Source organism: Nocardioides panzhihuensis, from assembly GCF_013408335.1.
Classification (GTDB): Bacteria; Actinomycetota; Actinomycetes; order Propionibacteriales; family Nocardioidaceae; genus Nocardioides; species Nocardioides panzhihuensis.
Genome location: NZ_JACBZR010000001.1, coordinates 2261018 through 2317000, shown reverse-complemented (window position 1 = coordinate 2317000; position 55983 = coordinate 2261018). Strand labels below are relative to the sequence as shown.

Here is a 55983-nt window from a genome sequence, read left to right as displayed (position 1 = left end):
CGCCCTGGGTGGAGGTGGCAGTGGCGATCTCGGAGACCGTCTCGTCGGGGAGGCCGGCGAGGATCGGGTCCAGCACCGTGGTGTCGTCGAGGAAGAGCGCCACCTGGAGGATCTCGGCGCCGGAGGCGCCGTCCATCACCTGGAGCGAGGTCTCGGGGCCGACGACGCCGGTGAACCTGGCCAGGGTCAGGACGTGACCGTCGGCCAGGAGTCGGCGGCCGACGTCGACGAGCAGGGCTCGGTCGAGCTTGGCGATGATCGCCCCGACCCGGCTCGGGTCGAGATGGACGGAGAGCTCGGCGAGGAACGCCGGCTTCAGGTGACCGGCCAGCTTCGCGGCGTCGGCGGGATCCATCACCGCAGCCACCCGGGCGCTGAGCATCGGCCCCATCGCGATCTCGGTGATCTTCGCGGTGACCGCCGCGGGGAGCTTCTTGCTGACCGCCGCCAGCCCCTTGACCCGGGACTCGTGACGGCTGAACATCGCGTGCGAGACGATCCCGCGAAGGTCGCGGAGGTCGTCGGGGGAGCTGGTGGCGAGGAAGGCGAGCTCGGCCTCGTCGACATGCATCTCGTGGGCGAGCTTGGTGATCTCCAGCGCGCTGGTCAGAGCCGTCATCGGGCACCTCCGAGCATCTTCTGGACGACCCCGCGCAGCATCTTCGGGACCAGCTTCAGCGCCTCGTCGAGAGAGGCGTCGAACGCTTTGTCCTCCGCGGTCATCGCGCTCTGGGTCAGATCGTTGAACCGGCCCAGCTGCTCGTCGTCGTACGCCTCCAGCGGCGCGAGCCGCGTGGCCGGCACGCCGAGCGTGGCCGCGAGCCGGTCGAGTCCCTCACTCATCGGTTCCTTCCCGCCGGCTGTGGCACGTTCGGCCCCCGGCGGCGCCACTATATGCAGCCGACGGCGGCGGCTGGGGAGGCAGTTGGATATTGTCTCGACATGCTCGCCGCCTTCTCGATCGCCCCGACGACCTCCGACGACCCCGATGGCTCGGTGGCCGCGTCCGTCGCGGAGGCGATCCGCATCGTCCGCGAGTCCGGACTGCCCAACGAGACCAACGCCATGTTCACCAACCTGGAGGGTGAGTGGGACGAGGTGATGGGTGTCATCAAGCAGTGCGTCGACGCGGTGAGCGCCGTCTCGCCGCGGGTCGGGCTGGTGCTCAAGGCCGATATCCGGCCCGGCTACACCGGCCAGCTCACCGCGAAGGTCGAGCGGATCGAGACGATCGTAGCGAGGCCGAGCGGCGAGCTCGCTCGTCCGCTCGCGCCGAGCGAGAGAGTGACCGCGCGAAGCGCGGAGCAGGAGCTCTCCGGAGACTAGCGGCTCCGACCACTAGAGCCCGCGGGCCATCGCGTCCTGTCCGGTCTTGATGGCCTCGCGGATCCGGGAGTAGGTGCCGCAGCGGCAGACGTTGCGGATGGTGTCGAGGTCGGCCTCGTTGATCGCGCGGCCCTCCTCGCGGACCTTGTTGACGAGAGCGACCGCGGCCATGATCTGGCCGGGCTGGCAGTAGCCGCACTGGGCGACGTCGTGCTCGAGCCAGGCCTCCTGCATCGGGTGCAGCCCCTCGCCCGGGGCGGTGTCGGCGAGACCCTCGATCGTGGTGATCTCGTCGTCGGCGCCGATGTCGGCGACCCGCACCGAGCAGGGGTTGAACGCCTTGCCGTTGATGTGCGACGTGCAGGCCTTGCAGACGTTGATGCCACAGCCGTACTTCGGGCCGGTGACACCGAGGACGTCGCGCAGGACCCACAGGATGCGTACGTCGTCCTCGACGTCGACGGTGACGGACTCGCCGTTGAGCTGGAAGGTGTGTGAAGGCATCGAAGACCTCAGAAGGTGTGGGCGAGGCCGTCGGTCGGCGACTCGGGGACGGACGGGATGAAGGACTTGGGCTCGAAGTGGAGCGGGTCGCGGAAGTTGATCGGGAACTCCGTGGGCATCTTGCCGGTGGCGCGGGCGTAGGCGCAGGCGACGGCGGCCATGGAGGCGGCCACCCCGGCCTCGCCGACACCGCCCGGCTGGCTGCCGTGCGACTCGATCACCTCGCACTCGAAGTCGAACGGCGTGTTCCACTGCCGGGTGTAGGCCGAGTTGTCCCAGCTGGCCTCCAGGAACTGCCCGTCGACCAGGTGGTTGCCGTAGGTCAGCGCCTGGCACATCCCGTCGGAGAAGCCACCCATCATCTGGGCCTTGACTCCGGCCGGGTTGATCACCAGACCCACGTCGGCGACCACGACGGCCTTGGTGACCCGGGGCCCGGTGACCGCGTCGCGTACCTTGCGGTTGACGGTCTCGGGGCGGCAGTCGATCTCGACGAGGACGGCGGTGGCGCCCTTGTACTCCTTGTGGACGGCGATGCCCTGAGCAGTGCCTGCCGGCATCGAGCGGCCCCAGTCGCCGAGCTCGGCGGCCCGGTTCAGGACGCGCTTGACCGACTTGCTCTTGAGGTAGCTGCGCCGGAAGGCGACCGGATCCTGCTTCAGCTTCTTTGCCAGCTGGTCGACCATGAGCTCGCTGGCGGTGGCGACGTCGGGGGAGTAGATGTTGCGCACCGAGCTGGTGTTGAACCGGTCGACCGCCGGCTTCGGCTCGTTGAGCAGCTGGGTGATGACCCCGAAGTTGTAGGGCAGCTCCTGGCTGAGCAGGAAGATCGACTCCGAGAAGGTCAGGTTCGACAGGCCGGTCGGCAGCGCGGCCGCCTCGGCGGTCAGCCGCTCGCCGAGCCCGTGGGTGAAGTCGCAGGCCACGCTGGCGTGGCGCTGCTCGAAGGTGAGGACGCTACCGGCCAGCACCGTCGCCCGGACCTTGGAGACCGCCATCGGGTGCACCCGGCCCTGGCGCGGCTCGTCGGCGCGGTGCCACATCAGCTTGACCGGCGCTCCGAAGGCCTTGGAGGCGTGCGCAGCCTCCACCGCGGCGTCGCTGAAGAGCTTGCGGCCGAAGGAACCGCCGCCCTGGACCACGTTGACCGTCACCTTGGTCTGCGGGAGGCCGAGCGCCTTGGCGATCCTGCCCTGGGCGTCGATCGGCGACTTGAGGCCGCCCCAGACGGTGGCCTCGCCGTCGCGTACGTCGGCGACCGCACAGTTGGGCTCGAGGGCCGAGCCGCTGCGGAAGTGGAAGGTGAACTCGCCGTCGACCGAGGTCGCCCCGATCTTCGGCACCGCCAGCGGGATCTGTCCGGCCTTGAGCTCGGCCTTGATGTCCTTGGCCGACAGCCCGCCCACGGTGCCGGAGTTCCAGGTGACGTCCAGCGCGCGTACGGCGTCGATGCACTGCCCGAACGTCTTGGCCCGGACCGCGACACCGGTCGGGATGATCGCGACGTGGGTGACGCCCGGCATCGTCTCGACGTCGCCCTTGTTGTTGATCGCGTGCGGCGTGCCGTTGAGCTCGGGCGCGCGACACACCATCGTGGGCAGCGCGTTGGGGATGTCGAGGTCCATCGCGAACTGCTTCTTGCCGGTGACGGCGGCGCGCGCGTCGACGCGCCGATGCGGCTTTCCGACGATCTCGTGGTCGGAGGTCTTCTTCAGCTGGACCTCGACCTTCTCGGTCGTCGGCTTCGCCGCCTTCGCAGCGGCTTCGCCATAGGTCACCGACGAGCCACCCGGAAGACTGATGACGCCGCCCTTGGCGACCAGCTGTGCCACGTTGGTCCCGAGCAGGATCGCGGCCGCCTCGAGCAGCGCCTTGCGGGCGATGGCGGCTGCGACGCGCACCGGGGTGTACATCGAGACGATCGTGTTGGAGCCGCCGGTCAGCTGGTTGAAGAGCAGCTCCGGCCGTGCCGGCGCGAGCGTGACGTGCACGTCGTCGACCGGGAGGTCGAGCTCGTCGGCGATGAGCATCGCGACGGCCGTCGTGATGCCCTGGCCGACCTCCATCCGCGGCAGCGCGAAGTGGGCGTGGCCTTTTTCGTCGATCTCGATCGCGATCAGGTTCGAGGTCGGCAGTGCGCAGTGGGTCAGGAAGTCGTTGAGATCGTAGAGCTCAGGGACCTGAGGCACCGACGGCACCGGCAGGGCGTTGGCGGCCGGCGGAGCCAGCCCCAGATCGGCGGCGGTGATCAGCGTGGCGCCACCGATGACGTATCCGACGAACGAGCGTCTGGTGACCCGGGCAGGTCCGTCCGAGTTGTGCGTCCCCATGTGTGTTCACTCCTGGCTTGGGCAGGGTCCGAGTTTTGTGACCCCCGACACTTAGCACCCTTCCTTGGCCGCGGAGCGTTTGAGAAGGGCGGGTCGGAAAATTTGTGCCAGGGCATGAACGCGCTTGGCAGCGCCGCATATCCATGCAGGTTCGAAAATCGGAGCCCGCGGCCGGGACGGGCGGGTATCCGACAGCGGCCTACGCCTTGGCAGGCTTCCGGCCGACGAACCAGTAGGCGGCCGCGCCGAGCAGGTTGGTGCTGCCCCACAGTCGCCACAGGAGCCGCGGGCCGCGCAGCTCGTCGTCGGAGCGGCTCTGCAGGTCACGCAGGATCACTGGAGCGACCACCACCTGGGCCGCGAGCGCGCTGGTGGTCAGGATCGCCTTCTGCTTCTTGGTCAGTGCCATGTCGCCAGTCTTTGCCTTGGTCTGTGTCCAGTCAAGGGACCTGGGTTACAGGAGTGCCGGCAGGGCGGCCGTCGAGGGCAGGAGATGGGTGTGGGGCTCGCCGGCCAGCTGGTCGTGGGTGAAGGAGCCGGTGGCGACGCCGACGACGAAGCCCGCTCCGGCGTTGGTGCCGGCCCCGAGGTCGTTGGGAGTGTCGCCGGCGACCAGCACGCGGCGTACGTCCTGGACGCCGGTGGCCTCCATGCAGCGGAAGACGAGGTACGGAGCGGGGCGGCTGGCGGCGACGAGGTCGGAGGTGATCACGGCGTCGACGGTCGAGCCGGCGTCGGCGCCGACGGTCCAGCCGAGGCCGTCGAGGATGGCGGCGGCGATCTCGGTGGAGTAGCCGGTCTGCAGCGCCACCTTCACTCCCCGCGAGCGCAGCGTCGCGAACATCTCGGGCACACCCGGGAACGGCTGTGGCGGGGTCTCGCGATACGCGGTGACGAGACGCTCACCGAACCCGTCGAAGATCTTGTCGACCTGGCCGGTGCTCGGGTCCTGGCCGAGCCCGCGCAGCAGCCCCTGGATCGCCTCGCGCTTGGAGGTGCCCTTCCACTGCTGCAGCAGGTCGTGGGGGACGGGCTCGCCGGCGGCGTCGGCGACGGTCGACTCGAGCACGTCGTAGACCAGTCCGCCCTCGTCGACGGTGGTGCCGGCCATGTCGAGGGCGGCGAGCTGGAAGTTCACGAGATCTCCTTGAGGATGCGTACGTCGGTTCGGACCCCGGCCGCGGACGGGCGGGCGTTGTCGATGGTGAAGGTGACCCGGTCGGGGCGGTAGCGGTCGTCGGCGTACTCCAGCGGGACCCCGTCCGAGGACGTCGCCCGGCGACGCTCGCGCAGCAGCGGGCCGCCGACGGCGATCTCGAGCAGGTCGGCGTCGGTCTCGTCGGCCGCGACCGCGTCCATGGTGTGCCGGGCCGCGTGCAGGTCGACGCCGGCGGCGGTCAGATAGCCGTAGAGCGACCCGGAGTCGGGGTCGAAGTCGAACAGGAGGCGCCCGACGCTCTCGACGAAGGTGCTGCGCTCCAGCATCGCGGGCTGACCGTCGAGCAGGCGAAGCCGCAGCACGTCCACCACCGGGTCGCCCTCGTCGATGTCGAGCGCCTCGGCGGCAGCTGCGGTGGCGCCGCGCCGGGCGACCTCGACGGTGCGCTGGCCGGCGGTGTGACCGATCTGCTGCACCCAGGCGCTGAACGAGATCAGCTGCTCGAAGGGCTGGCCGAGCGCGGTGTCGCGCACGGTCGGCGGGCGTCCTTGGCCGCCGCTGAGCAGGCCTTCACGACGCAGGCTCGCCAGTGCCGTACGGATGGTGCCGCGGGAGGCGCCGAACTGCGCGCACAGCTGCGCCTCCGAGGGGATCGGCGCGCCGGTCGGCAGCTCGCCGCCGACGATCCGCGCGCGGATGGCCTCGGCGACCTGGACGTGCAGCGGACTACTCATGCGAAGCAGATTACAACTTGAACAGACAAGTGGAATGAAGCGCTTCGTGAACGCCCGGCGAACGCTCAGAGGACCGAACGGTGCCCAGGAAAACGACTGGTTAACTTGTCTGTACATGTTCGTCTGGGCTGTTGACCGGGCTGCTTCGAGACAGAAGTGTTCGGGCCGTGCCAACTCATACGTCCACCCCCGACGGTGCCGCCGACCTCGTTGTCGTCGGTGCCGGGATCGTCGGCCTCGCGCATGCCGTCGAAGGGCTTGCGCGCGGTCTGAAGGTCCATGTCGTCGAGCGGGACGAGCGCGCCGTCGGCGCCTCGATCCGCAACTTCGGCCACATCTGCACCACGGTGCAGTCGGGCCAGGCGCTCGCCTACGCCGTCCCGGCCCGCGAGCGCTGGCTCGCCCTCGCCGCCAAAGCGGGCTTCGGCCTCAGGGAGGCGGGGACCGTCGCCCTGGCCCGCTCTGAGGCGGAGATGGCCGTGCTCGAGGAGTTCGCCGCGGCTCGCGGCGCCGAGCAGGCCCGTGTGCTGGACGCCGGCGCCACCCGCGAGCTGTTCCCACCTGCCGCCGCGGACGTCCTCGGCGGCGCCCACCTGCCGCTCGACCTCCGGGTCGACCCGCGCGAGGCACTCCCGGCGATCGCCGCCTGGCTCGAGACCGAAGGCGTCCGGTTCAGCTGGGCGACCCACGTCGGCTCCATCGACCCGGTCGCCGGTGCGGTCGACGTCCACACCAGCCGCGGAACGATCCGTTCCGCACACGTCGTGCATGCCGCCGGCCACGACGTCGACCGGCTCTTCCCGCGGGTGGCCGAGGAGGCGGGCGTACGCCGCTGCCGGCTGCAGATGCTCGAGGTCGCGCCTCCGGGCGACGTCGAGATCGGGCCCGCGGTGCTGACCGGGCTCTCGATGCTGCGCTACGGCGGGTTCGCCGAGACCGCGGCGGCAGCCGACGTACGCAGGCAGCTCGAGCAGACCAGCCCGGAGCTGCTCGACGTCGTCATGAACCTCATGCTCACCCAGCGTCCCGGCACCGGCGGCCGACCGGGCTCGATCGTCCTGGGAGACACCCACCACTACGACCGCACGCACCTGCCCTTCGACGACGAGCACGTCGCCGAGCTGGTGCTGCGAGAAGGGGCGCGGCTGCTCGGGGCTCCGCTCACCGTCCGACGTCGCTGGCGAGGGGTCTACGCGGACTCACCGCACACCGACTTCCTCGTCGAAGAGCCGTTCCCGGGACTCCGGGTCGTCTCGGTGACGTCGGGTATCGGCATGACCACCGCACTGGGCCTTGCGCCCGACGTCCTCGACCAGCTGCTCTGACCCACAGGAGAATCCGACATGTCCACGCTGCGCTCCCTCACCGCGCTCGCCGGCGCCGCCACCCTGACCCTCGCCCTGGTCGCCTGCGGCGGCGAGGCGACCCCTCAGCAGGCCGCCGCCGGCGGCGAGGTCGGCCCCGACCAGATCTGCCCCGACGGCACCCTCGCGATGGGCGTCGAGCCCTTCGAGGACCCCAAGACCCTCATTCCCGTCTACGAGACGCTGGGCAAGGCGCTCGGTGAGGAGCTCGGCTGCGAGGTCGAGGTGCAGATCTCCGACACGTACGTCGCCGAGATCCTCGCCATGCAGAACGGCAAGATCGACATCGGCCAGTTCGGCCCGCTGGGCTATGTCTTCGCTGAGAAGCAGGCGGGCGCCACACCGCTGGCGTCCTTCGCCGGCGAGGACGGCAAGGTCTCCTCCTACACCGGCGGCATCTGGGTGCCGAAGGACTCGCCGATCCAGTCCGTCGACGACCTCGCGGGCAAGACGCTGGCGCTGTCGGAGTCCGGCTCCACCTCCGGGGACGCGGTGCCGCGCATGGCACTCATCGACGCCGGGATCGAGAAGGACGTCAAGGCCGAGTACGCCGGTGGCCACACCGAGGCGCTCCTGGCACTGGTCAACGGCAAGGTCGACGCGGCCGAGATCAACAGCCAGACCCTGGTCTCGGCGACGGCCGAGGGCCAGTTCGACGAGACCGCGTTCCGTCAGGTCTGGAAGTCCGAGCCGATCCTCAACGACCCGATCACGGCCGGACCGAACATGACGCCCGAGGTGTCCGCGGCCGTCCAGGAGGCGCTGCTGAACCTGCCGGCCGAGACGGTCGCGGAGATCGGTGAGTACCTCGACTTCACCCCGCCGGCCGGCAAGCCGGCGATGGTCGCGGTGACCGAGGAGGACTACCAGCCCGTCTCGGACCTCGCCGAGGCCCTCGACCTGACCACGGACGACCTGTGAGCGAGCGAACCCTGGACCGCGCGCCGGCGCTGCTGCGCGTCGACGGCCTGCGAAAGGCGTTCGGGGAGAAGACGGTCCTGGACGGCCTCTCCTTCGAGGTCGCCTCCGGCGAGGTGGTCAGCCTCCTCGGGGCCAACGGGTCCGGCAAGTCCACCGCGCTGCGCTGCGTGGTCGGTCTGGAGCGGCCCGACGGCGGCACGATCGCCGTCGACGGCGTCAGCGCCAAGCCCGGCGAGGCGGTGCAGGCCGTGGCGATGGTCTTCCAGAAGATCCATCTGGTGCCGCGTCGCAGCGTGCTCGACAACGTCTGCGCGGGCGCGCTCGGACGGCTCGGCCTGAGCCGGTCCTGGTCGGTGCTCGCCTTCCCCCGGGAGGTGCAGGCCGAGGCGATGGCCTGCCTGGACCGGGTCGGTCTCGCCGACCGGGCCAGGGAGAAGGCCGGTCGGCTCTCCGGCGGCCAGCAGCAGCGGGTCGCCGTGGCCCGCGCGCTGTGCCAGCGCGCCCGGGTGCTGCTCGCCGACGAGCCCGTCTCGGCGCTCGACCCGGCCGCCTCCGAGCAGGTGATGCACCTGCTCCGCTCGCTCGCCGACGACGACGGTCTCGCGGTGGCGGCGGTGCTCCACCAGCCCGACCTGGCGCGCCGCTTCTCCGACCGGATCCTCGGTCTGGCCGGCGGCCGGCTCGTCTTCGACAGCAGCGCCGAGGTCACCGACGAGGCCGTCGCCGACCTCTACCGGCCGGCGCTCGAGGCGCTGGAGGCCGCCGAGGCCGCCGAGGCCGCTGCTGCGATGGCCTCCACGGGCACCGCGACGAAGGAGTTCGCATGACCGACCTGAGCACCGCCCCGAGGCCGCGCCTCGACATCCCACCGCGCTTCCGTCCGGCCGGGATCGCCACCGCGGCGGTCATCACGATCGCCCTGGTCGCCGTGCACTGGTACGCCGCGGTGCAGACCAACACCTCGCCCAAGGAGCTGCTCGAGGGCTGGCGGGGGCTGTGGAGCTTCCTGTTCGGCGTCGACCGCACCTATCCGAACGGCAAGACCATCCATCAGGACGGTGCCTTCCCGCTCGACCTGCGCTGGTCCGAGACGATCCGGCCAGGGATCGAGTACTGCCTGCTGACGATCTGGATCGGCCTGCTCGGCACGACCCTGTCGATCCCGGTGGCGCTCTTCTTCGCGGTCATCTCGTCGCGGACGACCAACCGGTTCGTGCCGCTGTGGTTCCTGGGGCGCGGGGTGATGTCGGTGCTGCGCGCGGTTCCCGAGACCGTGTACGCGCTGATGTTCATCGCAGCGGTCGGCTTCGGTGCCTTCCCCGGGGTCATCGCGCTGGCGATCCACAACGTCGCGGTCATGGGCAAGCTGTGGTCCGAGGCGATGGACGAGGTCGACCAGGGGCCCGTCGAGGCGCTCCGCGTCGCCGGGGCCTCGCCCACGCAGTCGGCCGCGCATGCCGTGCTGCCCGCGGTGATGCCGTCGCTGCTCGGCCTGCTCCTCTACCGGTTCGACACCAACGTACGCAGCTCGGTGATCCTCGGCACGGTCGGTGCCGGCGGCATCGGGTTCTTCATCAAGACCGAGGTGGACAGCTTCCACTTCGACACGATGATGACCTACGTCTGCATGGTGATCGTCCTGATCATCGTCATCGACCTGTTCAGCGCCTGGCTGCGCCGGAAGGTCGGCACGGTCTGACGGCACGGTCTGACAGCACCGCCGGCGGAGCAACTAGGCTCGTTCCTCATGACCGAGTTCGCCGCTGTGATCCTTGTCGACCGTCGTGGCTGGGTGCTGCTCCAGGAGCGCGACGAGCACCCCCGCATCGCGCCGGAGAAGTGGTCCTTCTGCGGCGGCCACCTCGAGCCCGGTGAGGATCCGCTGGCCGGCGCTGCACGCGAGCTCGAGGAGGAGACCGAGATCCGGGTGAACCCCGCCGACCTGCACCTGGTCGCCGTCCATGACGTCCACCACCCCGAGACGGGCACCGACGACAAGCTCCACCTGTACGCCGCCGGAGTCGACCTCACCGACGCCGACGTCGTGTGCCACGAGGGCCGACAGATCGTCTTCGTCGACCCGGCGAAGGCACCTGACCTGGATCTCAGCGACTCGGCTCGGATCGGGCTCGGGCAGTTCCTGGGATCGCGCCAGCACGAGGCGCTATCCGAGTCGGCGCCCCTCAGGATCGAGACGTAGAATCCCCTCCCATGGGTCTCCTCGAACGCATCGCCGCGCCGCAGGATCTGCGTGATCTCTCCGACGACCAGCTCGAGCTCCTCGCGAGCGAGATCCGGGACGTGATGATTCGGACGGTGGCCACCAACACCGGCCACCTGGGGCCCAACCTCGGCGTGGTCGAGCTGACGCTGGCCATGCACCGGGTCTTCGACAGCCCGAGCGACAAGATCGTCTTCGACACCGGCCACCAGTCCTACGTGCACAAGCTCGTCACCGGCCGGGCCGGCGACTTCGGCACGCTGCGCCGCGAGGGCGGGATGAGCGGCTACCCGAGCCAGTCGGAGTCGGACCACGACGTGGTCGAGAACTCCCACGCCTCCACCGCGCTCTCCTACGCCGACGGGCTGGCCAAGGCCTACACGATCCGCGGCGAGGACCGCCACGTGGTCGCCGTGATCGGCGACGGCGCGCTGACCGGCGGGATGGCCTGGGAGGCGCTCAACAACATCGCGATCCAGCACGACTCCAAGCTGGTCATCGTGGTCAACGACAACGGCCGCTCCTACACCCCGACCATCGGTGGCCTGGCCACGGCGCTGACCTCGCTGCGTACGAACCCGCGCTACGAGCTGGTCCTCGACATGGTCAAGCGCCGCCTCAACGCCGTGCCCGGGATCGGCGCGATGGCCTACGACGCGCTGCACGCGGTCAAGAAGGGGCTCAAGGACGCGGTCGCGCCCCAGGGTCTCTTCGAGGACCTCGGGCTGAAGTACGTCGGGCCCGTCGACGGCCACGACCGGCACGCGCTCGAGCAGGCCCTGACCAGCGCCAAGAAGTTCGGCGGCCCGGTGATCGTGCACGCGATCACGCGCAAGGGCTACGGCTACGACCCGGCAGAGCGCCACGAGGCCGACCAGTTCCACTCGCCGGGCCCCTTCGACGTCCAGACCGGCGCCGAGAAGCCGAAGGGCCGGATCTGGACCGACCACTTCTCCGACGCGATGGTGCGGCTGGGGGAGAGCCGCCAGGACATCGTCGCGATCACCGCGGCGATGATGCACCCGGTCGGCCTCGACGCGTTCCAGGCGAGGTTCCCGAAGCGCACCTTCGACGTCGGGATCGCCGAGCAGCACGCAGCCACCTCGGCGGCCGGTCTCGCGATGGGTGGCCTGCACCCGGTCTTCGCGGTCTACGCCACCTTCCTCAACCGTGCCTTCGACCAGGTGCTGATGGACTGCGCCCTGCACCGCGCCGGAGTGACGTTCGTCCTCGACCGGTCCGGGGTGACCGGTGACGACGGCGCCTCCCACAACGGCATGTGGGACATGTCGCTCCTCCAGATCGTCCCCGGGCTCCGCCTGGCCGCGCCCCGCGACATCACCCGCCTCAACGAGCTGCTCGACGAGGCGGTCGACGTCGACGATGCGCCCACGGTCGTACGTTTCCCGAAGGGCCCGCCGCCCGAGGACATCCCCACGATCGCCAAGCTCGGCGGCGCCGACGTGCTCGCCCGCAACGGCACCAAGGACGTCCTGGTCCTCGGCGTCGGCTCGATGGCCGAGGTCGCCATGGGCGTCGCGGAGCGGCTCACCGCGCAGGGCATCGGCGTCACCGTCGTCGACCCCCGCTGGGTGAAGCCGGTCGACCCGGCTCTCCTCGAGGCGGCCGCCGACCACAGGCTCGTCGTCACCATCGAGGACAACGGCGTCGCCGGCGGCGTGGGTGCCTCGTTCCTGCAGACCCTGACCGCCGCCGGCGTACGCACGCCGGTGAAGATCCACGGGATCCCTCAGGAGTTCCTCGACCACGCCAAGCGTCCCAAGATCCTGGAGGCGATCGGCCTGACTCCGCAGGCGATCACCCTTGACACCATCTCGGTGCTCGAGGCCTTCCTCCGTGGCGACACCGTTCCTCCCCTGGACGAGGGGCGCCTGTCGCACCAGGAGCAGCTCTGACCGGTGCGGTCGGCACCGCTCACCTGACCCCGGAGCTGGCGCATCAGGTCGTCGAACGGACCATGGGCGTCATCGGCCACAACGTCAACGTGATGGACGCGGCCGGAGTGATCCTGGCCTCGGGTCAGGACGACCGGATCGGCACCGTGCACGAAGGGGCCCTGCTGGCGGCGCAGCAGGACCGCGTGGTGGAGATCGCGCACTCCGACGCGCTGGCGCTGCGTGGCGTCCAGCCCGGCATCAACCTCCCGCTGCGGTGCCATGGCCAGCTGGTCGGGGTAGTCGGCATCACCGGTGACCCGGGACAGGTGCGCGTGCTCGGCGACCTGATCCGGGTGACGGCGGAGCTGATGGTGGACCAGGCCCAGGCAGCCGAGTCCCGGCAGTGGCGCTACCGGGAGCGGGAGGAGTTCGTCGGCCACGCCGCCGCCGGTCGGCTCGCTCCGCGCGAGCTCGCCGAATGGGCGGCCGGACTGGGCATCGACCTCGAGGTGCCGCGACATGCGACCGTGGTCGCACCGGCAGCGCGCACCCAGGAACACACCGAGGCCCTGCGGGGGCTCCAGCGGGACCTGATGCAGGTACGCGGCGTGCTGGTCGGTCGGGTGGAGCCACAGGAGCTCGTCGTCTTCAGCCCGGCCGGTCGCTCCCCAGGCCCCAACGAGGATGTCGGCGCGCTGCTGCACGCCTCAGAAAGTCGTCTCCGGCATGCCACCGGGCGCGCCTTCGCCGGGCGCAGCACCTTCGAGCATGCGTACCTCACCGCCCGCGACACCCTGGCGGTCACCGGTCTCGTCGGCACCGGCGGGGGGTACGACTTCGAGGACGTGCCACTGCTGGCCCTGGTCAGGGGCATGGGCGAGGGGTGGCGAGGTGACCTCCTCGCGGAGCCGTGGCAGCGGCTGGTCGCGGCGGACCGGTCCGGCGAGCTCGTAGCCACCTTCAGCGCCTACATCGAGCACCATGCCAGCGCGACGGCAGCGGCCGGTGCCCTGCACGTCCACCGCAACACCGTTCGATACCGCCTCGCCCGGATCGGCGAGATCACCGGGCTGCGGATGGACCACCTGCCGGACGTGCTGATCCTCTATCTCGGTCCGGTGCTCGGCTCGGAGCGGTAGCCCGGGCGGCGGCTCCGAGCGGCCCACCGTCGCGGATTGTGCAGATGCACAAGATTCGGGCCGCGGGCCTTGGCCAACTGCCTGTGGACGCCGTCACATCCCGACGCCGATGCTGTGCAGCGTATGCCCGACGCGTGCCTGGCGCGCCGGGCACCATCCTGCCCGACCGGCGCGACCCGGTACGACGACGAAGGACTTCCATGGCAGACCTGCTGATTCTGATCGCCCTGGTGATAGGGCTGATCCTGCTCACCGCATGGGCACGGATGCATCCGTTCCTGGCGCTCCTGCTGACCGCGTTGGTCGGCGGCCTCGCCTTCGGGCTGCCGCCTCTGACCGACGGTGACACCCCGGGTGTCGTCGCGATCGCCACCGGCGGTTTCGGCAGCACGCTCGGCGGCATCGGGATCGTCATCATCCTCGGCACGATCATCGGCGTCTTCCTGGACCGGTCCGGTGCGGCGATCACGATGGCCGACGCCATCGTGAAGCTGCTCGGCCGACGGTTCCCGACGCTGACCATGAGCATCATCGGGTACGTCGTGTCGATCCCGGTCTTCTGCGACTCCGGCTACGTCATCCTCAACTCGCTCAAGGAGTCGATGGCCGCCCGCACCCGCACCAGTCCGGTCGCGATGTCCGTCGCGCTGGCCACCGGCCTCTACGCCACCCACACCCTCGTCCCACCCACTCCCGGCCCGATCGCCGCGGCCGGGAACCTGGGCCTCGACGCGAAGCTCGGTCTGGTGATGTCCCTCGGTCTCGTGGTCGGGCTCGTCTCCGCGGGGGCCGGTGCGCTGTGGGCGATGCGGTTCCGCGACGTCCAGCCCGACGGTGTCTCGGACGCCGATGTCGACCGCCGGATCGCCGAGTTCGAGAAGCTCGCCAACACCGTCCAGCGTCCGGGCACCGCGATGGCGTTCGCCCCGATCGTGATCCCGATCCTGCTGATCATGCTCGGCTCGGCGATGTCGCTCCCGTTCCTCCCCGGCACCGAGTCCCTGGCGGCCGACGTGCTGCGCTTCGTCGGCCAGCCCGTCGTCGCGCTGCTGATCGGCCTGGCGATCGCGGTCGCGGGTCTGCGCCCGACCAACCACGAGACGACCGTGACCGACCGAGTCGGGGAAGGCATCGTCGACGCCGCGCCGATCCTCCTCATCACCGGTGCCGGCGGCGCGTTCGGTGCCGTCATCCAGGCGACCGACATCGGCACCTACCTCGGCACCGAGCTGTCGGCGCTGGGCATCGGGATCATGGTGCCGTTCCTGATCGCGGCCGCGCTGAAGACGGCCCAGGGCTCCTCGACGGTGTCGATGGTGACCACCTCCGCCCTGGTCGCGCCGCTGGTGGCCGACCTGGGATTCGGCAGCGACCTCGGACGTACGCTGGTCGTGCTCGCGATCGGGCTGGGCGCGATGACGGTCTCGCACGCCAACGACAGCTACTTCTGGGTGGTCAGCCAGTTCAGCCGGATGAGCGTGTCGCAGGCCTACCGCGCCCAGACGATGGCGACCCTGGTCCAGGGCATCGCCGGCATGCTCGTCGTCCTGCCGCTCTCCTTGCTGATCGTCTGAGCCGTGCGCGTCGTCATCGCTCCGGACTCGTTCAAGGGCAGCTGCGACAGCCCCGCGGCGGCCGCTGCCATCGCCGCCGGCTGGCGGCGCGGGGCCCCCGACTGGGAGACGGTCTCGCTGCCTGTCGCCGACGGGGGAGAGGGGACGCTGCACGCCCTGGTCGGCTCCCTCGGCGGCCGGATCGTCCGCCACACCGTCACCGGCCCGAACGGGCAGCCTGTCAGCGCCGAGCTCGGGCTGATCCCCGCCGAGGAGCCCGGCGGCCCGCTCACCGGCGTGGTCGAGATGGCCTCCGCCTCGGGGCTGCACCTGGTCGAGCCCACGCCCGCGAGCGCCGCGGCTGCCACCTCGTACGGCACGGGGGAGCTGATCAGGGCGGCTCTGGATGCCGGGGCCGAGCGCCTCCTGCTCACGCTGGGAGGAAGCGCGACCACCGACGGTGGCGCCGGGATGGCCCAGGCCCTGGGCGTACGCTTCAGCTCCTCGACAGGAGCGAGCATCGCTCCCGGAGGCGTCGGCCTGCAGGACATCGCCGCGGTCGACCTCAGTGGTGTGCACCCAGGGCTGGCTCGCTGCGAGGTGGTCGCCGCCTGCGACGTGGACAGTCCGCTGCACGGTCCGCGGGGCGCGGCGTACGTCTTCGGTCCGCAGAAGGGCGCCGAGGATGCGACCGTCCGGATGCTCGACGACGGTCTGCGCCGGCTCGGCGAGGTGTGCGGGGAGCTCGCGGACCCGGCGACCCCGGGTGCCGGCGCGGCGGGCGGCCTCGGCTTCGCGGCGCTCGCCTTCCTCGGTGCCGACCTGCGCTCCGGCTTCGAGCTCGTCGCGGACGCCGTCGGTCTCGCCTCCGCGATCGCGGGCGCCGATCTGGTCATCACCGGCGAGGGCAGGCTGGACACGCAGTCCCTCGGCGGCAAGACGCCGGTCGGTGTGATGAGGCTTGCCCAGGCACACGATGTCCCGGTCGTCGTGATCGCCGGTGACGTGTCACAGGGTGCGGACCAGGCGATCGCGGCCGGCATGACGGCGGTCTTCTCCGCCGCACCCGGCCCGGGGCCGCTGCACGAGGCGCTGGACCGGGTCGAGAGCGATCTGTCACGGACCGCGGAGTCGATCGCGCGGGTGTGGGGCGTCGCGGCCGGCGCGCGTCTCTGACCCTGAGACATGGTCTACGCCCGACGACGAGCCAGTTCTCGCAGGTCAGGAGGGGGCAGATCGCGATCGAGACCGGACTTCACGTGTGGCGGTCCATCAGATGTGGGCGGGTCCCGGTCTAGAGTGTCATTGGTCCCGGGACCGGCAGGCTTCCGGAACCATCACCACCGTCACCAACCAGCACTCGGGGGAATCCATGCTCTACGACGATCTCGTGGCCGAGTTCCACTGGTCACCGGAGCAGATGTCCGCGCCGTTCGACCTGCGAGCGGCTGACGAGAAGGTCCGCAAGCGGATCGAGAGCCGGCGCCGCTCCGCGCAGGGCGGGGATCAGCAGCGGCCTCGCTCGCGGCAGAAGACCGTGAAGCCGGACGTGGCCGGCAGCGCGAGCGGCGGCTACCTCGACAACCGCGTCTGAGCCCGGGCTGAGGCCGAATCGGCCTGACCAGCCCTGACCGGCCCAACCACGCTGAACGCGAACCCGCCGCCGACCACATCGTGGCCGGCGGCGGGTTCGTTGAGGGTCAGTGGAACTTCTTGCCGGTGACCTTCTCGGAGATGCCCTCACGGTCGAGCAGTCGGGTGATGCCGCCGTTCCAGAACTGGAAGCCGGCCCCGGTGATCATCGCCAGGTCGATGTCCTCAGCGGCCTGTGCGACGCCCTCCTCGAGCATGCGGCCGATCTCGTCGGCGATGGCCTCCAGCGCCTGCCGGCGGGCCTCCTCGGCGGTCTTGACCACGTCGCCGGTGACCAGCAGCGCCTCGACCTCGGGGTCGAGCGTACGACCGTCGGGACCGAAGAACGAGCTCTTCTTGGCCTCGACGACCCGGTGGAGGTTCTCGGAGAGGTAGAACCGGTCCGGGAAGGCCTTCGCGAGCGTCTCGTTGTTGTGGTACGCGATCGCGGGACCGACCAGGCCGATCAGCGCGAACGGCCCCATCGGCGCGACTCCGGCGAAGGCGGCCTCGACGACGTCGACCGGGGTGCCCTCGTCGGCGACCTTGGAGACCTCGCCCATGAAGCGGCCCAGGAGCCGGTTCACGATGAAGGACGGGCTGTCCTTGACCAGGATGGAGGTCTTCTTCAGCGACTTCGAGACCGAGAACGCCGTGGCCAGGGCCGCGTCGGAGGTCTTCTCGCCGCGGATGATCTCCAGCAGCGGCATGACCGCGACCGGGTTGAAGAAGTGGAAGCCGACGACCCGCTCGGGGTTCTTCAGGTCGGCCGCCATCTCCGTGATCGAGAGGCTCGAGGTGTTCGTGGCGAAGACCGCGGTCTCCGGGGCGACGGCCTCGGCGTTGGCGAAGACGGTCTTCTTGACGCCCATCTCCTCGAAGACGGCCTCGATGATGAAGTCGGCGTCGGTGAAGGCCTCCGCGTAGTCGATCGACGACGTCACGAGCGCCTTGAGGCGGTTGGTCGCGTCCTGCGAGGCGCGGCCCTTGGCGAGCTTCTTGTCGAGCTCGGCGTGGACGTACGCCACGCCCTTGTCGGCGCGCTCCTGGTCCAGGTCGACCATGACGACCGGCACCTTGAGGCGCTGGACGAAGAGCAGCGCGAACTGCGAGGCCATCAGCCCGGCACCGATGATGCCGACCTTGGTGACCTTCTGCGCGAGCGCCTTGTCGGGCGCGCCGGCGGGACGCTTGGCGCGCTTCTGCACCAGATCGAAGGAGTAGAGCGAAGCGAGCAGCTGCGGGGTCTTCGACATCGCCACGAGCGCGTCGTCCTCGGCCGCGAAGCCCTCGTCGCGCGACGCCGTCTTGGCCAGGGTGAGCAGCTCGACGGCCTTCTTGGCGGCCGGGGAGGCGTCGCCGGTCTTGGCCCAGGCGAAGAAGCCGGCGTTCTTGGCGGCCTCGTCCCAGGCCTCGCCCCGGTCGATCTCCTCGCGCTCGACGGACACGTCGCCGGTGAGGACCTGGTCAGCCCACAGCAGCGACTGCTCGAGGTAGTCGGCGCCACCGAACATCGCGTCCGCGATGCCCAGGCCGTAGGCCTCGGCGCCCTTGAGCACCTTGCCGTTGTTGAGCGGATTCTCGATGAAGACCTTGGCGGCCTTCGCCGGACCGATCAGGTTCGGGAGCAGGTAGCCACCGCCCCAGCCGGGGATCAGGCCGAGCATGACCTCGGGCAGGCCGACGGCCGGCACCGAGTCCTGGATGGTGCGGTAGTCGGCGTGCAGCGCGACCTCGAGACCGCCACCGAGCGCGAGACCGTTGATGAAGCCGAAGGACGGCTTCTTGGTGGTGCCATCACCGTCACCGAGCTTGCGGAAGACCGCGTGACCCAGCTCGGCGATCGTCCGGATCCCGTCGGCGCCACCCGCCTGCAGCGAGGTCAGGTCGGCACCGGCCGCGAGGATGAACGGCTTGCCGGTCACCGCGATCGCGTCGATCTCGGTGTCGGCCAGGGCCGCGTCGTACGCCGTGTTGAGCTCGACCAGCGACTTGGGCCCGAAGGTGTTCGGGCGGGTGTGGTCGTGCCCGTTGTCGAGGGTGACCAGGCCGAGCACCTTGCCGGAGGGCAGGTTGACCTTCGTCAGCTTGGCCGCGGTCACGACCTCGTCGTCGGAGAAGAGCTTCTCGGCGTCCGCGAGAAGAGTGTTGATGTCAGTCACTTCGACTCTCCAGTCCAGTTCGGGTTCTCCCAGATGACCGTGCCGCCCATACCCAGGCCGATGCACATGGTGGTGAGGCCGTAGCGGACCTCGGGGCGCTCCTCGAACTGGCGCGCGAGCTGGATCATCAGCCGCACACCGGAGGAGGCCAGCGGGTGACCGAACGCGATCGCGCCACCGTAGGGGTTCACGCGGTCGTCGTCCTCGGCGATGCCGAAGTGGTCCAGGAACGCGAGCACCTGGATCGCGAAGGCCTCGTTGACCTCGAAGGCCTCGATGTCGTCGATCGTCAGCCCGGCCTTGGCCAGCGCCTTCTCGGTCGAGGGGATCGGACCGACGGCCATGACCTCGGGGGCGACGCCGGCGAAGGCGTACGAGACCAGCCGCATCTTGATCGGCAGCCCGAGCTCGCGGGCGACCTCCTCGGAGGCCAGCAGCGAGGCGGTCGCACCGTCGTTGATGCCCGCCGCGTTGCCCGCGGTGACGCGGCCGTGCGGCCGGAACGGGGTCTTCAGCTTGGCCAGGTCCTCGGTGGTGGTGCCGGGACGCATCGGCTCGTCGGTGGTGGCCAGACCCCAGCCGTTCTCGGCCGAGCGGGTGGCGACGGGGACCAGGTCGGGCTGGATCTTGCCGTCGGCGTACGCCTTGGCGGCCAGCTCCTGGGAGCGGACCGCGAACGCGTCGGTGCGCTCCTTGGTGATCGCCGGGTAGCGGTCGTGCACGTTCTCGGCGGTGTTGCCCATGACGAGCGCGCTCGGGTCGACCAGCTTCTCGGAGATGATCCGCGGGTTCGGGTCGACGCCCTCGCCCATCGGGTGGCGGCCCATGTGCTCGACACCGCCGGCGATGACGACGTCGTAGGCACCGAAGGCGATGCCGCCGGCGGTCGCGGTGACGGCGGTCATCGCGCCGGCGCACATCCGGTCGATCGCGTAGCCGGGGACGGACTGCGGGAGCCCGGCGAGCAGGCTGGCGGTGCGGCCGATAGTCAGGCCCTGGTCGCCGATCTGCGTGGTCGCGGCGATGGCGACCTCGTCGATCCGCTCGGGGGGAAGCTCGGGGTTGCGTCGCGTGAGCTCACGGATGAGCTTGACGACCAGGTCGTCCGCGCGGGTCTCGGCGTACTGGCCCTTGGCCTTGCCGAAAGGTGTGCGTACGCCGTCGACGAAGACGACTTCTCGCAGCTGTCGGGTCACCGTGTCACTCCATGTGGGTTGCCGGGCGGTCGCCGCTTGAGCGGCGTTGTCGATAAGGGCACGGGGTGCCCGAGGACTACATTACCCGCAAGTAACAACGACGGCATCCAGGGGTCGGTCGCAGCCGATGTCTGGTGTGTTCCGCCGGTGTCCGCGCGTCGGCTTGGGAATATCGCTGGCCTTCAGGATGCTGCCCTGTCGTCATGTGGAAGCGTGTATTGAGAAGGATGAGCCCCAGGGTCGAGACCCCGGGCGAGGCAGATGACGGCGAGCCCCGTGCGGGCCGTACGCAACGGGAGGAGGCACCGATGTCCGGATCACGACTTGTGCACATCGTGGACGACCTGCCCGAGGAGGTCGTCCACGCAGGTGGCGACCGGCTTCCGATGGTGGTCGTCCTGGACGGTTTCCTCGATGCCGGCAAGGCCGTCGAGCGAGCCACGGCCCACCTGGTGCAGGCGTCCAAGCGGGCACCGGTGGTGGCGACCTTCGACGTGGACGAGCTCCACGACTACCGGGCGCGGCGTCCGGCGATCTCGTTCGTCAGCGACCACTACGAGTCCTTCGACGCGCCTCGGCTGGTCGTCCGGCTCCTCAAGGACACCGGCGACAACCCCTACCTGCTGCTGCACGGTCCCGAGCCGGACAACCGCTGGGAGGCGTTCGCCGGCGCCGTACGCGACGTCGTCGAGCGCCTGGGCGTGACCGAGGTGATCTCGCTCGGCTCGGTGCCGATGGCGGTGCCGCACACCCGTCCGCTGACCACGACCCGGCACGCCAACGACCCGGCCCAGGAGCTCGCGGGCCAGGTCTGGGAGAGCCCGTGGAAAGGCGAGATCCGGATCCCGTCCTCGGCGCAGGCTCTGGTGGAGGTACGCCTGGGGGAGTGGGGCCACCCTGCGGGCGGATTCGTGGTGCACATGCCGCACTACCTGGCGCAGAGCGACTACCCGGCAGCAGCGGTCGTGCTCGTCGAGGAGCTCGAGCGCGCGGCGCGGCTGACGATCCCGGTCTCCGATCTGGAGGCCGAGGCGCAGCGCCGCGAGGAGGAGATCGCCTCCTACATCGAGGAGAACACCGAGGTGCGGGAGGTCGTGGCCGCGCTCGAGCGGCAGTACGACACCTTCCAGCGCGGCGAGGAGTCCGGACGCTCCCTGCTGGCGCCCGACGAGCCGCTGCCGACCGGTGACGAGCTCGGTGAGCAGTTCGAGCAGTTCCTGGCCGGGCTGAACGGCCCCGACCCGGATGACGGCCCTGAGAAGGACTGAGGGAAACTCACTCACATGACGACCGAGGCCGTAGCGGCGGATCAGGCAGTGGCGGAGCTGGTAGGCGTGCTCGACCTGGTCGAGATCGACAAGGATCTCTTCCATGGCGCCACCACGACCCGCAACTCGCGCGGACGTGCCTACGGCGGCCAGGTGGCCGCACAGGCGCTGATGGCCGCGATTCGATCAGCCGACGCCGCCTTCACGGTGCACTCGATGCACTCCTACTTCCTGCTCCCGGGTGACCCGTCCTACCCGATCGTCTACGAGGTCGAACGGATCCGCGACGGCCGCTCCTTCGAGACGAGGCGGGTCCGCGCGCGCCAGAAGGGGCGCGACATCTACTACCTCACCGCCAACTTCCAGCGGGAGGAGACCGGCTTCGAGCACCAGGACGCGATGCCGTCGGTCCCGCCGCCGGAGAAGTGCATCGACTTCCTGAAGATGATGGCCGACTCCGGCAGCCCGGAGGCGGTCTCGCTGGCTCGCGAGTGGGAGGCGGTCGAGGTGCGCGCGGTCGGCAACTCCCTGCTCGGCATCGAGCCCGACCCGACTCGTCCCGCTCAGCAGCGGCTGTGGATCCGGCTGGGCGCCGAGCTCCCCGACGATCTTGACATCCAGCGCGGTGCCTTCACCTGGGCCTCCGACATCTCGCTCCTCGGCGCCTCCTTGGCTGCCCACTCCCTGGACCACAAGGGCATCCAGATGGCCTCGCTGGACCACACCATCTGGTTCCACCGGCCCTTCCGTGCCGACGAGTGGTGGCTCTACGACCAGGAGAGCCCGTCGGCGTACGGCGGCCGCGGTCTGTCCATCGGGCGCGTCTTCACCGCCGACGGCATCCTGGCCGCCACGGTCGCCCAAGAGGGCCTCATCCGCCCGCCGCTCGGCTAGCCCGTCCTACCCTCGCTGAGTCGGCTCGTCCTGACGGGATTCGGCGCCGAGTCGGCTCGTTAGGACGAGCCGACTCGCGCGTTTGCCTCATCATCGTGTCCAGAGATAGGTCGGCGCGCTATCGCACACCTGGGTCGCCTGCCGCGATAGCGCACCAGGCGAGCGGGCTAAGGTGGCGCCGTGGATCAGATCACCGTGTACGAGAAGCCGACCTGCACGACCTGTCGGAACCTGTTCTCCCTTCTCAAGGAGGAGGGCGTCGACTTCGAGAAGGTCGACTACCACGTCCTCGGTCTTCGGACCGAGGAGGTCAAGGAGATCCTCGCCAAGACCGGACTGAGCGCTCACGAGGTGCTGCGCAAGCGCGAGCCGGTCTACAAGGAGCTCGACCTGGGCAAGCGCGACCTGTCCGAGGACGAGCTGGTCGACCTGATGGTGAAGCACCCCGCTCTGCTGGAGCGCCCGATCGTGCTCAAGGGCGACCGCGGCGTGCTGGCCCGGCCGATCGAGAAGGTGCGCGAGCTCTTCTGAGCCGGGTCAGGCGCGGAGCCGCTCGGCCGGCTGACCGGTCGTGCGGGTGATGAGATCGACGTCGTTGTCGGCGTGGAGCACCGTGAGGTCGGCTTCCTCGGCGACCGCAGCGACGAGCAGGTCCGGGACCGACGGGGCCCGGTGACGGCCGCCGCGCAGCACGATGCGCTGGATCTCCAGCGCCCGGGCCTCCGTACGAGGGGTGAGGGGCGCGAGCGGCATGTGGATCACCGGCACGTCCTCGACGAGCTCGGACCATTCACGCTCCGATCGGGCCAGGTGGCCGATCTCGAGCAGCGTGGTGGTGGTGATGCGTACTTGTCCCAGCTCGATCAGGCGGGACCACTTCTCAGCATCGGGGCTGGTGGACATCCGGGCGAGCGCCGACCGGTGCATCAGCCAGGGTCGCCTCACGACCATGCGTCACGCATCAGACCCCGGTCGGCGAGCGGGGCGAACTTCGCGAAGTCTGCGCCGGCCACGGGTCGCGCGGGTGGCAGCGGCCGCAGCGCGTCCTGCGTGAACCACCTGCGGAGATACTCGTTGCGCGTGAGTCCGAGCCGCGTCGCCTCGGTGTCGATGCGTGCGAGCTCGCCATCCGAGAGGCCTCGGATCAGTACGTCGGACATGTCTGTCCACCTCCTGGACGCAAGATCGTAGCGGAGCGGTGCAGTCGGTTCGGTGATGCCCGGTGTGTGGGCATGGCGCACCCCGGGCATCACCGAACCTCAAAGAGCGGTCGTGCGCCCCACGAGGTGGAGGGTGTCGGAGCCGCGCTTGTGGAGCGAGAAATCGTAGCCGTCCAGGTGCTTGAGCGACCCGAACGCGACCGAGGAGGGCAGGAAGACCGGCTTCTTGAACGCCACGTCCACACGCACGGACCCGGGCAGGCGGTTCTCCAGCGCCGCGATGCAGCGCGCCTTCGTCCACATCCCGTGAGCGATCTGCCGGTTGAACCCGAGCGCCTTCGCGGTCAGCGGATACAGGTGGATCGGGTTGTAGTCGCCGGCGACCTTGGCGTAGCGCCGGCCGAGGTCGGCCTTGAGCGGGAAGACCGGGCCCGAGGGCTCCACCTCAGCGAGATCCGAGCGCCACGTCACCTCCGGGTTCCGCTTGCCCCGGACCAGGTACGTCGAGGTCGACTCCCACACGACCTCACCCTCCACGGTGGCGACGGTCAGGAACCGGTACGCCTGGCCGACCGGGTGCGGCTCGGGCTGTCCCACGGTGGCGGTGACCGCGACCGCCTCGCCGACCGAGATCGGGCGGTAGCCGCTGATCGAGTTCTCGATGTGGACCATCCCCATCGCGGGCGAGGGGAAGTCCGGCGAGGACATCAGCGCCATGTGCAGCGGGAAGGCCAGCATGTGCGGGTAGGGGAGCGGCACGGTGTCCTTGATCGGGAAGCCGCACAGCTCGGCGTAGGCGTCGACCGCACCCCGCTCGAGGACGACGGGCTCGCGGGCCAGGCCGAGCTCCTCGTAGGCGACGCCGGTCTTCTTGATCCCCGGAAGGGAGTTGACGCCCGGGATCGCGGGGAGGGCTGCCCTGATGAGCATCCCGGGACCGGACCTGCCGGTGAAGGTGTCGCTCATCAGGCCCCCAGCATCATCTGGCCGCAGACCCGCACGACGTTGCCGTTGACCGCGGTGGAGGCGGGGGAGGCGTACCAGGCGATGGTCTCGGCCACGTCGACCGGCAGACCGCCCTGCGACATCGCGTTGAGCCGCTGGCCGACCTCGCGGGTCGCGAACGGAACGGCGGCGGTCATCTGGGTGATGATGAAGCCCGGCGCGACCGCGTTGATGGTGATGCCGTCGGGGAGCTCCTCGGCCAGCGAGTCGACGAAGCCGATGACGGCGGCCTTCGACGCGCCGTAGGAGGTCTGGCCCAGGTTGCCGGCGATGCCGGCGATCGAGGAGACGCCGATGATGCGTCCGTTGGGGCGGATCAGGTTCTGCTCGAGCAGCTTGGCGGTGATCCGCTCAGGGGCGGAGATGTTGATCTCCAGCACCGTGCCGAAGCGGTCGGCCTTCTGGTTCGCGAGCTTCTTGTCGAGGGTGACGCCGGCGTTGTGGACGACGATGTCGACGCCGCCGAACTTCTCCTCGAGGTAGGAGGCGATCTTCCCCGGGGCGTCCTCGGCGGTGATATCGGCGGTGATGTAGTCCGGGGTGACCTTCTTCAGGTCGTCCTCGGACGGCGGGATGTCGAGACCGACGACGGTCGCGCCGTCGCGCTGCAGGACCTTCGCGATCTCCTCGCCGATGCCCCGCGCGGCGCCGGTGACGAGCGCGACCTTTCCGGTCAGCGGCTTCTTCGGGTCCACCTGCTCGGCGGCCGGGGAGGCGTTCTTGGTGCCGATCCGGACGACCTGACCGGAGACGTAGGCGCTCTTCGGGGAGAGCAGGAAGGCCAGCGTGGAGAGCAGCGAACCCTCGAAGCCCTTGGCGACGTAGACGAGCTGGACGGTGCCGCCCTTGCCGATCTCCTTGCCGAGGCTGCGGGTGAAGCCCTCCAGCGCCCGCTGGGCGACCCGCTCGCGGCCGGTGAGCTGCTCGGGCGGGGTGCCGATGACGACGACGCGCGGGTTGTTCTCCAGACTGCGCATCACCGGCGTGAAGAACTCCTGGAGCGCGACCAGGTCGCTGGTGGAGGTGAGACCGGTGGCGTCGAAGACGAGGCCCTTGAAGCGCGCGCCGGCTGCCGCGGTGTCGGTCGAGGTCGCGTCCAGCTCGCCGAGGAGCCCGTCCAGCGACTCGGCCAGACGACCACGGCCGCCGACGAGGACGGTGCCCTTCACGAGCGGGGCGCCGGCTGCGTACCGCTCGAGCTTGGCGGGGCTCGGCAGCCCGAGGTTCTTGACGAGGACCTTGCCGATCGCCGACTGGGTGAAGCTCTGGTACTTGTCGCTCATGGTCTGCTCTGATCCTTCTGGACGTGGTCTCTGAACTGGTCTCTGAGGCGTACGTTGGTATGTTACTGGCCAGTTGTAACTACAGGTGTAACTCGGTGTCCACTTTTCGTGATCTCCCTGACATACCCTTCTCCAAAGCGCGTCATCAGACAAGGATGTACTTATGACCACCACTCGTCGTGTCGCCATCGTGGGCGGCAACCGTATTCCTTTCGCCCGCTCCAACGGTGCATACGCGACCGCGTCCAACCAGGAGATGTTCACCGCCGTCCTCGACGGTCTCGCCGCTCGCTTCGGCCTGGAGGGCGAGCGCATCGGCGAGGTCGCCTCCGGCGCGGTGCTCAAGCACTCGCGTGACTTCAACCTGACTCGCGAGTCCGTGCTCGGCTCCAAGCTGGCCCCCGAGACGGCGGCCGTCGACCTCCAGCAGGCCTGCGGCACCGGTCTCCAGGCGGCGACCTACATCGCCAACAAGATCGCGCTCGGGCAGATCGAGTCCGGCATCGCCGGCGGCACCGACACCACCTCCGACGCGCCGATCGCGCTGGGCGAGAAGCTCCGCAAGATCCTGCTCGAGGCCAACCGCGCCAAGAGCAACGTCGACCGGGTGAAGGCGTTCGCCAAGCTCCGCCCGGCCGACGTCATCCCCAACATCCCGGCGAACGTCGAGCCGCGCACCAAGCTCTCCATGGGTGAGCACGCCGCGCTGACCGCGCAGGAGTGGGGCATCACCCGCGAGGCTCAGGACGAGCTGGCGGCCGCCTCCCACCAGAAGCTGGGCGCTGCGTACGAGGCGGGCTGGTTCGAGGACCAGATCACCCCGTTCCGTGGCCTGGAGAAGGACAACAACCTCCGTCCGGGCTCGACCGTGGAGAAGCTCGCGACCCTCAAGCCGGTCTTCGGGGTCAAGGGCGAGAACCCGACCATGACGGCCGGCAACTCGACGCCGCTGACCGACGGTGCCTCCGCCGTGCTCTTCGCGAGCGAGGAGTGGGCCATGGCCAAGAACCTTCCGGTCCTGGCCTACTTCGTCGACGCCGAGGTCGCCGCTGTCGACTACGTCACCGGCGGCGAGGGCCTGCTGATGGCGCCCGCCTACGCGGTCCCGCGCCTGCTCGCCCGCAACGGCCTGACCTTCGACGACTTCGACTTCTTCGAGATCCACGAGGCCTTCGCCTCCCAGGTCCTCTCGACCCTCGCCGCCTGGGAGTCCCCGGACTTCTGCAAGGACAAGCTCGGCCTCGACGCCCCGCTCGGCACCGTCCCGCGCGAGAAGCTCAACGTCAAGGGGTCCAGCCTGGCGGCCGGCCACCCCTTCGCCGCCACCGGCGGCCGGATCATCAACAACCTGGCCAAGCTGCTCGACGAGAAGGCTGCCTCGACCGGCGAGGGCGGCCGCGGCCTGATCTCCATCTGCGCCGCCGGCGGTCAGGGCGTGGTGGCCATCCTGGAGAAGTAGGACACGCCGCAGTCCTCTCCTGCCGAGGCGTCACCCCCGTCGGCCGAGGCGTCGCTCCCGTCGGCCGAGTGGTCACCGCGGTGCCCACTCGGCCGACGTACGTGACGCCTCGGCGCTATTTGGCGGTGAGGGCCAGGGCCGAGGTGACCAGGAAGTCGCGGACCTGGTCGGGGGAGACGGTGCCGACGGTGGGTACGCCGGGGGCGGACTCGGAGACCAGGATGCCGACTCGGGCGAGCTGGAGAGCGCCCAGGCCGGAGGCGTAGAGCGTGTTGGCGAGCAGGTTGGCGTCCTTGACGTGGAGCTGCCCGGACGCGGCGCCGTCCTCGAGGACCTTGGTGAGGATGGTGAGGCAACCGTTCATCGCCCGCCCGAGGCGGAACAGGGCGCTCTCGGAGAGCTCGTCGAGGAGGTCGGAGCCGCTGCGGCGCATCAGCGTCTGGGCACAGTCGACGAAGGCGGGATACTCGATCCCGTAGTCGACGAAGGTGCCGACGACATCGCGGACGACGTCGGTGGGTGAGCTGTCGCCCTCGGTCGCGACCAGCATCCGCTCACGGAGCTCGTCGAGGTAGCCGACCAGGGTCAGCGCGAAGATCTCGTCCTTGCCGGTGAAGTGCCGGTAGACGATCGCCCGGTTGATGCCGACGGCCTTGGCGATGTCCTCGATCTGCGCATCGCTGACCCCGCGCTCGTCGAAGATCCTGCGGGTGGCGGCAACGATGTCTGCCTCGCGTGCGCGGCGACGGGCTGCCGCAGCCGACCGGCGGCCGTCGGGCTCGGATCCGTTGGCTGATGCGGCGCCAGAGATGGTTGGTCGGATGCTCACAGGCACACTGTACGCCGTGTGCAACTCCGAGTTGCACCACGAGTGCGCCTATTCACACGCGCCGGCCGACGGCGTGATCGGGCTAGCCGAGGAACTGCTGCACCGTCGCGAGGGTGTCCGCCTCGGCCGCGGTCTTGTCGTCTCGGTATCGCACCACGCGGGCGAACCGCAATGCGACCCCGCCCGGATAGCGGGTCGAGCGCTGCACCCCGTCGAAGGCGATCTCGACCACCTGCTCGGGCCTGACCTCGACGACCCAGTCGCTGTGCGGGTCGGTGACGGCGAGCTCGGTGAACCGCTCGGTCTGCCAGGCCAGCATCTGGTCGGTCATCCCCTTGAACGTCTTCCCGATCATCACGAACCCGTCCGGTCCGCGCGCGCCGAGGTGGATGTTGGAGAGCCAGCCCTTGCGGCGGCCTGAGCCCCATTCGACCCCGAGTACGACCAGGTCGAGGGTGTGGACCGGCTTCACCTTGATCCAGCCCGAGCCGCGCCGCCCTGCCTCCCAGGGCAGGCCGACCCCCTTGAGGACGACTCCCTCGTGACCGGCGGCGAGCACGTCGGCGGCGAACCGCTCCGCCTCCTCGGAGTCGACGGTCAGCAGCCGCGGGGCTCGGTGCTGCTCGGGGACGATCCGGTCGAGCTCGGCGAGGCGCTGGTCGAGTGCATGGTCGAGGAGGTCACGACCGTCGAGGTGGAGGATGTCGAAGAAGTACGGAGCCACGACCGTGTCGGAGGACGACCGCGTCGCCGTGCGCGAGGCGGTCTCCTGGAACGGCCGCGGTCGCCCGTCCGGGCCGAGGGTCATCGCCTCGCCGTCGAGCACGAGCGTCTCGGCCGGCAGGGCGCCGACGATCTCAGCGACCTCCGGCAGCCGCGCGGTGATGTCCTCCAGGGTGCGCGTCGCGATGCGGACCTCCGAGCCGGACTTGTGGGCCTGGATCCTGATGCCGTCGAGCTTGGTGTCGACCACGACCGCCTCGCCGAGCTTGGCCATGGCCTCCTCGACCGAGCCTGCGGACGAGGCGAGCATCGGCAGCACCGGCCGTCCGACGACCAGCCCGACCTCGTCCAGCGCGTCCGCGCCGTCGAAGGCGAGCCCTGCGACCGCGACGGTCGAGCCGGAGAGCATGGCGGCGCGGCGTAGGGCCGGCAGCGGCACCTGCGCCGCCACCGCCAGCGCCTCCTGGACCAGCGAGTCGAGGGCGCCTTGGCGGACCTCTCCGGTCACCACGCCCCGCAGCCAGGTCTGCTCGGCCTCGGTCGCGGAGCCGAACAGCGTGCTGGTCTCGCGTGCCCGCTCGCTCTGCGAGCCGGCGCCGGCCAGCCGAGAGATCCGCTCGAACGCCTCGTGCACGCCCTCGACGGTCAACGACGGCTCGGCTGCCGGTGCGGGGAGCGAGGTGAGCGAGCGCCACCCCAGCCCGGTACGCCGCTGGAGCAGCGAGCCGCCGAGATAGGCCGTCACCACGGGTAGCTCCTCACGCGTGGCCGCGCCGAGGCATGTCGCCAGGGCGGCGACCTTCGCTTTCCGTGACCGAGTCGCGGCGACGGAGTTCGAGGTGGAGACGATGTCGGCGAGCAGCATGTGTCCAGTGAACATCAAGCCACCGACACTTCCCAGGAACGTCAGGCGGGCGCCGCCTGGTCCGGATCGCGCCCGAGGAGGCGCAGCGCGTCGCCCCACGGGTCCGAGCCGTGCTCGGGCAGCGGCGCCCCGAACACCGGCGTCCCGCCCGGCTGCGCGGCGATCTGCCGGGCCATGTCGAGGACGAAGGTGACCGTGGGCTCTGCTGGCCGGTAGGCCTGTCCGAGAGCGGCAGCGACATCCCAGCTGTGCACGGCGGCGTCCAGCAGCTGCATGCCCAGCGCGATCGTGACGGTCGGGTGGAAGCCGAACTCGGCGAGGTGGATCGTCGCCTCCGGATCGGCTGCACCGAACGCGTTGCGCACCCGCGTGGCCGACTCCTGCCACCTGCGCGCGACGTCCTTGCTGTCGACCGGCACGGACTCGTACGCGGCGACCGGTGCGTCGCCGTCGGCGACCGCAGTGGCGAAGCCGAGGTTCTGCCCGACCATGTGCCCGAACAGGTCGGCGAGGTCCCAGCCGGCGCACGGGGTGGGGATGGTGAGGTCGTCGGTCGCGGAGGCGAGCGTGGTGGTGTCGTACAGGGCGCGGTCGTAGGCCGCGAGCATCTCGTCAAAGGTAAGCATCTGCTGATCGTATGCGTTCGTAGACGATCTGTCGAACGGTTAGGCTTCTGCGGTGGATCGACCCGAGCTCGGCTTCCTGCTGTCCCGTCTGATGCGCGAGGTGATGGCTCGCGAGAAGCCGATCCTCGAGGCTGCCGGGCTGGAGATGTGGGACTACGCGGTGCTGACCGTGCTGGCCGAGTCGGACGCACCCACGCAGGCCCAGCTCGCCGCGACCACGGGCCGCGACAAGACCCGGCTGATCGGCAACCTGGACCGGCTCGAGGCCGAGGGCATGGTCGCTCGCCGGCCCGACCCGGCCGACCGTCGCAACCGGATCGTCTCCTTGACCTCCGCCGGCGCCGAGGTCCTCCGCAGGTGTCGCGAGGCCATCGGGACCATGGAGACCGAGCTGCTGGCCGACCTCGACCCGGCCGACCGGGCGGCGTTCGAGCGCGCGCTGACGGCTCTCGCGGAGGCCGGCCGATGAGCTCTCGGCCCACGTCCCTCGCCGCCACCCGCGCCTGGCTCCAGGACGAGCTGCCGAGCCTGCTGAGACGGCGCCGGGTTCCTGCCGCAGCCGTCGGGGTCCTCCACGACGGGCAGGTGGTCGACCACGCGAGCGGCGTACTCAATCTCGACACCGGCGTGGAGGCGACCGCCGACGCGCTGTTCCAGGTCGGCTCGATCACCAAGCTGTGGACCACCGACCTGGTGATGCAGCTCGTCGACGAGGGCAGGGTCGGGCTCGACGACGAGATCGTCCGCCACCTGCCGGGCTTCGCGGTCGCCGACGAGGATGCCACCCGGACTATCACCGTCCGTCACCTGCTCTCTCACACCGCCGGCTTCGAGGGCGACGTCTTCACCGACCACGGGCCCGGCGACGACGCGGTCGAGCGGTTCGTCGCCTCGATGGGCGACCTGCCGCAGATCTTCGCCCCGGGGGAGCGGTTCTCCTACTCCAACACGGGGTTCGCCGTCCTGGGGCGCCTCGTCGAGGTCGTGCGCGGAACCACCTGGGACCGCGCGCTCCAGGAGCGGCTCGCGGCGCCGATGGGCCTCACCCACTTCGCCACCACGGCCTACGACGCGATCAGGTTCCGCGCCGCGATGGGGCACATCGACCCGGCCCCCGACCACGTCCTCCGACCGGGCCCCGCCTGGGGGATGGCCCGTGCCAGCGGCCCGGTCGGGGCGATGCTCTCGATGCGCGTACGCGACCTGCTCGGCTATGCCGCGATGCATCTGTCGGGCGGCGTCGCCCACGACGGCACCCGGGTCGTCTCGGCAGCCTCCTGCGCCGAGGTGCTCGCGCGGCAGGTCGACCATCCCGCCTCCACCCGATCCGACGCGCGCGGCCTGGGCTGGTCCCTCGACGACACCAGCCAGGGGATCGTCGGCCACGACGGCCAGACGATCGGGCAGTCGGCGTTCTTCCGGATGGTGCCCGAGCACGGCCTCGCGGTCGCGCTGCTCACCAACGGCGGCGACACGCACGGGCTCTACCACGACGTCGTCGGCCATCTCCTCGACGACCTCGCCGGCGTCCGGGTCGCGGCCGACCCGGCGCCACCGCGACAGCCGCCACCCGGCTTCGACGCCGCCCGCCTGCTCGGCACCTACCGCGCCCGGATCGTCGACTGGACGCTGTGCCGGCACCCCGACGGCCGGCTCTGGGTCGAGGAGGTCCCCGGCCCCGAGGCCGCCGCGGTCGGCGACGAGCCGGTGCGCTACCAGGTCGTCCCGTACGCCGCCGACCAGGTCGTCACCGCCGAGGCCCTGCACGGAGCCCACCACGTCTTCGGCTTCACCGGTCGAGACCCGGCCGGCCGCGCGACCCATCTGACGACCAGCCGGGTCATCCCGCGGGCTAGCCTCGAGGCATGAGCGAGCGCCAGCGAGCGACGATGATTCTCAGGCTGCTGCCTCGGTATTCTTCGCGGCGCCCTACCGAGGCGGCGGCATGAGCGCGCAGCGGACGGTCCGCCCGGGCCATGCCGTCGGTCTCGCAGCGATGCTGCGCCCGCTTCGACGCGGGCCGGGCGACCCGACGTACAAGATCATCGGCGAGGACCACTGGCGAGCCGTGCGTACGCCGCAGGGTCCTGCCACGCTCAGGCTGCGCCAGCGTGACACCGAGGTGGAGGCCGAGGCGTGGGGGGAGGGCGCCGAGTGGGCGCTGGCCCACGTACCGGCCCTGCTCGGGGCGGACGACCACCCCGAGGAGTTCCACACCGACGACCCGTTGCTGGCGACCCTGATGGAGCGCTTCGAGGTGCCGCGTTTCGGGCGGACGGGGCTGGTGATGGAGGCGCTGGTGCCCTCGATCCTCGAGCAGAAGGTGACCAGCACCGAGGCGTTCCGCGGCTTCGGCAACCTGGTCAGGCGATTCGGCGAGGTCGCTCCCGGGCCGGGGGCCGACCACGGGCTGCGTCTGCAGCCGTCACCTGAGCGGCTCCGGACGGTCCCGAGCTGGGAGTGGCTGCGTCTGCCGGTGGACCATGCCCGCTCCAAGACCGTTCTCCAGGCGGCGAGGGTCGCGCCGGCCATCGAGCGGACTGCCGGCCTGCCTGGTGAGGAGGTCGAGCGGCGGCTGACCACCATCCCGGGGATAGGGGAGTGGACCGTGGCCGAGGTGCGCCAGCGAGCGTTCGGTGATCCCGACGCGGTCAGCTTCGGCGACTACCACATCGCCAAGGACGTCGGCTGGGCGCTGACCAACGAGCCCTGGGACGACGACCGGCTCCGCGACTATCTGGAGCGGTTCCGGCCGCATCGTGCCCGCGTCGTCGCCCTCATCTACCGGGGTGCCGGAAAGCGGCCGCGCCGGGGGCCGCGGATGTCGCCGCGGACGCATCTGCCTCGCTGACTATCTGAATTACTGCCTTGGGGTCAGAGCAGCGGCCTCAAGGGAGTGAGGACGAGCTCGGTGAACTTGCGGTGGATCTCGCGCGCCGCCCACTCCTCGGCGGTCAGCTCGATCGCGTTGGACTCGTCGCGGGAGAAGATCTCCTCCATCTGCTTGGCGACGTCGCGGTCGAAGATCTCCAGGTTGATCTCGTAGTTGCCGGTCAGGGAGAGCCGGTCGATGTTGGCGGTGCCGACGGTCGACCAGAACCCGTCGACGGTGGCCGTCTTGGCGTGGATCATCGCGTCCTTGAAGCGCAGGATCCGCACGCCCGAGCCGAGCAGCTGGGAGAAGTAGCCTCGCGAGATCCAGTCGACGACGATGTGGTTCGACTTCAGCGGCAGCAGGATGCGTACGTCGACCCCGCGCCGGGCCGCGGCCTTGAGCGCGTCCACGAAGTCCTCGTCGGGGACGAAGTAGGCGGTGGTCAGGTAGACGTTGCGCGATGCCCGGTTGATCGCCTCGAGATACATCGAGCGGATCGGGAACATCCACAGCCGGGGTACGTTGCGGTGGAACCGGATGTCGGGGTCCCAGGAGGGGGCGGTCTCGATGAGCAGCGGGCCCTCGTGGGCGGTCCGGCGAGACAGCGGGTGCGGCCGCCGCCGGTTGAGGTTCCAGAAGTCCGCGAACGCGCGGCGCAGGTCCCACACCCCGGGGCCGGTGATACGAACGTGCGTGTCGCGCCACTCGGTGGCGTACGCATCCCCGATGTTGTAGCCGCCGACGAACCCGACGGTGTCGTCGACGACCAGGATCTTGCGGTGGTCGCGGCCGTAGCGCGAGAGGTCGAAGAAGCGCCAGCCCGCCGCGTAGGTGGGGTAGCGCAGCACGTGCATCCCCGGGGGGAAGCGCTTGAAGCGGGCCGGCACCACCATGTTGGCGAGCTCGTCGTAGATGCAGTAGACCTCGACCCCGCGTTCGGTCGCCGCGGCCAGGGCCTGCTTGAACCGCTGACCGATCTCGTCGCCCTTCCAGATGTAGGTCTCGAGGAGGACCTGCTTCTTGGCGCCGTCGATCGCGGCGATCATGTCCTCATAGAGGTCGTTGCCGAAGGTGTAGGTCGTCACCGTGCCGTCGCCGACGCTGTTGGTCCGCGGCGGTGTCACCGGGAACGGCTTGGCTCGTCTGCCGTGCTTTCCCCGGCTGCGGTAGGCGTCGACGAGGCTCATCACGACGGCTAGCGCCAGCGGCACGCCGAAGACGGCGAGGAGCAGGCGGCGTAGGAACCTCATGACGCCCCCCGGCGACAGTCTCATCACATTCCCCAATCTAACGGGCGCGCGGCGTCGAGACACACCGGTGCGGCCCGCTGCTCGATGCTGATGCGCGCGCCCATGGTTCCCAGCCTGCCTGACCGCCCCGGACCAGCATGCGAGAACGCCCTTCACGGCCTCTGCTCAGGGGTGGAGGATCTGTGACTCCCGTCACTTACTGACGGGTAAGTCGTTGGAAGCAGATACCTCCCACCCTGTTCGGCGGCATGTCGGGGGACGGGTCGTTGCCCTCAGAACTGAAACATGTTCTACTACTGGCCTGAACGTGAGCCGAGTCACAAGACCCGCGAAAGGTGAACTATGGCAGTGCAGTTCGTCTCGCTGGTGCGAGGCGTCGGCGGGATGGGCCTGATGACCGGAGAGGTCGTCAAGGGGGCCTTCACGACCAAGTTCCAGTTCCGGGAGTTCCTCGAGCAGGCCTGGTTCATCGCCAGCGTGACGATGTTGCCCGCGGTCCTGGTCTCGATCCCGTTCGGTGCGGTCATCTCGCTGCAGGTCGGCAACCTCGCCGGCCAGCTCGGGGCTCAGTCGTTCGCCGGTGCGACGGCGGTGCTGGCGGTGGTCAGGGAGGCGGCGCCGATGGCGGCCGCGCTGATCATCGCCGGGGCCGCCGGGTCAGCGATCTGCTCCGACATGGGATCACGCAAGATCCGCGAGGAGATCGACGCCATGGAGGTGCTGGGCATCGACCCGGTGATCCGGCTGGTGGTCCCTCGGGTGCTCGCCTGCCTGTTCGTCTCGGTGATGATCAACGGGATCGTCATCGCGACCGGGATCGGTGGCGGCTACTTCTTCACGGTGATCATCCAGGGCGGCTCGGCCGGTGCGTTCCTGTCGAGCTTCACGGCCCTCGCAAGTCTTCCGGACCTCTACATCTCGATGGTCAAGGCAGCGCTTTTCGGCTTCCTGGCCGCGATCATCGGCGCCTACAACGGCCTCAACGCCCAAGGCGGCCCCAGCGGCGTCGGCCGAGCGGTCAACGAGGCCGTGATCATCGCGTTCATGATGCTGTTCGTCCTGAACTCCATCATGACCGCCATCTACTTCCAGATCGTTCCTCAGGACGGGTTGTGATCCCCCCGTGTCCAACACGCTCGCCCAGGTGGGCATCCAGATAGTCAAGGAGCAGCGCCAGGCCGTCGAGGGCTATGGCGACCAGCTGCTCTTCTACGCCAAGGCCCTGGCCTGGGCGCCGCGCACCGTGCGCCGTTACAAGCGTGAGGTGCTCAACATCCTGGCCGAGGTCGCCTTCGGTGCCGGTGGCCTGACGATGATCGCCGGCACCGTCGGCGTGATCGCGTTCATGGCCTTCTTCGCCGGCTCCGAGGTCGGCATCCAGGGCTACGCGAGCCTGAGCCAGATCGGTGTCGCGAAGTTCTCCGCGTTCATCTCGGCCTTCTTCAACACCCGCGAGGTCGCGCCGCTGATCTCCGCGATCGCGCTCGCCGCGACCGTCGGCTGCGGCTACACCGCGAGGCTCGGCGCGATGCGGATCTCGGAGGAGATCGACGCGCTCGAGGCGATGGGCGTGCCGAGCCTTCCCTACCTGGTCACCACCCGGATGATCGCCGGGTTCTTGGCCGTCATCCCGCTCTACATCGTCGCCCTGTGCGCCTCCTACCTCAGCCCTCGGCTGATCACCACGCTGATGTACGGGCAGTCCGGCGGCACCTACGACCACTACTTCCTGGCGTTCCTGCCGCCGATCGACATCCTCTACAGCTTCCTCAAGCTGATCATCCTCGCGGTCGCGATCATCCTGATCCACTGCTACTACGGCTACACCGCCTCCGGCGGCCCGGCCGGGGTCGGCATCGCGGTCGGCAAGGCGATCCGTACGTCCATCGTCACCGTCGTGGTCGCGGACTTCTTCCTGAGCTTCGCGATCTGGGGTTCCACGACCACCGTGCGGATCACGGGATGAGGGTGGGGCGATCCACATGCTGATGGGAATCCAGCGCGACACCCGCGCCGAGCACACCAAGCTCTTCGTCTCCGGGATCGCCTTCACGGTGACCCTCGCCCTGCTGATCACCCTCTGCGTGGCGATCTACCAGAAGGCGTTCGTGCAGTTCACCACTGTCAGCGTGCAGGCCGACCGGGCCGGCCTGCAGCTGCCGCGCTACGGCGACGTACGCATGCACGGCGTCATCGTCGGACAGATCCGCGAGATCCGCCAGGACGGCAAGCTGGCCGTCATCGAGCTCGGTCTGGAGCCGGAGCAGGCCGAGCAGATCCCCGCCAACGTCAGCGTCGCGATCAAGCCGACGACGCTGTTCGGGCAGAAGTACGTCGAGTTCATCGACCCCGAGGGAGAGCGGACCGGCGCGCTGAGCGACGGCACCGTGATCCCCGCCGACCGGGTCCGCACCAGCGTCGAGCTCGACGTGATCCTGGCCCGGCTCTTCCCGCTGCTGAAGTCCATCCGGCCCCAGGACCTCAACAGCACCCTGCACGCCCTCGCCACCGCGCTCTCCGGCAACGGGGAGAAGCTCGGCGAGACGATGGTCCAGCTCAACGACTACCTCGAGAAGATGAACGTCCACCTCCCCACCCTCGAACGCGATCTCGAGGACATGGCCGACGTCGCGGAGACCTACTCCATGGCCGCCCCCGACCTCGTCAAGGTCCTCGAGAACACCACGACCACCGCCAACACGGTGACCGAGCAGCGAGCCCGTCTCGGCGGTCTGCTCACCTCGGTCACCGGGGTCGCCAACTCCTCCAAGGACCTGCTCGCCGAGAACGAGAAGGCGATCAGGTACGAGACCGAGCTGGCGGTCCCGCTCCTCAAGCTGCTCGCCGACTACTCCCCGGAGTACACCTGCCTGCTGCGAGGCCTCGACGACTACACTGAGCTGCTGGCGACCGTCTTCCAGCAGAACCGCGTGCGCCAGACGATGGTCCTCGACGGCACCCAGAAGCCGTCGTACGGCCGCGACGACCGCCCCGAGTGGGGCGAGATCGGTCACGGACCGTGGTGCGCCGGGCTGCCGAACCCGAAGGTCCCGGCCGAACCGAACGAGCTGGAGAACGGCACCGAGGACGTGCCGTGGGCACCCGGGAACGGGGGTCTGCAGTGAACAAGCGCGATCTGAAGACCACGGTGGCCGGGACCAAGCTGGTCATCTTCACCGTCCTGTCGATCATCGTCACCGGCACCCTGGCCTCGATCATGGGAAACCTCGGCTTCGGCGACCGGGTGCCCTACCGCGCCGAGTTCACCACCGCCTCCGGCCTGAGCGAGGGAGATGACGTACGCGTCGCCGGCATCACCGTCGGAGAGGTGCTCACCGTCGAGATCGAGGGCGGGGACCACGCGATGGTCACCTTCCGGGTCGACGAGACGGTGCCGCTGACGACCGCCAGCGGTGCCCAGGTCCGCTACCTGAACCTCGTCGGCGACCGCTATCTGGCGCTGACCCAGGACGCCGGCTCGCAGGAGTCCGGGCAGGACGCGGCGCCGTTGCGGCAGGGCCAGGCGATCGCGATGGCCAACACCACACCGGCGCTCGACCTGACCGAGCTCTTCAACGGCTTCCAGCCGCTGTTCCAGGCGCTGCAGCCCAAGGACGTCAACAAGCTCTCGCTCAACCTGATCCGGGTGCTGCAGGGGGAGGGCGGCACGGTCGCGAGCCTCCTCTCGGAGACGGCGGAGCTGACCAGTGCTCTGGCCGAGCGCGACCAGCTGATCGGGGACGTGATCACCAACCTGTCCAAGACGCTCAACACGGTCAACGAGCACCACACCGAGCTCGCCGAGCTGATCCAGCAGCTCAGCGGCTGGATGAAGGACCTGGCGCGGGACAAGGAGGCGATCGGTGACTCGATCTCCTCGATCGGCGACCTCACCGACGAGCTGGCCGGGCTGCTCACCGACGTACGGCCGTTCCTCAAGGAGGACATCAAGCAGCTCAAGCGCGTGGTGGACATCCTCAACAAGCCGGGCAACCAGAAGCTGCTCGACAAGACGCTCGAGCGGCTCCCGGAGACGCTGGAGTCGCAGGCACGGATCGGCAGCTACGGCTCCTGGTACAACTACTACCTCTGCGACCTCGACTTCTCGATCAAGCTGCCCTCGCTCGGTGAGCTGCTCGACAACTCGCCCGCCGTCAAGGCGATCCAGAAGCAGCTCGACAACGTGGCCTTCTACAGCCGGGCAGAGAGGTGCAAGCTCTGATGGCGCACCATAGCGACGCCAAGCTCAAGCGCACCGGCGTGATCACGATCGTCGCGCTCGCACTGGCCCTCACCGCGGCGTTCAACCTGCGCAACCTGCCGTGGCTCGCCGGCACCACCTATCAGGCCGAGTTCTCCGACGCCAGCGGACTGCACGTGGGCAGCCGGGTGGAGATCGCCGGAATCCGGGTCGGCCGGGTCAGCGACATCGAGATCGAGGGAGCCAAGGTCGTCGTCTCGTTCTCGGTCGACGACGCCGAGATCGGGCACCGCAGCGAGGCGTCGGTCGGCGTGCTCAACCTGCTGGGGGAGAAGTACCTCGACATCACCCCGCAGGGCGGCCGGACCCTCGACGCCGGATCGACGATCCCGCTGGCCCGGACCAGCGCGGGCAGTGACATCGTCGGCACCTTCGGTGATCTCGCCGAGACGACCGAGGCGATCGACACCCAGCAGCTGGCCAAGGCGCTGACGACGATGTCGGGCACCCTGGAGAAGGCCGGCCCCGAGGTGCAGGGCGCATTCCAGGGAATCGCCGCGCTGTCCCAGACGATCGCCGCCCGCGGCGACGAGCTGGAGTCGCTGCTGCAGGACGCCGAGAAGGTCGTCCAGCTCGTCAACGAGCGCAAGCAGGACATCGTCAGCGTGATGAAGAACGGTGACCAGGTCTTCGCCGAGCTCATCTCGCGCCGCCAGGCCATCCACCAGCTGCTGGTCAACGCCACGGCCCTGGCCGAGCAGCTGCAGGCCCTGGTGAAGGAGAACGAGAAGCAGATCGGTCCCGCGCTGGACGCGCTCAACCAGGCGCTGAAGTTCCTCAACGCCCGCGACGAGGACCTGACCAAGACCATCCAGAACTACGGCCCGTACGCGTCGATCCTGATCAACATCATCGGCACCGGGCCCTGGTTCGACGCCTACCTCGCCAACCTCACCGGGATCGTGAGCGGGGAGTTCGTGCCCGGACGACGACCAGGGATCGTGGAATGACTAAGAACTTCTGGGGCCGAAAGTGGGCCGCGCTGCCGATCGCGCTGGTGCTGATGTGCGGGCTGCTGCTGATCTCCGAGGTGGCCTCGCCCGAAACCAAGACGCTGACCGCCAGCTTCCCGCAGGCGGTGAGCGTCTACGAGGGCTCCGACGTGGTCATCATGGGGGTCAAGGTCGGCAAGGTCGCCTCGCTGGAGACGAAGGGCGACCACGTGGACGCGGTGATCGAGTACCAGAGCGACTACAAGCTGCCCGAGGACGTCAAGGCCGCGATCGTGACCCCGACGCTCGTCGCCGACCGGTTCATCCAGCTGACCCCCGCCTATACCGGCGGGCCCGCGATGGCAGACGGCGGCGAGATCCCGATCGAGCGCACCGCGGTGCCGGTCGAGCTCGACCGGATCTATGCCAGCCTCTCCGAGCTGGCCACCTCGCTGGGACCCAACGGGGCCAACAAGAACGGCGCGCTGAGCGACGTCCTGAGCGAGGGCGCGGACGCGCTGGAGGGCAACGGCAAGATCGGCAACCAGGCGATCGCCGACATGTCCGAGGCGGCTCAGGTGCTCGGCGGCAACTCCGAGCAGCTCTTCAGCACGCTCACCCAGCTCTCCGAGGTCACCACGACGCTGGCGCGCAACGACGAGACGACCGAGAGGTTCCTGACCGACCTCTCGACGGTGTCCACCCAGCTGGCCGGTGAGAGCGACGAGCTCGACCAGGCCCTCGCCGCGATCGCGCAGGCGGTGAAGGTGACGAAGTCGTTCGTGGAGAACAACTCCGACGCTCTGGTCGGTGACGTCAAGGAGCTCAACAAGACGCTCAACATCCTGGCCAAGGAGAAGGAGACCCTCGGCACCGTGGTCGACCTGGCACCGCTGGGGATCGGCAACCTGGCCGAGGCCTTCGACCCCGCATCCGGATCGGTCGGCTTCCGGCTGCAGGTCGGGCCGATCGGCTCGGACCTGTCCAACATCCTGTGCATGGTCGTCGAGAACGACAAGATCCCCGGGGCCAAGGAGATCTGTGCGCTGTTCAAGGCGCTGCTGCCCACCGGCTCGACCGCCCCGCTGGGCAAGACGCTCACGGATGCCGCGGCGCCCACCGACCGCGACACCGCGACCGGGCTGCCGATCGGGGCTCCGAACGGAACCAAGGCCAAGCAGTCGGAGGTGAAGCCCGAGGTGGTCTCCGAGGGCGGCATCACCGAGCTCAGCGGGTCGCTGCAGAACCTGATGTCGGGAGGCAAGGGATGAGATCTCGGATCCGGTCGTTCGTCGCGATGCTCGGCCTCCTCGCCGTGGCGAGCGGGTGCGGCGTACAGGCCTATGACCTGCCGCTCCCCGGCAACGAGGTCGGTGAGGGCGACGGCTACGTCGTCACCGCCGAGTTCAACGACGTCGTCGACATCGTGCCGCGCACCAAGGTGATGGCCAACGACGTCCCGGTCGGCCAGGTCGACAAGGTCGAGCGGGAGGGCTGGCACGCGAAGGTCACCATGACCGTCCGCAAGAACATCGAGCTTCCGGCCGACGCGCTGGCCAACGTACGCCAGACCAGCCTGCTCGGGGAGAAGTACATCGCCCTGGTGGCCCCCGAGGGCTCCACGGTCGCCAGCGCCGGCAAGCTCGGAAACGGCGCGACCATCGGGCTCGAGCGCACCAACCGCAACCCCGAGGTCGAGGAGGTGCTCGGCGCGCTCTCCTTCCTGCTGGCGGGCGGTGGCGTCGGCCAGCTGAAGACGATCAGCGACGAGCTCAACACCATGATGGACGGGCGCACCGATGACATGCGCTCGCTGCTGGGCAACCTGGAGACCACGGTGGCCTCGCTCAACCAGCAGAAGGGCTCGATCATCAAGGCGATGGAGCAGGTCGACCGGCTGACCCGCACCCTCAACAAGGAGTCCAAGTCGATCGAGGCCGCCATCGACTCCTTCGGCCCGGCGCTCGAGGTGCTCCGCCAGCAGCACGCGGACATGCTGAAGATGATGAAGGCGCTCGACCGGCTCGGCGTGGTCGCGACCCGGGTGATCAACCAGAGCGGCGCCAACCTGACCACGGCGCTGGACGAGCTGGCGCCGACGCTGCGCGAGCTGGCCGACGCCGGCGACTCGCTGCCGCGCGGACTGATGATGGCGGCCAGCTTCCCGTTCCCGGAGAACGCCGCCGGCCTGGCGATGGGCGACTACTCCAACGCGCTGTTCCACATGGACCTCGACCTCGGCAAGCTGGTCGGCAGCCTCACCAACGGCGAGTCCAGCGGCATCGTGCCGCAGGTGTTCCAGATCTGCCTGTCCTACTCCAAGGGATGCCGAGCGATCCAGCCGCTGGCCAAGGCGCTGTGCGACCTGACCAACCTGCAGCTGGTCTGCTCGGTGGTCGGCAAGGAGGACACGAAGGCGAAGCCGGGGGAGAAGACGCCCAAGCTGCCCGACATCTCAGACCTGCTGCCCAAGAGCTCGACCTCGACCAAGACGCCAGGGCTCAACGGCCTGCTTCCCGAGATCACCGAGGGGCTCTCGACGCCCTCGGCGACCGAGACACCCACAGCCGAGCCGACGACCGGTGGCCTGACCGGCCTCCTCGAGGGACTCCTGGGAGGGGGAACGAAATGACGCGCAGCGTACGCACCAAGCTGGTCATCTTCCTGGTCCTCGCCGCGGTCGGGATCTTCTACGTCTCGGCCGCCTACCTCGGCATCGTCGACCGCGTCCTCGGCCGGCACGTGAACGTCTCGGTCGACCTGCCGGCCTCCGGTGGCCTCTACGAGGGCAGCGAGGTCAACTACCGAGGCATCGGTGTCGGCCGCGTGGCCACGATGAACGTGACCGAAGAGGGCGTCCGCGCCGAGCTGGAGCTCGACCCCGGCACCGAGGTGCCGAAGGACGCCAAGATCGAGGTCCACAACCTCTCGGCGGTGGGGGAGCAGTACATCAACTTCATCCCCGACTCGGCCGCCGGTCCCTACCTCGCCGAGGGCGATGTGGTGAGCGCCGGGCCCGACTCGATGCCCGGCACGACCGATCAGCTGCTCACCGAGCTGGACAGCTTCACCACCTCGATCGACGGCGAGGACCTGAGCACCGTCGTGGCTGAGCTCGGCACGCTGTTCCGCGGCAACGCCGAGAACCTGCGTACGTTGCTCGACTCGGGTGCCACGCTGGTCGACGAGGCCTCCGCGCACCAGAAGGAGACCGTGCGCCTCCTCGAGACCAGCCAGACCGTGCTCCAGACGCAGAAGGACCACAGCGGTGACATCCGCGAGTTCGCCGACGGGCTCGAGGAGGTCACCGCGACCCTGGACAAGCGTGACCCGGAGCTGCGCGAGATCCTGCAGGGCGGCGAGGCGACGGCGGTCCAGGTGCAGTCGCTGGTCGACGGGCTGCAGCCGCTGCTGCCCGTCTTCCTGGCCAACCTCACCACCGTCAACGAGGTGCTCACCGCCCGGCTGCCCGCGATCGAGCAGACTCTGGTGACCTTCCCCCAGGTCGTGGCGACGGGGTGGACCGGCTCGCCTGGTGACGGCTACGGTCACCTCTCGATGGGCTTCGTCTACACCACACCGCCGTGCCAGGAGGGCTACAAGCCCCCCGACCAGTGGATCCCCGGCACCGTGATGGAGGACCAGCCGCTCTACCCGGCCAAGTGCACCGACAAGCGTGCCCAGGCCGACTACGAGGGCGACAACCCGATCATGCAGCGGGGTGTCAACATGGTGCCGGAGCCGGAGGGGGTCGAGAAGTACGTGACGAGCTACGACCCCAAGACCGGCCGCACCAAGCTCCCCGATGGAAAGACGGTCACGATGTCCACCCCGACCGATGACGGAGGCCTCGTCTCCGCCCTGTCCGACGACTCCTGGCGATCAATGATCCTGGGAGAGGAGTGAGTCCGGTGCCTGAACCAGCTGAGCTGGCCCATAACCGCCTCGACGTCAAGATGTCCGTCGCCAGACTGGGGCGGGTCAACACCGTGCTCGCGGCGGTGGTGGTGATCCTGGTGGTGCTAGCGGCGGCCGTCTTCATCGGTGGCGCTCGGGTGCTGCCGTGGACGACGCCCGCCGAGGCGGCGGCCGCCGACTATGACGAGGTGAAGGCCGTCGCCGAAGACGGCGTGATCGCCTTCCTCGACGTCGACTACCGCGACATGGACCCGCGGATCCAGGCGGTCAAGGAGATCTCGACCGGCACCTTCGGCAAGGAGTACACCGCCATCGCCGAGCAGATCCGCCAGGCCGCGATCCCCGCACAGACCGTCTCGAAGGGGAAGGTCAAGCAGGTCGGCATCCGTGCGATCGGCTCGAAGAAGGCGGTCGTGCTGGTCGCCGTGGACTCCGTCGTGACCAGCAGCCAGACCGCTGAGCTGAAGAAGAGCGACACCTGCCCCTACGACGGGGCGCGGTGCTCGAAGTACCGGTTCAAGGTGTCGCTGGACAAGACGAAGGACGGATGGCGCATGTCCGACCTGGCAGGAGTCAACTGATGACAGGCGTACGAGCGAACGGATCGGTCTCCGCCGGCCAGAAGGAGTGCCCCTTCTGCGCGGAGACGATCAAGGCAGCCGCGATCAAGTGCCGTTACTGCGGCTCCGACCTGCTGCCGCCGACCGACGAGCCCGAAACCCCGGAGCTACGCGGCGGGGACGATACACCCGCGGAGAACGAGGAGCCTGCGGCTGCGGCCGACGACGCCGAGACCGATCGAGAGCCTCAACCTGAAGATGAGGGTGAGGGTTCTACAGAGGCGCATTCCGGGTTCGCCGAGCGGTGGCTGGGTGACGGCAGCCGGGTGCTGACAGCCGTTCTCGGCGTACTCGTCCTGGTGGCCGGCGGCGCGCTGTGGCTGGCTGTCGATCAGGCGTCGAAGGACGACGTGGCGCCCGGTGGGGAGCTGACCGCGGCCGGTTCCCGGGCGGCGATCATGGAGCACTCGGTCGGACTGGCGCAGACGGTGATGTCCTACCGCGCCGCGAGCGCGGAGAAGGACATCGCGGCGGCGAAGAAGCTGATGACGCCGGCGATGCAGAAGGACTACGAGAAGACGCTCCCCGGCGAGGACAAGCGCAAGGAGCAGGCCGACCTGGGCATCAAGGTCGACGCCGAGGTGGCGCCCCTCTCCGAGGACGGCGCCAAGGCGGCCCAGGAGGGCAAGTCCTGTGTCGACGAGGACTGTGCCGCCTCCATCATCTCGGCCACCGAGGACTCGGCCAAGGTGCTGCTCTTCGTCAACCAGAGCGCGACCGCGCCGAAGACGAAGAACACCGTGGTCAGCCCGACCTGGGAGGTGCTGACGCTGGTGAAGGACGACGGTGGCTGGCTGATCTCCGAGATGAAGGCTGCTTCCTAGATCTCATCAGGTCGCCCCTTCGATGGGCCGCCTCGCCTGTTATGGTAGAACAGGTTCTAGTTTTATTGCTCGAGGAGGGCACATGGCCGGCTCCCGCCAGTCCGTACAGCTGACCGAGGCCGAGATCGAGGACTTCCTCGGCTCGCAGATGAAGGTGCAGGTCGCGACCGTGGGCCCCGATGGGGCTCCGCACCTGACCACGCTGTTCTACGTGCTCGACGAGGGCAAGATCGCGTTCTGGACCTACGGGTCCTCGCAGAAGGTCCGCAACTTGCGGCGTGACCCGCGGGTCACCTGCCTGGTCGAGGACGGCGAGGACTACTTCGAGCTGCGCGGCGTGAGCATCACCGGGCAGGCGCGTCTCGTCGAGGACTACGAGGAGATCAAGGCCCTCGGGTCGCAGGTGATGGCCCGGATGGCTGGTGGTGCCGACCCTTCGACAAGCTCAGGACATCGCCTGGGTGGGCTCGGCGAGGACCTGGTCTCGAAGCAGGCCCACAAGCGCGTCGGCATCGTCATCGAGCCCGACAAGGTCGCAAGCTGGGACCACCGCAAGCTGGGTGCCCTGCCCGGCCAAGGATGAAGAGTTCAAGGAGACGGACATGGCAAAGGTGATCGCGGACTTCGACCTGTGCGAGTCCAACGGGATGTGTGAGGCGTTCGCGCCCGACGTGTTCGAGATCGATGACGACGACTACCTGCAGATCGCGGACCCCACGGTGACCGACGAGAACCGCGACCGCGTCGAGCAGGCCGTGGCCGGCTGCCCCAAGGCGGCCCTGAGGATCGAGGAGTAGCAGCACGTGAGCGTCGACCTGAGTGGGAAAGTCGCGATCGTCACCGGATCCGGTGCCGGTCTGGGATGGGCAGAGGCGGTCGCGCTGGCCCGGGCGGGCGCCCGGGTGGTGCTCAACGACCTGCCGGGCGCGGCCGAGGAGGCCGCCGAGGAGATCCGCGGGTTCGGCGGCGAGGCGGTGATCGCGGCGGGCGACGTGAGCGAGCGCGCGACCGCGGACGCGATGATGGCCGCGGCCGTCGACGGGTTCGGTGGCCTCGACATCGTGGTCAACAACGCGGGCATCACCCGCGACAAGATGCTCTTCAACATGTCCGACGAGGAGTTCGACCTCGTCCTGCGCGTGCACCTGCGCGGCCACTTCCTGCTGACTCGCAACGCCTCGGCCCACTGGCGGTCGGTGGCCAAGGCCACCGGCGCACCGGTCGACGCCGCGGTGGTGAACACCTCCTCGGAGGCGTTCCTGTCCGGCCCGCCGGGTCAGGCCAACTATGGTGCCGCGAAGGCCGGGATCACGGCGCTGACGATGTCGACCGCCCGCTCGATGGGCCGCTCCGGCGTACGCGCCAATGCCATCTGCCCGCGGGCCGCGACGGCGATGACCCAGGGCGTGCTCTCGGGTGACTCCTACGGTGCCGAGCACGTGGCGCCGCTGGTCACCTACCTCGCCTCCCCGGCCGCTGCGGCGATCACCGGACAGGTCTTCGTCGTCTACGGCGGGATGATCGCCGTCCTGTCGCCGCCTACGGTGGCCGAGCGGTTCGACAACGCCGCCTGGGATCTGGACTCGCTCGACAAGCAGGTCGGCGGCTGGTTCGCCGACCGTGACCCCGAGGCCGGGTTCTCGGCCGACTCGATCATGCAGCTGAAGCTCAAGGAGCAGTGATGGCACGTCTCGACCGCAAAATCGCGATCGTCACCGGTGGCGCACAGGGGCAGGGAGCCGCGATCGCGCGCGGCTTCGTGGCCGAGGGTGCGAAGGTGGTGATCGCCGACGTGGCCGACGAGCCGGGCAAGCTGCTCGCCGACTCGCTGGGGGAGTCCGCGCTCTTCGTGCACCACGATGTCAGCTCGGAGGAGTCCTGGACGTCGCTGGTGGCGCAGACTGCCGAGACGTACGGACCTGTCAACGTCCTGGCCAACAACGCCGGCATCCTGCGCTTCGGCGAGATCCTGACCCAGCCGGTCGAGGAGTTCGAGCTGCTGTGGCGGGTCAACACGCTCGGCTGCTTCCTCGGGATGCGCTCGGTGATCGCGACGATGAAGGAGAACGGCGGCGGCTCGATCATCAACGCCTCCTCGATCGAGGGCCTGGCGGGGATGGCGTTCGTGGCCGGCTACACCTCCACCAAGTTCGCCATCCGCGGCATGACCAAGGCCGCCGCCCTGGAGCTAGGCCCCAGTGGCATCCGGGTCAACTCGGTCCACCCCGGCATGATCGACACCCCGATGACCCGCGGTGTCGGCGCCGATGACGCCGCCATGGAGTTCGGCGCCTCCAAGGTCGCTCTCAAGCGCGTCGGCCACCCCGAGGACATCGCCCCGCTCTACGTCTACCTGGCCTCCGACGAGTCCAGCTATGTCACCGGTGCCGAGATCGCCATCGACGGCGGCGCCACCGCCACCCACGCCTACGGCGGCTGAGCCCCTCGAGGCCGAGGCGTCACCCCCGTCGGCCGAGGCGTCACCCCCGTCGGCCGAGGCGTCACCCCCGTCGGCCGAGGCGTCACCCCCGTCGGCCGAGGCGTCACGTAGGTCGGCCGAGGCGTCAACCGGTGACGCTTCGGCCGACGCGAGTGACGTCTCGGCTTGGGTCAGCGCAGCAGCAGGCGGACGGCTACGTCGATCGACTTCTCGACGTCCTTCTCGTCCATGCGGCCGGTGACCCAGGAGATGAGCGCGGAGAGCCACACGTCGGAGATGATCCGGATGATGGCGGCCTCCTCCTCGGTGACCTCGCCGTGGGTGGGGGTGCCGTGCATGGCGCGGGCGATGACGGTGGTCAGGCTGGTGCCGACCTCGTGGATCTCGCCGGTCACCGACTGGTCGGCGAACATGAAGGCGCGCACCAGGGCCTCGGTGAGCTTGGGCTGCTTCTGCAGGGCACGGGTGCGGCGGTTGAGGACGTACATGATCCGCTCGTGGGCGGTCTCGCCCGGCGTCGCGCGGATGGCGGAGCGGTCGACGTCCTTGGTGAACTCACGTGCCAGCGCGGAGACCAGCAGGTGGATCTTCGAGGGGAAGTAGCGGTAGAGGGTGCCGAGGGCCACCTCGGCCTGCTCGGCGACGGCGCGCATCTGCACGGCGTCGAACCCGCCCTCGGCCGCGAGCGAGATCGTGGCGTCGAGGATGCGCCGGCGGCGCTCGCGCTGTGCCGCGGACCCACCGGTGGGTGCGCTGGTCTGCGCGCCGGTCGATGCGCCATCGTCGGTGTTGCGTGCCTCCGTGCTGACGGACGTCACTGGGTCCCCCTAGGACTATGACCGGATCTCGGTCTGTGGATCTCAGGCTAACCGCATCGGCGCCCAAGAGTGAAACACGTTCCTTCGTGAGTCTAGACTTGTAACACGTTCTACATCCGGCTCTATTCCGGACGAAGGCCCTGGAGATAGTAGGAGGTCCCTGTGCCGATCGGCATCACCGACGAACACCAAGCCCTCAGCGAGAGCCTGCGCGACTGGGCGAAGGGCCTGGGCGGCATCGAGCTCGCCCGGGTCGCCGAGGGCGCCGCCTCCGCGGATTTCGACGACGTGTGGCGAGGGGTGCGGGACTACGGCGTCGCGGGCATCGCGGCACCCGAGCCGAACGGTGGCGGCGGCACGCTGCTGGACGCGGCCGTGGCTCTCGAGGCCTGCGCCCACGAGCTGCTTCCGGGCCCGCTGCTGGGCAGTGCGGTCGCCGCCTATCACGCGGGAGCGGCCGGGCTCGACGACATGATCGATGCGGTCATCGCCGGCGGCTGCGGGATCGCGCTCGACCCGGTCCTCGAGCTCGGAGATCGGCTCGCCGGCAGCGTTCCGGTCGCCTATGACGGCGGGGGAGCGGCCCATCTGCTGCTCGGCGCTCGTGGCGCCGACGGCGAGGAGCGCTGGTTCCTCCTCGCCGCGGAGCAGGTCGAGGTACGTCCCCAGGTCGGTCCCGATCTGACCAGGCGAGTAGCCGAGGTGCGGGTCGACATCGACGCCGGCGAGGCGGTCGAGGTCCCGGGCCTGCTGGGCGAGGCGGTGCGGCGTACGGCGCTCACGCTCGCCGCGGCGGAGGCCTCCGGCATCGCGCAGTGGTGCCTGACGACGGCGGTGGAGTACGCGAAGGTCCGCGAGCAGTTCGGTGCGCCGATCGGTTCGTTCCAGGCGATCAAGCACCTGTGCGCGCAGATGCTGGAGACGGCCGAGGCCGTGGCCGCGACCGCTTGGGACGCGGCCGCCTCGGCCGAGACCGTGCTGTCCGATCCTGGTGACACCAGCCAGTGGGACTTCGCGGCCGAGGTCGCCGGCGTCACCGCGCTCGACGGAGCGGTGCGGGCGGCGCAGGACTGCATCCAGGTCCTCGGTGGGATCGGATTCACCTTCGAGCACGACGCTCACCTCTACCTGCGCCGCGCGGTAGCCCTGCGCAGCCTCCTCGGTGGCGGGGACGCCCACGCCGTCGCGCTGGCCGGGCACGCCGTCGCCGGCATCCGTCGCTCGGTCCGCGTCGACCTCGACGGCAAGGACGAGGAGGTACGTCCCCGGGTGCGCGAGGCCGTCGCGGCGGTCGCAGCCCTCCCCGAGGCCTCGCGGCGTGACGCGCTCGTCGACGCGGCCTACCTCGCGCCGCACTGGCCCGCCCCGTACGGCCTCGGTGCCGGCCCCGTCGAGCAGCTCGTCATCGACGAGGAGCTCGCCGCGGCCGGAGTCGCCCGTCCCGACATCAAGATCGCCGGATGGGCCGTGCCGACCATCCTGAAGCACGGCACGGACACCCAGCGAGCGCGGTTCGTCGAACCTTCGCTGCGTGGCCAGATCACCTGGTGCCAGCTCTTCAGCGAGCCCGGCGCGGGCTCCGACCTGGCCTCGCTGGCGACTCGCGCCGAGCGTGTCGAGGGTGGCTGGAGGCTGACCGGTCAGAAGGTGTGGACCTCGCTCGCGGCCGATGCCGACTGGGCGATCTGCCTGGCGCGCACCACCGCGCTGGAGGACGCCAAGCGCCAGGGCGCGAAACAGCACGGCATCACCTACTTCCTGGTCGACATGGGCAGTGAGGGGATCGACGTCCGCCCGCTGCGCGAGCTGACCGGGGACGCCCTCTTCAACGAGGTCTTCCTCGACGGCGTCTTCGTGCCTGACGAGCTCGTCGTAGGCGACGTCGACGGCGGCTGGCGCCTGGCTCGTACGACGCTGGCCAACGAGCGGGTCGCGATGGCCTCGACCAACCTCGGTGGCAGCGTCGAGCGCGCGGTGGCGCTGGCAGAGGGCCGGGGCGAGGCGGATCTCGCCCGGATCGGTCACGCGGTCGCGCTCTCCTCGGTGTGTGCGCTGCTCGGTGTCCGCTCCACGCTCAAGGCCCTCGCCGGCCGCGGGCCCGGGGCGGAGTCGTCGGTGGCCAAGCTCCTGACCGTACGCAACCGTCAGGACGCCTCCGAGCTCGTCGTCGACCTCCTCGGCCCCCTGGCGCTCACCGACGACCCCCAGGTACGCGAGGACCTCCACCAGTCGCAGCTGACCCGTTGCCTCTCGATCGCCGGCGGCACCACCCAAGTCCTGCGCAACGTGGCCGCCGAACGGCTGCTCGGCCTCCCGCGCTGAACCGCTGAACCGCCGTCACCCGAGTCGGGCGCCGGCGCGTTCGCGATGCCACAGCAGCCAGCGCTCGACCGCCGCCACGGCGTGGTGGGCCCGGATGCCGCCGAAGACGTCGAAGGCGTGCTGGGCGCCCGGCATCTCGACGTACGTCACCGTCGCCTTGGACACCTCGCGCAGCCGAGCGACGAAGGAGAGGGCCTGGCGCTTGGAGACCAGCGTGTCGAGCGCTCCGTGGAGCACGAAGAAGTCGGGGGCTTCCTCGGTGATGTGGTTGATCGGTGAGGCCTGGCGGAAGTCCTCGATGGTGGTGCCCTCGGGCATGATCTTCTGGGTCCACAGTCCATCGCGCACCCGGGTGGTGTAGCGGTCCCCGTCGTCGCCGGCCACGTCGTAGACCCCGTAGAACGGTACGCAGGCGGCGACCCGTGTGTCCGCGTCCTCGAACCCGGGCTGGAACGGCGCGAAACCAGGCGTGAGCGCTGCGAGCGCGGCCAGGTGACCGCCCGCCGAACCGCCCGTCACGACGATGTAGTCGGGGTCGCCGCCGTAGTCGGCGATGTGCTCGTGCACCCACGCCAGGGCGCGTTTCACGTCGATGATCTGCGCCGGCCAGCGGTGCTTGGGCGCGAGCCGGTAGTTGATCGTCACGCAGACCCAGCCGTTGGCGGCTGCCATCCGGTTCATCAGCAGCTGTCCCTGCTGCTCCTTGGAGCCCAAGGTCCAGGCGCCGCCATGCACGTGGAAGAGCACGGGCGCCGTGATGACCTCGACCCCGGCCGGGCGGTAGATGTCGAGCCTGGCGCGGCTGCTGTCGCTGTCGGCGTATGCGATGTCACGGATCACCTCGACCGCCGGGTTCTTCATCCGGAACGGCCGGGCGAGCTGGGCGAGGTCGAGCGGCGTCCGCTCGCCCGGGGGCGCTCCGAGGGTCTCGGTGAGCGCCTCCTCCAGGAGGCGGCGCGCCGAGCCGGCGCGGTAGGCGTTGAGCGCGAAGCCGGCAGCGGCAGCGCCCGCGAGGGCGAGCCCGAGCGGCGAGACCTTGCGCCGTGCGGCCGAGACGGCGGTGTCCGCGCCGCCGAGCGCCAGCAGCTGCGGTGCCAGGTCGCCGGCGAGCCAGCCTGCGGCGAAGGAACCGATCGCGCCGCGCGGCCCGGTGCGGTCGACGGGCGGCCACAGGGCGTTGGCAGCGAGGGCGGCGAGGGCGGCCTGGCGGACGGTGTGAGCTCGGGGAAGTCGGGCCATGATGCGAGGTTAGCGCCCCATCGAGAGGCACACTGCTGACACGCAAACTAGAACACGTTACAGTTCTACCCATGGGAGACGAGACACTCGATGCGGTACGCAGTGTGGTGGCCGAGGTGCTCGCCCGCGACTCCGACCGCGGCGACTGGTCGGCCTGGGCGAGTGCCGGGCTGACCGCGCTGCCGGTGCCGGAGACGTACGGCGGTGAGGGCTTCGGGCTCGGCGAGATCGCGGTGCTGCTGCGCGAGGCCGGACGCCAGGCGGTGCGCGTGCCGGTGTGGGAGACCCTGGCGGTCGGCGCCCTGACCCTGGCCGGTCACGGCACCCCCGAGCAGCAGCACAGGATCCTGCCCGGCGTCGCCTCCGGTCAGACGGTGCTCACCCCGGCCTGGCTCGAGCGCGGGCGGCCCGAAGTGCCGACCACCACCTTCCGAGACGGCACGGTCTCGGGGCGCAAGACCGCGGTGACCTACGCCGTGGACGCCTCGCTCCTCCTGGTCACCGCGACGGTGAAGGAGCGGCCGGTCGTAGTGCTCGTCGATCCGTCCGCCAACGGCGTGACCCTGCTCCCGTCGAGCACGTCCAGCACCGTCCCGCAGCACACCCTCGTGCTCGAGAACGCCCCGGCCGAGGTGCTCGACGAGGGCGCCTACGAGGCTCTGATCGGGCTGGCGACCGCAGGCCTGGCGGTGACCTGCGCCGGGGTGCTGGCCGGAGCGCGCGACCTGACTGCGGCGTACGTCTCCGGGCGGCGGCAGTTCGGCCGAGCGCTGGCCGAGTTCCAGGCGGTCGCGCTGCAGATGGCCGACGTCTACGTCGCCTCCCGCACGCTCGACCTCGCTGCCGACAACGCGGTCGCCGCCGTGACCAGCGGACGTTCCTCCGTCACGGACCTGAAGGTGGCCGCCTACTGGGCGAGCCAGGTGGCACCCACTGCCTTCCGCACCTGCCACCACCTCCATGGCGGTATGGGTGTCGACGTGACCTACCCGCTGCTCGCGTTCACCACCTGGGGCACCGACATCGCCCACCTGCTCGACATGCCGGCAGCGGCCGTCCCGGTCGAGACCGACGAGACCAAGAACCTCGAGCTGACCGAGGCCCAGCGTTCCCTGAAGGCGGAGGTCAGAGCCTACTTCGCGGGCCGCTCGCATGGCGATGAGCCCGGCGACCCCGGCCCCGAGGGCTCCTGGGACCGGCACGGCCCGACCTACCAGAAGCTCATCAAGCAGCTCGGCGACGACGGCTGGATGGGCGTCGGCTGGCCCAAGGAGTACGGCGGCCACGGCCTCGGCGAGGTCGAGCAGACCATCTTCGCGAACGAGGCCCAGTACGCCGACGTGCACCTGCCGGCTGTGACCCTGCAGACGGTCGGCCCGACGCTGATCCGCTACGGCACCGAAAAGCAGAAGGAGATGTTCCTCAACCGGATCCTGGCCGGCGAGGTGCACTTCGCGATCGGCTACTCCGAGGCCGAGGCGGGCACCGACCTAGCCTCGCTCCGGACGACGGCCAGGCTGGACGGCGACCACTACGTCGTCAACGGCCAGAAGCTGTGGACCACCGGCGGCCACGCGGCCGACTACATCTGGCTGGCCGTACGCACCGACCCGGATGCCCCCAAGCACAAGGGGATCTCGATCCTCATCGTCGACACCACCGACCCGGGCTTCTCCTGGACCCCGATCATCACCGCCGACGGCTCCCACCACGTCAACGCGACCTACTTCAACGACGTCCGTGTCCCCGCCGACATGCTGGTGGGAGAGGAGAACAAGGGCTGGAAGCTGATCACGACCCAGCTCAACCACGAGCGGGTGATGCTCGGCCCGGCAGGACGGCTCGAGGGCCTGCGCGACCGGGTCCTCCGCTGGGCCACCGCTCAGGGCGTCACCGACAGTCCGGACGTACGCGCGCTCATCGGCGAGACCACGGCCGTCTTCCGGGTCAACGAGCTCCTCAACTGGGCGGTCGCCGAGGCCGCCGAGGCGGGGGAGATCGAGGTCGCCGACGCCTCCTCGTCGAAGGTCTTCGCCGCCGACCAGGTCCAGCACCTGCTCGCCGACCTGATCGCGCTGGTGCACCGCCACGGCGACCCCGGAGATCCGGTCACGAAGAGCCTGCTCGACTATCTCGACGCCCAGGCGAAGCGGAATCTCGTGCTCACCTTCGGCGGAGGCGTCCAGGAGGTCCAGCGCGAGCTGATCGCGATGTTCGGTCTCGGGATGCCGAGGGTCCCGCGATGAGCACGGAAGAAGGGCAGACCCTGGTGGACGAGGCCGTCCACGAGAAGATCATGGCCGCCGCCGAGGAGATCAAGGCCTGGGGCGAGGCTGCCGAGCGCGACGCCCGCGACCTGGTCAACCAGCCCACGATCAACAACTGGCTCGAGGCGATGGGACTGGAGTCCGACCGGTTCCATCAGGGCGAGGCGCCACCCTCGATGGCGCAGGTCTGGACGATGTACGGACAAGCCGGGCGGCACCCCGACCGTGATCCTCTCCACGCGATGATGAACGTGCTCACCGACGCCGGCTTCAACGGCGTCCTCGGCACCAACTCCGAGCAGAGCTACGACCGCTACCTCCGCGTCGGCGAGCAGGTCCGCATCACCACGGCTCTCGACTCCGTCGTCGGCCCGAAGAGCACCGGCATGGGCGTCGGCTACTTCGTGACCTCCAAGAGCACCTGGTACGTAGCCGAGGAGCGCGTCGCGACCATGCTGTTCCGCGTCCTCAAGTTCATCCCCAAGGGAAGTGCCTCATGAGCGGCCCGGTGCGACCCGTGATCGGCCGCGACAACGCGTACTTCTTCGAAGGCACCGCCAAGCAGGAGCTCCGGATCCAGAGCTGCAACGCCTGCGGTACCCTGCGGCACCCGCCGGGGCCGGCGTGCCTGAGCTGCGAGGCGTACGACCGTGGCCATGTCGTCGCCCAGGGCGAGGGCACGGTCTACTCGTTCACCGTCGTCCATGCCCCCAAGCTGCCAGGCAAGGAGCTCCCGCTGGTGGTGGCGCTGCTGGATCTGCCCGAGGGCGTACGCATGGTGGCCGAGGTGACCGGCGTGCCGCCCGAAGGCGAGGACGCTCTGCGGATCGGCGAGCGGCTCGTCGTGGACTGGAACGTGATCGACGAGGAGCTGACGCTCCCGATCTGGAGGCGCTGTCCTGAGCCTGTCGAAGGGAGGCCGTGAAGATGCAGACCGGAGAGAAGCTGCCCGTCTGGGAGCTTCCGATCACCCCGACCGTCGTGGTCTCGACCGCGATCGCGACCCGGGACTTCCAAGACGTACACCACGACCGCGACCGGGCCCAGGCGGCCGGATCGAAGGACATCTTCATGAACATCCTGACCTCGACGGCGCTGTGTGAGCGCTACGTCACCGACTGGGCGGGCACCGACGTACAGATCAAGGGCATCTCGATCCGCCTAGGTGCACCGGCCTACCCCTACGACACGCTGTCCTTCTCCGGTGAGGTCATCGAGGTGGCCGAAGGCGAGGCCACCATCAAGGTGACCGGCGAGGTGTCCCTGGGAGCGCACGTGACCGGAACCGTGAGGGTCGCCGCGTGATGGCCGACGGCGGGGTAGTCCGGGAGCGGACTGCCCAAATACTCGCCGGTAATAGGCAGTTCGCTACCGGACTACCCCGACCGCGATTTCTGGAGAACGCATGACGACCCTCAGTGACAGCGCCGCGATCGTCGGCATCGGAGCCACCGAGTTCTCCAAGGACTCCGGACGCTCCGAGCTCCAGCTCTCCGTCGAGGCGACCCGCGCGGCGCTGAAGGATGCCGGCCTGACGCCGGGAGACGTCGACGGGCTGACCACGTTCACCATGGACAGCAGCTCGGAGATCGCGCTGGCCCGCGAGCTCGGTATCGGCTCCTTACGGTTCTTCTCCCGGATCAACTACGGCGGCGGTGCGGCCTGCGCGACGATCCAGCAGGCCGCGATGGCGGTCGCGACCGGGGTCGCGGACGTCGTCGTCGCCTACCGCGGCTTCAACGAGCGCTCCGGTCAGCGGTTCGGCCAGGTGCAGCCGTGGGCGGCCCAGCAGGTCAACACCAACGGCATCGACAACGCCTGGACCTACCCGCTCGGGCTCTCGACCCCTGCGGCCACGGTCGCCATGCAGGCGCGGCGCTACATGCACGACTACGGTGTGACCAGCGCCGACTTCGGCGCCGTCGCCGTCGCGGACCGCCGCCACGCCGCGACCAACCCCGACGCG

The 55983-nt window shown here is 69.6% G+C and carries 56 protein-coding genes and 1 pseudogene (2 of these 57 only partly in view); 38 read left to right on the top strand and 19 right to left on the bottom strand.

Annotation, left to right across the window (positions count from 1 at the left end; translation table 11 throughout):
- Together BJ988_RS11000 and BJ988_RS10995 are read right to left on the bottom strand one after the other, a co-directional pair.
- Window positions 1-619 carry the 5' portion of a hypothetical protein gene (locus BJ988_RS11000; RefSeq protein ID WP_179658024.1) on the bottom strand. The gene continues 68 nt to the left of window position 1, outside the view, so 619 of the gene's 687 nt are visible here — the first part of the coding sequence; the start codon lies at window positions 617-619; its stop codon lies off the left edge, out of view.
- Complete coding sequence (locus BJ988_RS10995) at window positions 616-843, bottom strand: hypothetical protein (RefSeq protein WP_179658023.1); 228 nt, start codon at window positions 841-843, stop codon at window positions 616-618. Before BJ988_RS10995 ends, BJ988_RS11000 begins: the two co-directional genes overlap by 4 nt.
- Before the next feature lie 99 nt (window positions 844-942).
- On the opposite strand from BJ988_RS10995, the pseudogene BJ988_RS10990 reads away from it, so the two are divergent.
- Window positions 943-1236, top strand: a pseudogene (locus BJ988_RS10990) (thiamine-binding protein); the annotation flags it as partial.
- A 102-nt stretch (window positions 1237-1338) separates the two neighbouring features.
- On the opposite strand, the gene BJ988_RS10985 reads toward BJ988_RS10990, so the two are convergent.
- The 5 genes from BJ988_RS10985 to BJ988_RS10965 all read right to left on the bottom strand — a co-directional run bounded on the left by BJ988_RS10985 (window position 1339) and on the right by BJ988_RS10965 (window position 6053).
- Complete coding sequence (locus tag BJ988_RS10985; protein ID WP_179658021.1) at window positions 1339-1830, bottom strand: (2Fe-2S)-binding protein; 492 nt, start codon at window positions 1828-1830, stop codon at window positions 1339-1341.
- Window positions 1831-1838: 8 nt separating this feature from the next.
- Window positions 1839-4160, bottom strand: a complete 2322-nt coding sequence (locus BJ988_RS10980) for a molybdopterin cofactor-binding domain-containing protein (RefSeq protein ID WP_179658020.1) — start codon at window positions 4158-4160, stop codon at window positions 1839-1841.
- 199 nt (window positions 4161-4359) lie between these two features.
- Complete coding sequence (locus BJ988_RS10975) at window positions 4360-4569, bottom strand: hypothetical protein (protein ID WP_179658019.1); 210 nt, start codon at window positions 4567-4569, stop codon at window positions 4360-4362.
- A gap of 45 nt (window positions 4570-4614) precedes the next feature.
- Window positions 4615-5298: a phosphonatase-like hydrolase gene (locus BJ988_RS10970; RefSeq protein WP_179658018.1), complete on the bottom strand. Its 684-nt coding sequence runs from the start codon at window positions 5296-5298 to the stop codon at window positions 4615-4617.
- Complete coding sequence (locus BJ988_RS10965; RefSeq protein WP_179658017.1) at window positions 5295-6053, bottom strand: GntR family transcriptional regulator; 759 nt, start codon at window positions 6051-6053, stop codon at window positions 5295-5297. The genes BJ988_RS10970 and BJ988_RS10965 overlap by 4 nt, the downstream gene beginning before the upstream one ends.
- 167 nt (window positions 6054-6220) lie before the next feature.
- Between BJ988_RS10965 and BJ988_RS10960 the strand changes: the two genes are divergently transcribed.
- From BJ988_RS10960 to BJ988_RS10915, 10 genes are all read left to right on the top strand, one after another.
- Window positions 6221-7378: a TIGR03364 family FAD-dependent oxidoreductase gene (locus tag BJ988_RS10960; RefSeq protein ID WP_179658016.1), complete on the top strand. Its 1158-nt coding sequence runs from the start codon at window positions 6221-6223 to the stop codon at window positions 7376-7378.
- An 18-nt stretch (window positions 7379-7396) separates the two neighbouring features.
- Window positions 7397-8338 (top strand): phosphate/phosphite/phosphonate ABC transporter substrate-binding protein, encoded by a 942-nt coding sequence (locus BJ988_RS10955; protein ID WP_179658015.1) that lies wholly within the window; start codon window positions 7397-7399, stop codon window positions 8336-8338.
- Window positions 8335-9165, top strand: a complete 831-nt coding sequence (locus BJ988_RS10950) for a phosphonate ABC transporter ATP-binding protein (RefSeq protein ID WP_343051567.1) — start codon at window positions 8335-8337, stop codon at window positions 9163-9165. The genes BJ988_RS10955 and BJ988_RS10950 overlap by 4 nt, the downstream gene beginning before the upstream one ends.
- Window positions 9162-10037: a phosphonate ABC transporter, permease protein PhnE gene (gene phnE / locus BJ988_RS10945; protein ID WP_179658014.1), complete on the top strand. Its 876-nt coding sequence runs from the start codon at window positions 9162-9164 to the stop codon at window positions 10035-10037. Before BJ988_RS10950 ends, phnE begins: the two co-directional genes overlap by 4 nt.
- Window positions 10038-10085: 48 nt before the next feature.
- Window positions 10086-10538 (top strand): NUDIX domain-containing protein, encoded by a 453-nt coding sequence (locus BJ988_RS10940; RefSeq protein ID WP_179658013.1) that lies wholly within the window; start codon window positions 10086-10088, stop codon window positions 10536-10538.
- A gap of 11 nt (window positions 10539-10549) precedes the next feature.
- Window positions 10550-12475: a 1-deoxy-D-xylulose-5-phosphate synthase gene (gene dxs, locus BJ988_RS10935; RefSeq protein WP_179658012.1), complete on the top strand. Its 1926-nt coding sequence runs from the start codon at window positions 10550-10552 to the stop codon at window positions 12473-12475.
- On the top strand, window positions 12472-13596 hold the full coding sequence (locus tag BJ988_RS10930) for a sugar diacid recognition domain-containing protein (protein WP_343051839.1): 1125 nt from the start codon (window positions 12472-12474) through the stop codon (window positions 13594-13596). Before dxs ends, BJ988_RS10930 begins: the two co-directional genes overlap by 4 nt.
- A 200-nt stretch (window positions 13597-13796) precedes the next feature.
- Window positions 13797-15170, top strand: a complete 1374-nt coding sequence (locus BJ988_RS10925) for a GntP family permease (protein ID WP_179658010.1) — start codon at window positions 13797-13799, stop codon at window positions 15168-15170.
- Window positions 15171-15173: 3 nt separating this feature from the next.
- Complete coding sequence (locus BJ988_RS10920) at window positions 15174-16325, top strand: glycerate kinase (protein ID WP_179658009.1); 1152 nt, start codon at window positions 15174-15176, stop codon at window positions 16323-16325.
- 196 nt (window positions 16326-16521) lie between these two features.
- Window positions 16522-16743, top strand: a complete 222-nt coding sequence (locus BJ988_RS10915) for a hypothetical protein (protein ID WP_179658008.1) — start codon at window positions 16522-16524, stop codon at window positions 16741-16743.
- A 106-nt stretch (window positions 16744-16849) separates the two neighbouring features.
- Here BJ988_RS10915 and BJ988_RS10910 read toward each other — a convergent pair whose 3' ends face one another.
- Complete coding sequence (locus BJ988_RS10910; protein ID WP_179658007.1) at window positions 16850-18943, bottom strand: 3-hydroxyacyl-CoA dehydrogenase NAD-binding domain-containing protein; 2094 nt, start codon at window positions 18941-18943, stop codon at window positions 16850-16852.
- On the bottom strand, window positions 18940-20139 hold the full coding sequence (locus BJ988_RS10905; protein ID WP_179658006.1) for an acetyl-CoA C-acyltransferase: 1200 nt from the start codon (window positions 20137-20139) through the stop codon (window positions 18940-18942). The genes BJ988_RS10910 and BJ988_RS10905 overlap by 4 nt, the downstream gene beginning before the upstream one ends.
- Window positions 20140-20447: 308 nt before the next feature.
- Between BJ988_RS10905 and BJ988_RS10900 the strand changes: the two genes are divergently transcribed.
- From BJ988_RS10900 to BJ988_RS10890, 3 genes are all read left to right on the top strand, one after another.
- Window positions 20448-21407: a proteasome assembly chaperone family protein gene (locus BJ988_RS10900; protein WP_179658005.1), complete on the top strand. Its 960-nt coding sequence runs from the start codon at window positions 20448-20450 to the stop codon at window positions 21405-21407.
- Window positions 21408-21422: 15 nt separating this feature from the next.
- Window positions 21423-22301 (top strand): acyl-CoA thioesterase, encoded by an 879-nt coding sequence (locus tag BJ988_RS10895; protein WP_179658004.1) that lies wholly within the window; start codon window positions 21423-21425, stop codon window positions 22299-22301.
- 180 nt (window positions 22302-22481) lie between these two features.
- The gene (locus tag BJ988_RS10890; protein ID WP_179658003.1) at window positions 22482-22832 is read left to right on the top strand and encodes an ArsC/Spx/MgsR family protein; all 351 of its coding nucleotides are present in this window, start codon (window positions 22482-22484) and stop codon (window positions 22830-22832) included.
- Between the two features lie 6 nt (window positions 22833-22838).
- Here BJ988_RS10890 and BJ988_RS10885 read toward each other — a convergent pair whose 3' ends face one another.
- From BJ988_RS10885 to BJ988_RS10870, 4 genes are all read right to left on the bottom strand, one after another.
- The gene (locus tag BJ988_RS10885; RefSeq protein WP_246321460.1) at window positions 22839-23228 is read right to left on the bottom strand and encodes a PIN domain-containing protein; all 390 of its coding nucleotides are present in this window, start codon (window positions 23226-23228) and stop codon (window positions 22839-22841) included.
- Window positions 23229-23242: 14 nt separating this feature from the next.
- Window positions 23243-23461: a type II toxin-antitoxin system VapB family antitoxin gene (gene vapB, locus BJ988_RS30960; protein WP_179658001.1), complete on the bottom strand. Its 219-nt coding sequence runs from the start codon at window positions 23459-23461 to the stop codon at window positions 23243-23245.
- Window positions 23462-23560: 99 nt separating this feature from the next.
- Window positions 23561-24427 carry a MaoC family dehydratase gene (locus BJ988_RS10875; protein WP_179658000.1) on the bottom strand — a complete coding sequence of 289 codons (867 nt, stop codon included), beginning with the start codon at window positions 24425-24427 and terminating at the stop codon, window positions 23561-23563.
- A complete protein-coding gene (locus BJ988_RS10870; protein ID WP_179657999.1) occupies window positions 24427-25749 on the bottom strand; it encodes a 3-oxoacyl-ACP reductase in 1323 nt (440 codons plus the stop codon). Before BJ988_RS10870 ends, BJ988_RS10875 begins: the two co-directional genes overlap by 1 nt.
- A 163-nt stretch (window positions 25750-25912) precedes the next feature.
- Here BJ988_RS10870 and BJ988_RS10865 point away from each other — a divergent pair, with 163 nt between their 5' ends.
- Window positions 25913-27208, top strand: coding sequence for an acetyl-CoA C-acetyltransferase (locus BJ988_RS10865; protein WP_179657998.1), 1296 nt, complete (start codon window positions 25913-25915; stop codon window positions 27206-27208).
- A 115-nt stretch (window positions 27209-27323) separates the two neighbouring features.
- On the opposite strand, the gene BJ988_RS10860 is transcribed toward BJ988_RS10865, so the two are convergent.
- The 3 genes from BJ988_RS10860 to BJ988_RS10850 all read right to left on the bottom strand — a co-directional run bounded on the left by BJ988_RS10860 (window position 27324) and on the right by BJ988_RS10850 (window position 30251).
- Window positions 27324-28037 carry a TetR/AcrR family transcriptional regulator gene (locus tag BJ988_RS10860; protein WP_343051565.1) on the bottom strand — a complete coding sequence of 238 codons (714 nt, stop codon included), beginning with the start codon at window positions 28035-28037 and terminating at the stop codon, window positions 27324-27326.
- 82 nt (window positions 28038-28119) lie between these two features.
- Window positions 28120-29640 carry an ATP-dependent DNA ligase gene (locus BJ988_RS10855; RefSeq protein WP_484549366.1) on the bottom strand — a complete coding sequence of 507 codons (1521 nt, stop codon included), beginning with the start codon at window positions 29638-29640 and terminating at the stop codon, window positions 28120-28122.
- 26 nt (window positions 29641-29666) lie between these two features.
- Window positions 29667-30251: a TIGR03086 family metal-binding protein gene (locus BJ988_RS10850; RefSeq protein ID WP_179657996.1), complete on the bottom strand. Its 585-nt coding sequence runs from the start codon at window positions 30249-30251 to the stop codon at window positions 29667-29669.
- Between the two features lie 52 nt (window positions 30252-30303).
- Here BJ988_RS10850 and BJ988_RS10845 point away from each other — a divergent pair, with 52 nt between their 5' ends.
- From BJ988_RS10845 to BJ988_RS10835, 3 genes are all read left to right on the top strand, one after another.
- Window positions 30304-30720 carry a MarR family transcriptional regulator gene (locus tag BJ988_RS10845; protein WP_179657995.1) on the top strand — a complete coding sequence of 139 codons (417 nt, stop codon included), beginning with the start codon at window positions 30304-30306 and terminating at the stop codon, window positions 30718-30720.
- Entirely contained in the window at window positions 30717-32120 is a 1404-nt protein-coding gene (locus BJ988_RS10840) for a serine hydrolase domain-containing protein (protein WP_179657994.1), read from the top strand. The genes BJ988_RS10845 and BJ988_RS10840 overlap by 4 nt, the downstream gene beginning before the upstream one ends.
- A 76-nt stretch (window positions 32121-32196) precedes the next feature.
- The gene (locus BJ988_RS10835; protein ID WP_179657993.1) at window positions 32197-33102 is read left to right on the top strand and encodes a DNA-3-methyladenine glycosylase family protein; all 906 of its coding nucleotides are present in this window, start codon (window positions 32197-32199) and stop codon (window positions 33100-33102) included.
- 23 nt (window positions 33103-33125) lie between these two features.
- Here the strand turns inward: BJ988_RS10835 and BJ988_RS10830 are convergent, their stop codons facing one another.
- Window positions 33126-34400: a phospholipase D-like domain-containing protein gene (locus BJ988_RS10830; RefSeq protein ID WP_246321459.1), complete on the bottom strand. Its 1275-nt coding sequence runs from the start codon at window positions 34398-34400 to the stop codon at window positions 33126-33128.
- Window positions 34401-34718: 318 nt separating this feature from the next.
- Here BJ988_RS10830 and BJ988_RS10825 point away from each other — a divergent pair, with 318 nt between their 5' ends.
- The 14 genes from BJ988_RS10825 (at window position 34719) to BJ988_RS10760 (ending at window position 47371) form a co-directional block, all read left to right on the top strand.
- On the top strand, window positions 34719-35492 hold the full coding sequence (locus BJ988_RS10825) for an MlaE family ABC transporter permease (RefSeq protein WP_179657991.1): 774 nt from the start codon (window positions 34719-34721) through the stop codon (window positions 35490-35492).
- 7 nt (window positions 35493-35499) lie between these two features.
- Window positions 35500-36342, top strand: coding sequence for an ABC transporter permease (locus tag BJ988_RS10820; protein WP_179657990.1), 843 nt, complete (start codon window positions 35500-35502; stop codon window positions 36340-36342).
- Between the two features lie 16 nt (window positions 36343-36358).
- Window positions 36359-37501: an MCE family protein gene (locus BJ988_RS10815; RefSeq protein ID WP_179657989.1), complete on the top strand. Its 1143-nt coding sequence runs from the start codon at window positions 36359-36361 to the stop codon at window positions 37499-37501.
- Complete coding sequence (locus BJ988_RS10810) at window positions 37498-38598, top strand: MCE family protein (protein ID WP_179657988.1); 1101 nt, start codon at window positions 37498-37500, stop codon at window positions 38596-38598. Before BJ988_RS10815 ends, BJ988_RS10810 begins: the two co-directional genes overlap by 4 nt.
- Window positions 38598-39587, top strand: coding sequence for an MCE family protein (locus BJ988_RS10805; protein ID WP_179657987.1), 990 nt, complete (start codon window positions 38598-38600; stop codon window positions 39585-39587). Before BJ988_RS10810 ends, BJ988_RS10805 begins: the two co-directional genes overlap by 1 nt.
- Window positions 39584-40840 carry an MCE family protein gene (locus tag BJ988_RS10800; RefSeq protein WP_179657986.1) on the top strand — a complete coding sequence of 419 codons (1257 nt, stop codon included), beginning with the start codon at window positions 39584-39586 and terminating at the stop codon, window positions 40838-40840. Before BJ988_RS10805 ends, BJ988_RS10800 begins: the two co-directional genes overlap by 4 nt.
- Window positions 40837-42201, top strand: a complete 1365-nt coding sequence (locus BJ988_RS10795; protein WP_179657985.1) for an MCE family protein — start codon at window positions 40837-40839, stop codon at window positions 42199-42201. Before BJ988_RS10800 ends, BJ988_RS10795 begins: the two co-directional genes overlap by 4 nt.
- Window positions 42198-43475, top strand: coding sequence for an MCE family protein (locus BJ988_RS10790; protein ID WP_179657984.1), 1278 nt, complete (start codon window positions 42198-42200; stop codon window positions 43473-43475). The genes BJ988_RS10795 and BJ988_RS10790 overlap by 4 nt, the downstream gene beginning before the upstream one ends.
- Before the next feature lie 5 nt (window positions 43476-43480).
- A complete protein-coding gene (locus BJ988_RS10785; RefSeq protein WP_179657983.1) occupies window positions 43481-44068 on the top strand; it encodes a hypothetical protein in 588 nt (195 codons plus the stop codon).
- Window positions 44068-44931: a hypothetical protein gene (locus BJ988_RS10780; RefSeq protein WP_179657982.1), complete on the top strand. Its 864-nt coding sequence runs from the start codon at window positions 44068-44070 to the stop codon at window positions 44929-44931. The genes BJ988_RS10785 and BJ988_RS10780 overlap by 1 nt, the downstream gene beginning before the upstream one ends.
- A gap of 82 nt (window positions 44932-45013) precedes the next feature.
- Window positions 45014-45514, top strand: coding sequence for a pyridoxamine 5'-phosphate oxidase family protein (locus tag BJ988_RS10775; protein ID WP_179657981.1), 501 nt, complete (start codon window positions 45014-45016; stop codon window positions 45512-45514).
- Between the two features lie 19 nt (window positions 45515-45533).
- Complete coding sequence (locus BJ988_RS10770) at window positions 45534-45728, top strand: ferredoxin (RefSeq protein WP_179657980.1); 195 nt, start codon at window positions 45534-45536, stop codon at window positions 45726-45728.
- A gap of 6 nt (window positions 45729-45734) precedes the next feature.
- Window positions 45735-46613, top strand: a complete 879-nt coding sequence (locus tag BJ988_RS10765) for an SDR family oxidoreductase (RefSeq protein WP_179657979.1) — start codon at window positions 45735-45737, stop codon at window positions 46611-46613.
- Window positions 46613-47371 (top strand): glucose 1-dehydrogenase, encoded by a 759-nt coding sequence (locus BJ988_RS10760; RefSeq protein WP_179657978.1) that lies wholly within the window; start codon window positions 46613-46615, stop codon window positions 47369-47371. The genes BJ988_RS10765 and BJ988_RS10760 overlap by 1 nt, the downstream gene beginning before the upstream one ends.
- Before the next feature lie 170 nt (window positions 47372-47541).
- Here BJ988_RS10760 and BJ988_RS31310 read toward each other — a convergent pair whose 3' ends face one another.
- Window positions 47542-48189, bottom strand: coding sequence for a TetR family transcriptional regulator (locus BJ988_RS31310; RefSeq protein WP_343051564.1), 648 nt, complete (start codon window positions 48187-48189; stop codon window positions 47542-47544).
- Between the two features lie 162 nt (window positions 48190-48351).
- On the opposite strand from BJ988_RS31310, the gene BJ988_RS10750 reads away from it, so the two are divergent.
- Window positions 48352-50511, top strand: a complete 2160-nt coding sequence (locus BJ988_RS10750; RefSeq protein WP_179657977.1) for an acyl-CoA dehydrogenase family protein — start codon at window positions 48352-48354, stop codon at window positions 50509-50511.
- Between the two features lie 15 nt (window positions 50512-50526).
- Here the strand turns inward: BJ988_RS10750 and BJ988_RS10745 are convergent, their stop codons facing one another.
- The gene (locus BJ988_RS10745; RefSeq protein ID WP_179657976.1) at window positions 50527-51750 is read right to left on the bottom strand and encodes an alpha/beta hydrolase; all 1224 of its coding nucleotides are present in this window, start codon (window positions 51748-51750) and stop codon (window positions 50527-50529) included.
- A 71-nt stretch (window positions 51751-51821) separates the two neighbouring features.
- Here BJ988_RS10745 and BJ988_RS10740 point away from each other — a divergent pair, with 71 nt between their 5' ends.
- From BJ988_RS10740 to BJ988_RS10720, 5 genes are all read left to right on the top strand, one after another.
- Window positions 51822-53996 carry an acyl-CoA dehydrogenase family protein gene (locus BJ988_RS10740; RefSeq protein WP_179657975.1) on the top strand — a complete coding sequence of 725 codons (2175 nt, stop codon included), beginning with the start codon at window positions 51822-51824 and terminating at the stop codon, window positions 53994-53996.
- On the top strand, window positions 53993-54517 hold the full coding sequence (locus BJ988_RS10735) for an FAS1-like dehydratase domain-containing protein (RefSeq protein ID WP_179657974.1): 525 nt from the start codon (window positions 53993-53995) through the stop codon (window positions 54515-54517). Before BJ988_RS10740 ends, BJ988_RS10735 begins: the two co-directional genes overlap by 4 nt.
- Window positions 54514-54942 carry a Zn-ribbon domain-containing OB-fold protein gene (locus BJ988_RS10730; protein WP_218860752.1) on the top strand — a complete coding sequence of 143 codons (429 nt, stop codon included), beginning with the start codon at window positions 54514-54516 and terminating at the stop codon, window positions 54940-54942. The genes BJ988_RS10735 and BJ988_RS10730 overlap by 4 nt, the downstream gene beginning before the upstream one ends.
- A 2-nt stretch (window positions 54943-54944) precedes the next feature.
- Entirely contained in the window at window positions 54945-55322 is a 378-nt protein-coding gene (locus tag BJ988_RS10725) for a MaoC family dehydratase (RefSeq protein ID WP_179657973.1), read from the top strand.
- Window positions 55323-55422: 100 nt separating this feature from the next.
- A protein-coding gene (locus BJ988_RS10720) for a lipid-transfer protein (RefSeq protein WP_179657972.1) crosses the window boundary here: on the top strand, window positions 55423-55983 show its start. Its footprint extends 606 nt past the window's final position; 561 of the gene's 1167 nt are visible here — the first part of the coding sequence; its start codon is at window positions 55423-55425; the stop codon falls past the right edge of the window.

Coding starts and splice junctions, on each gene's coding strand:
- BJ988_RS10995 (WP_179658023.1), bottom strand. CDS start 843: ATGAGTGAGGGACTCGACCGGCTCGCGGCCACGCTCGGCGTGCCGGCC.
- BJ988_RS10985 (WP_179658021.1), bottom strand. CDS start 1,830: ATGCCTTCACACACCTTCCAGCTCAACGGCGAGTCCGTCACCGTCGAC.
- BJ988_RS10980 (WP_179658020.1), bottom strand. CDS start 4,160: ATGGGGACGCACAACTCGGACGGACCTGCCCGGGTCACCAGACGCTCG.
- BJ988_RS10975 (WP_179658019.1), bottom strand. CDS start 4,569: ATGGCACTGACCAAGAAGCAGAAGGCGATCCTGACCACCAGCGCGCTC.
- BJ988_RS10965 (WP_179658017.1), bottom strand. CDS start 6,053: ATGAGTAGTCCGCTGCACGTCCAGGTCGCCGAGGCCATCCGCGCGCGG.
- BJ988_RS10955 (WP_179658015.1), top strand. CDS start 7,397: ATGTCCACGCTGCGCTCCCTCACCGCGCTCGCCGGCGCCGCCACCCTG.
- phnE (WP_179658014.1), top strand. CDS start 9,162: ATGACCGACCTGAGCACCGCCCCGAGGCCGCGCCTCGACATCCCACCG.
- BJ988_RS10940 (WP_179658013.1), top strand. CDS start 10,086: ATGACCGAGTTCGCCGCTGTGATCCTTGTCGACCGTCGTGGCTGGGTG.
- dxs (WP_179658012.1), top strand. CDS start 10,550: ATGGGTCTCCTCGAACGCATCGCCGCGCCGCAGGATCTGCGTGATCTC.
- BJ988_RS10925 (WP_179658010.1), top strand. CDS start 13,797: ATGGCAGACCTGCTGATTCTGATCGCCCTGGTGATAGGGCTGATCCTG.
- BJ988_RS10915 (WP_179658008.1), top strand. CDS start 16,522: ATGCTCTACGACGATCTCGTGGCCGAGTTCCACTGGTCACCGGAGCAG.
- BJ988_RS10900 (WP_179658005.1), top strand. CDS start 20,448: ATGTCCGGATCACGACTTGTGCACATCGTGGACGACCTGCCCGAGGAG.
- BJ988_RS10895 (WP_179658004.1), top strand. CDS start 21,423: ATGACGACCGAGGCCGTAGCGGCGGATCAGGCAGTGGCGGAGCTGGTA.
- BJ988_RS10885 (WP_246321460.1), bottom strand. CDS start 23,228: ATGCACCGGTCGGCGCTCGCCCGGATGTCCACCAGCCCCGATGCTGAG.
- vapB (WP_179658001.1), bottom strand. CDS start 23,461: ATGTCCGACGTACTGATCCGAGGCCTCTCGGATGGCGAGCTCGCACGC.
- BJ988_RS10875 (WP_179658000.1), bottom strand. CDS start 24,427: ATGAGCGACACCTTCACCGGCAGGTCCGGTCCCGGGATGCTCATCAGG.
- BJ988_RS10870 (WP_179657999.1), bottom strand. CDS start 25,749: ATGAGCGACAAGTACCAGAGCTTCACCCAGTCGGCGATCGGCAAGGTC.
- BJ988_RS10865 (WP_179657998.1), top strand. CDS start 25,913: ATGACCACCACTCGTCGTGTCGCCATCGTGGGCGGCAACCGTATTCCT.
- BJ988_RS10855 (WP_484549366.1), bottom strand. CDS start 29,640: ATGTTCACTGGACACATGCTGCTCGCCGACATCGTCTCCACCTCGAAC.
- BJ988_RS10850 (WP_179657996.1), bottom strand. CDS start 30,251: ATGCTTACCTTTGACGAGATGCTCGCGGCCTACGACCGCGCCCTGTAC.
- BJ988_RS10840 (WP_179657994.1), top strand. CDS start 30,717: ATGAGCTCTCGGCCCACGTCCCTCGCCGCCACCCGCGCCTGGCTCCAG.
- BJ988_RS10835 (WP_179657993.1), top strand. CDS start 32,197: ATGAGCGCGCAGCGGACGGTCCGCCCGGGCCATGCCGTCGGTCTCGCA.
- BJ988_RS10830 (WP_246321459.1), bottom strand. CDS start 34,400: ATGAGACTGTCGCCGGGGGGCGTCATGAGGTTCCTACGCCGCCTGCTC.
- BJ988_RS10825 (WP_179657991.1), top strand. CDS start 34,719: ATGGCAGTGCAGTTCGTCTCGCTGGTGCGAGGCGTCGGCGGGATGGGC.
- BJ988_RS10815 (WP_179657989.1), top strand. CDS start 36,359: ATGCTGATGGGAATCCAGCGCGACACCCGCGCCGAGCACACCAAGCTC.
- BJ988_RS10805 (WP_179657987.1), top strand. CDS start 38,598: ATGGCGCACCATAGCGACGCCAAGCTCAAGCGCACCGGCGTGATCACG.
- BJ988_RS10800 (WP_179657986.1), top strand. CDS start 39,584: ATGACTAAGAACTTCTGGGGCCGAAAGTGGGCCGCGCTGCCGATCGCG.
- BJ988_RS10795 (WP_179657985.1), top strand. CDS start 40,837: ATGAGATCTCGGATCCGGTCGTTCGTCGCGATGCTCGGCCTCCTCGCC.
- BJ988_RS10790 (WP_179657984.1), top strand. CDS start 42,198: ATGACGCGCAGCGTACGCACCAAGCTGGTCATCTTCCTGGTCCTCGCC.
- BJ988_RS10780 (WP_179657982.1), top strand. CDS start 44,068: ATGACAGGCGTACGAGCGAACGGATCGGTCTCCGCCGGCCAGAAGGAG.
- BJ988_RS10775 (WP_179657981.1), top strand. CDS start 45,014: ATGGCCGGCTCCCGCCAGTCCGTACAGCTGACCGAGGCCGAGATCGAG.
- BJ988_RS10770 (WP_179657980.1), top strand. CDS start 45,534: ATGGCAAAGGTGATCGCGGACTTCGACCTGTGCGAGTCCAACGGGATG.
- BJ988_RS10760 (WP_179657978.1), top strand. CDS start 46,613: ATGGCACGTCTCGACCGCAAAATCGCGATCGTCACCGGTGGCGCACAG.
- BJ988_RS10745 (WP_179657976.1), bottom strand. CDS start 51,750: ATGGCCCGACTTCCCCGAGCTCACACCGTCCGCCAGGCCGCCCTCGCC.
- BJ988_RS10740 (WP_179657975.1), top strand. CDS start 51,822: ATGGGAGACGAGACACTCGATGCGGTACGCAGTGTGGTGGCCGAGGTG.
- BJ988_RS10735 (WP_179657974.1), top strand. CDS start 53,993: ATGAGCACGGAAGAAGGGCAGACCCTGGTGGACGAGGCCGTCCACGAG.
- BJ988_RS10730 (WP_218860752.1), top strand. CDS start 54,514: ATGAGCGGCCCGGTGCGACCCGTGATCGGCCGCGACAACGCGTACTTC.
- BJ988_RS10725 (WP_179657973.1), top strand. CDS start 54,945: ATGCAGACCGGAGAGAAGCTGCCCGTCTGGGAGCTTCCGATCACCCCG.